A 56,982-nucleotide genomic window follows, 5' to 3' on the forward strand; every position below is an offset into this window, starting at 1 on the left:
CATTAAAGCGTGCGGAGCACTGGATAGTGGAGCGGCTTAACGGTGAGTGCGGACTGGGAGCGATCTTTCCGGCGATGGTAAATGCCAGCGAAGCGCTGGCATTGCTGGGCTATCCCTATGAGCATCCGTATCGAGAGCAATGCCGCAGGGCACTCAGGGGACTGCTGGTGGATGAAGGCGAACGCGTATGGTGTCAGCCATGCACATCGCCGGTATGGGATACCGTGTTGACGAGTCTTGCATTACAGGAGGGTATGGGTATAGACGAGAAGCCCATCCGCAAGGCTCTCGACTGGCTGATTCCCAATCAGATACTCGACGCACCCGCCGACTGGCAGGAAGAGCATCCCGGCCTGAGCGGCGGTGGATGGGCTTTTCAGTACGCCAACCCTCATTACCCGGATCTGGATGACACCGCTGCGGTTGGATGGGCATTGCATCAGGCGGATCCGCAAGCTTATCGCGAAAGCATCGTACGCGCGGCGGACTGGCTCGCGGGCATGCAGTCCAGCAACGGTGGTTTTGCGGCTTTCGACAGCGACAATACCTATTACTACCTGAACGAAATTCCGTTTGCCGACCATGGTGCCCTGCTTGATCCCCCCACCAGCGACGTCACTGCCCGCTGTACAGGTTTTCTGGCGCTACACGGTGACTCCCGGCATAAGGATGCGGTGGAACGGGGGTTGGCCTACCTGTTCCGCGAGCAGGAGCCCAGCGGAGCTTGGTTCGGGCGCTGGGGGAGCAATTATATATACGGTACTTGGTCGGTACTGGAAGCTTTCCGGTTGGCGCGTGTGGATTCTGGACACCTTGCTGTTCGCCGCGCGGTACAGTGGTTAAAATCCGTGCAACGCGATGATGGAGGCTGGGGTGAGGGCAACGATTCGTACTCGGAACCCCAAAAAGCGGGATATTTCGAGACGAGTACATCTTTCCAGACGGCTTGGGCGCTGCTCGGTCTGATGGCAGCAGGTGAGGGACAAAGCCATGAAGTATCACGTGGCATAGCCTACCTGTTGCATGAGCAGGATAGCGATGGCCTGTGGCATGAACCCTGGTTTACCGCCCCGGGCTTCCCGCGAGTTTTCTATCTTAAATATCATGGGTACACGAGTTATTTTCCGTTGTGGGCTTTGGCTAGATTTCAGGCGCTGACCCGGAAACCTCCTGCGTGAAGGGAGTGGGTATCGTCACCGCAATGCGGGTGGAGGCTCGGTGCGTTACTTCACTCCACTTGCCGTTTAACAAAAGAATCAGCCTGGGAGAAAGCGCGGCGATATGGCTCTGCGGTATAGGCGCGGAGGCGGCTCGCGAAGCGGCGGACGGCCTGAGAGCAGGCGGGGCTACTGCCCTCATGAGTTTCGGGCTTGCCGGCGCATTGGATTCCAGTCTGCGGCCGGGCGATCTGGTGTTGCCAGAGTCGATTTATGGCGGACGCTTATTGCCCATTGATTTGGGCTGGCGTGCTCGCCTGCGGCAGCGACTTCCCGCCCGCTTGAGGGTGGCGGGTGGCATGCTGGCGGCGAGTACGCAGATGCTGACTTCAGCAACCGCAAAGCGTGAATTGGCACAGGCTACTGGAGCTTGTGCAGTGGATATGGAAAGCGGCGCAGTGGCGGAGGCCGCCGCGCATGCCGGGTTGCCATTCCTGACGGTGCGCGCAATCTCGGACCCGGTGGAGTTTTCACCCCCTTCGATTCTGCTTGGCGCGATACGCCGCGACGGAAGTCCCGACTTGGCGCGCCTGCTGCCGTTATTGCTGCGGCGATCCGTGACGCTCGGCACGTTACTTCGTCTCGGGGTGGATTCCCGTGCTGCGTGCTCCACGTTAGCCACAGTGGTACGCTACGCAGACAGAGAAATGGGGCTCGCCTCGACGCGTTCCGCTCTTGAAACGGATTAGCGTGGAGAAAAATATGGAAATCCTGGGCGAATTCCTGCCACGCAAGTGGATTGCATCATTTATGGTAAAAAATATTTCATCATGGAAAATCAATGGGTGCCGCTTATTCAAATCACATCAGCAATAAAATAAAGTCATCAAATTGCTTGAGAATTCACGCTGTTAAAGAGTAAAATACCGGCCTTTCGTATCAGGCATTTAATGGAGAGTACGCATGCCAATCACAACCGATCAAAAAGCACAAGTGGTGCGCGAGTATCAGCGTGCCGTTGGAGATACGGGTTCTCCCGAAGTGCAAGTGGCGTTATTGACCACTCGTATCAATGATCTGGCAAATCATTTCAAGGCGCACGTCAAGGATCATCACTCCCGTCGCGGGTTATTGCGTATGGTCAGCCGCCGCCGCAAGTTGCTCGATTACCTCAAGCGCAGCAGCACTGATAGTTATCGTACGTTGATCGAGCGTCTCGGCTTGCGGAAATAGATTATCGATCCCTGATACGGGGAACTGCGGAGCACATGAAAACTCTTGTCCTTGCGATAGACGATAGGACGCATTTCATGCTGGAACGGATTAATCGCAGCAGGCGGGAACGATTTTTTCAAAAAAAGGGTAGTTAATTGAAATCAATCAAGAAAAGTATTACCTATGGGCGTCATCAACTAACGCTGGAGACCGGGGAGATAGCAAGACAAGCGCACGGGGCGGTGATGGTTACCATGGACGACACCGTGGTGCTGGTGACTGCGGTGGGCGCAAAAAATGCCAAGCAGGGTCAAGATTTTTTTCCGTTGACGGTGGATTACCAGGAAAGAAGCTATGCCGCGGGTAGAATACCCGGCAGTTTCTTTAAGCGTGAAGGCCGTCCTTCCGAAAAAGAAATTCTTACTTCCCGCCTTATTGATCGTCCCATCCGTCCCCTGTTTCCAGAACGTTTTTACAATGAAGTACAGATCGTGGCCACCGTCCTATCATCCGATAACGAGGTGGACGCGGATATACCCGCGCTGGTAGGCGCCTCGGCTGCGCTTGTGCTTTCCGGCATCCCCTTCGATGGTCCTATTGGCGCCGCGCGAGTCGGTTATATCAACGGGGAGTATGTCCTGAATCCCACCACGACCGAACTGAAGCAAACCCAGTTGAATCTGGTGGTAGCGGGTACGCAACAAGCTGTGCTGATGGTGGAATCTGAAGCATTGGAATTATCCGAAGACATCATGCTGGGGGCGGTCATGTACGGTCATCAGCAAATGCAGGCGGTAATCAGCGCCATCAATGAATTGGCCGACGAGGCAGGTGTTACCGCATGGGACTGGATACCTGCGGAAACGGATACCGCGCTGACCGATAAAATTGCGGAGCTGGCGGAAAAGGATTTGCGCGGTGCATTCCAATTGAAGCAGAAACAGGCAAGATCCGAGGCCATAGATAACATCTGGAGAAAAGTTTTTGCTGAAGTCGGAGTCGACACAGAAGATGGGCCGGATGGGCAGGCTGTAAAGGAGGCTTGCTTTGCTCTCGAATCAAAAATAGTGCGTTCCCAGATTCTCGATGGCGAGCCTCGCATAGATGGGCGAGATACGCGTACCGTTCGTCCCATTACGATCCGCAATGGTTTGTTACCCCGCACTCATGGCTCCGCCTTGTTTACTCGCGGAGAAACCCAAGCGCTGGTGATTGCAACCTTGGGCACAGGGCGGGACGAACAAAAAATCGATGCCTTGCAGGGAGATTATTCCGAGCGTTTCATGCTTCACTACAATATGCCGCCCTATGCAACGGGCGAAACGGGTCGTGTAGGCACGCCCAAGCGCCGCGAAATCGGGCATGGACGGCTGGCCAAAAGAGCCTTGGTTGCGGTACTGCCTTCTGCCGAGGAGTTTGGGTATTCGCTAAGGGTCGTATCGGAGATTACCGAGTCGAATGGTTCGAGTTCCATGGCGTCGGTCTGCGGTGGCTGTCTTGCGTTAATGGATGCTGGCGTGCCATTGAAAGCGCATGTGGCGGGTATTGCCATGGGGCTCATTAAAGAGGGCAACCGCTTTGCGGTGCTGACCGATATTCTCGGGGATGAAGATCACTTGGGTGATATGGACTTCAAAGTGGCGGGTACCGAGAAAGGTATCACCGCCCTGCAGATGGATATCAAGATTCAGGGTATCACCAAGGATATTCTGCTTGCCGCGCTGATACAGGCCAAGGAAGGACGCATCCACATTCTTCAAATTATGAAGCAGGCGCTGCCTTCAACGCGCGAAGATATTTCCGAACATGCGCCGCGTATCATTAAAATTAAAATCAATCCCGAAAAAATCCGTGATGTAATTGGCAAAGGTGGTGCGGTAATCCGTGCACTGACTGAAGAAACCGGAACTACCATCGATATCGCTGACGATGGCACCGTTATGATAGCCTGTATTAACGCCGAAGGCGGCGAGGTGGCAAAAAAACGTATTGAAGACATCACCGCCGAGGTGGAAGTGGGCAGAATATACGACGGGACCGTATTGAAACTTCTGGATTTCGGCGCGATTGTTAGCGTTCTTCCAGGCAAGGATGGTTTGTTGCATATCTCGCAAATTGCCAACGAGCGTGTCAATAGTGTCGCCGATCATCTCAAGGAAGGTCAAGCGGTGCGGGTCAAGGTCCTGGAGGCCGACGACAAGGGACGGCTACGTCTTAGCATGAAGGCAGTCGCCATGGAGGGTGCTGATAGCACTGCTTCATAAGCTCCTTTTTACGACTAGTCATAAAAAAAGCCTCTATCAGATAGAGGCTTTTTTTTCATGGAAAAGATAATTTGTGACAACAGGCAGATAATACAAACCTGTGGAAAACACCATCAATTTTATTTGGCTACTTGTTTTTCCCTTATCTCATCGAGAGTCTTGCAGTCGATGCAGAGAGTAGCAGTGGGGCGGGCTTCAAGGCGCTTCAGGCCAATTTCAATCCCGCAACTATCGCAATAACCATAATCGCCAGCGTCTATTTTGGCAATGGTCTCATCAATTTTCTTGATCAACTTGCGTTCGCGGTCACGATTGCGTAATTCCAGCGCCATATCCGACTCCTGACTGGCCCGATCGTTAGGGTCGGCAAAAATAGTCGCTTCATCCTGCATGGTATGCACCGTGCGATCTATATCCTGTCCTAATTCGGTTTTAATACCTTCCAGTATGTTGCGAAAATGCATAAGCTGCCTGGAACTCATGTAGCTTTCCCCCTTCTTCGGCTTGTAAGGAGTAGCTGGTTTACGCAGTTCTTGCGGCATTTTTAATATCCCTTTTATATTTCTGGTGACGTATAGAGGTACCATTACAGAAAATATTATACAGCAATACGTTTGCTATACGTCCTCCACGACACGGGGCAAAAATCAATTCCAACCCATACAAGAGAGTTTGTAGATAACCCGGGTCAGTCAGTTTGCATGAAACCCACCCTGCACGACAGCACGAATTTTTGCAGAATTCCAATTGCTTGAATACCCCTGAAAGAAAATAAATGCCCCATTTCTCCAAATCGTCCACAATAATGACTAACATTACGAATGTACTTCTCACGATTATCGGCGGCACTGTGATCGCCCGGTGCGGCAATTTGTCGCACCGGGCTGGAAATTGTGCTATGTTACCAATAGGCCATAATTTGTCCTGCCAACCAAATAGTTGAACTTGATGCTTCAATAATGGTTGAGATTGTGTTTATGTCAGGTATCCGCACGCGTCGAAACCGGTTGCAAGAGAAAGGAATAAAGTCCGCGGGATTGCTAAGACAGGTGCGGTTTTCTATCAGGGTTGCAACCCAACATCCCCCATATATATAACAGGAGAAAAAGATCATGTCTAAAAGAAAATCCATTATTTCCATAGCCGTTGGTTCTGCTTTTGCCGTTAGCCTCGGTGGCGCACCGGTCGTTTTTGCCGCTGATAGTCCCTTTGCCATGCAATCTCTCGACAGGGGCTACATGGTTGCCGACGCGCATAAATATGGCGAAAAGAAAAGTGGAGAAGGTAAATGTGGCGGTCAGGGCGCTTGCGGCGAAGGGCGGTGTGGCGCGTCCATGGCGGACGCAAATAATGACGGTAAAATCACCAAGGAAGAATGGACCGCGCATCATAACGCCATGTTCGAACATATGGATGCCAACAAAGACGGCTTTATCAGCAAAGATGAGATGAAGGGCAAAATGAAGGACGGCAAGTGCGGGGGCAGTAAGTAGGGAAGAGATAATTCCTGGTATTTATTCCAGCTGGGGACGATTTTTTCCAAGCGTGGCTTCTGCACGAGAAAAGTCGATCCCTCGGCTAACCACGCCCTCCAATCGCTCTCGAATTGTGACATAATATTTTCTCCAAAATTCAGGAGAAGATATCATGCGCAACAAGAAAACCATGATTTCCCTAGCGGTGGGTTCCGCTTTTGCCGCCGCACTTGGTGCGGCACCGCTCGCCTCTGGAGCTGACAGTCCTTTCATCGTGCAATCCCTGGATAGGGGTACCATGCTCGCGTATGCAGACAGGGTGGACCCCAATAAATATGGGGGCGGCGCAAAATCCGGCGAAGGCCGATGCGGCATGTCGATGGTGGACACCAATAAGGATGGCAAGGTCACGAAGCAGGAATTTCTGAAGCATCACGAAGCCATATTTGACAGGATGGATACCAACAAAGATGGTGCTGTCGACCAGCCTGAGGCAGACAGCTATGGAGGCGCCAGACCCAGCGGTGCACCCCATGCACCCGGTGCACCCGATACTGCGCCGCATGGCGGTATGAAAAAGTAATTCCTGATCCTTGATGGAATCCCTAGGCCGTGCCAGTGTGGGACTGGGCTTCCGGCGGGAACTCATTCCCGAGCTAAAAATACGTGTCCCTGCCGCTATTGATTTCTTTGAAATAGCCCCGGAAAACTGGATTGATTTCGGTGGCGTGGCGGGACGGGATTTGCGCCGCTTCACGGAGCGCTATCCCTTCGTCTGCCACGGACTCTCACTTTCCATTGGTAGCCCGGCCCCGTTGGATGAAGTATTACTGCACAAGATTCGGCAATTCCTGGATCGGCATCAGATTTCCCTTTATACGGAACATCTCTCATACTGTTCCGATGATGGCCATCTCTATGACCTGCTTCCAATACCCTTTACCGAAGAAGCGGTGAAATATGTCGCCGCACGCATTCGCCGTGCTCAAGATATCCTGGAGCGTCGTATTGCGTTGGAAAATGCATCGTTTTATGTGCGTGCACCCATTGCCGAAATGAGTGAAGCGGATTTCATCCGTGCCGTATTAATCGAAGCGGACTGCGACCTGCATCTTGACGTTAACAATGTGTACGTCAACAGCGTTAATCATGCTTGTGATCCCATCGAATTTATCTGCGCGATGCCTACGGAACGCATTGTCTACATGCATATGGCCGGGCATTATAATGAAGCGAAGAATCTGATTATCGACACGCATGGCGCGGACGTAATCGATCCGGTATGGTCATTGCTTGATTATGCTTACCACATACACGGGGTGGCCCCCACGTTGCTGGAGCGCGATTTCAACATTCCCCCCCTACATGAACTGATGCGTGAGGTCGAACGCATCGGTCTTATTCAGACTCGGTATGCAGGTATCAGCCATGTCCGCGCCGCTCCCTGAATTTCAGCGCTTCCAATACGCCTTCGCCGCACATATCCGTGACCCGAAGGCAAATGCCTGTCCACGGGGTGTTGAAGCGACGCATATGCGGATATATACAAGACTGGTTTACAACAATGTCGAGAATTTCTTATTGACCTGCTTTCCCGTGCTCAGAAAAGTACTGGGAACGCGCCGCTGGAAACGGGTCGTGCGCGCTTTTCTTGCCACACATCGCAGCCGCTCACCTTTTTTCAGGGAAATACCTGCAGAATTTATCCAGTACCTGCAAGCGGAGTGGAAGTCACCCCCAAACTATCCAGAATTCATGCTGGAACTTGCACACTATGAATGGATAGAACTGGCGCTTTCCGTTTCAATGGATGGTCCGGACTGGGATCATATCGATCCCGATGGCGGCCTGCTGGAACAACGACCCGTTCTGAACCCGGTGCTCGCCAATCTGTGTTACCGGTGGCCGGTGCATCGTATCCGCCCGCGCGCTCGAGTCATGCCGATAGAGACCTGCTTACTGGTATTTCGCGATGCCACCGATCAGGTCCAGTTCAGTGAGATCAACGGGTTTACGTCGCGCTTGGTCAGCCTATTAGAGACTGCCGAGCATACAGGTCAAACGGCACTCGAAATTGTCGCTGCGGAAAGCCGCCATCCCTCGCCCGAAGTCGTGATTCAAGGCGGATTGGCAATTATGCGCGACTTACAGGCACGAGGCGCGCTGCTGGGCGTTTTGCGTGAATAATGAATGATCCTGATCCGGAGTTGATCAGGGATGGCATGAAGCGCAACCCGCTGGATCCCAAAACAATTTCTTATCTCACGCTCGCCCACTACAACGAGCATGCCGAGCATTTCTGGGAAGGAACAAAAGATCATGACGTCAGCCAGAATATCACGGCGCTGCTGAGGTGTATCAAGGGTCAGCCTCCTTACGCCGTACTAGATTTTGGCTGCGGCCCGGGCCGCGATCTCAAGGTGCTTACCGAACTCGGCCATATCGCGGTTGGACTTGAGGGTGCCCCGCGCTTCGTTGAGATGGCTCGCAGCCATGCCGGTTGTGAAGTATGGTGTCAGGATTTTATGGGACTCGATCTGCCGCATGAATACTTCGACGGCATATTCGCGAATGCCTCGCTGTTTCATGTTCCTGGATGTGAGCTGCCGCGTGTGCTGGCAGAATTGTGTAACACGCTGAAGCCGGATGGCGTGCTGTTCAGTTCCAACCCGCGCGGAAATGACGAAGAGGGCTGGACCCACGGGCGTTATGGTGTATATCATGATATTGAAAGATGGCGAGGTTATATGACCATTGCCGGGTTTGTCGAAATTACCCACTATTACCGTCCAGCTGGCCGGCCGCGTGCCCAGCAGCCGTGGTTTGCCAGCGTATGGCGCAAGGCGGCGATGGAGTAGCCTGCAGGGTTCAGGTTTATTTCATCGAATGAAAATAAAAAAAGATGTGATAGTGATAGGCGCTGGCGCGGCCGGAATGATGTGTGCGATCGAAGCCGGCAAGCGCGGACGCTCGGTTATGCTGTTGGATCATGCATCGAAGCTCGCGGAAAAAATTCGTATTTCCGGTGGAGGACGATGTAATTTCACCAATCGCCACACCAGGCCTGAAAATTTCCGGTCACACAATCCGCATTTTTGCCGATCCGCGCTGGCACGTTTCACCCCGCAAAACTTCGTGATGCTGGTGGAGAAGCACGGCATCCATTATCATGAAAAAAAACTGGGACAACTATTTTGCGACGGCAGCTCGCAGCAGATCATCGATCTGTTGCGACAGGAGTGCGATGCGGCGGGCGTCGAATGGCAAATTCCATGTCGAGTGAACAATACAAGCCGTATCCACGCCGGTATAGCTCCCGGCGGCAGATTCCTGCTGGAAACAGATCGTGGCATCTTGACGGCGGATTCATTAGTCATCGCAACCGGGGGCCTGTCCATTCCTCAAATCGGCGCAAGCCCCTTCGGCTACCATGTCGCCAGGCAATTTGGCATCGCTGTGACGCCGCTGCGGCCAGCGCTTGTTCCGCTGACTCTCTCACTGGATCAACTGGCAACCATCGCCGGACTTCCAGGCGTCGCGATTGACGCGGCGGTGAGTTGTAATGGAGCATGCTTTCGGGAGAACCTATTATTTACACACCGTGGTTTGAGCGGTCCCGCAATATTGCAGGTTTCTTCCTATTGGCAACCGGGAGTCACGATTCATGTCGACCTGCTACCGGATCTCGATGCGGCGTGGTTGCTCGATCACAGGCACAGCCCCGGGCTACTGTCCAATCTGATAATGCAATATCTGCCCCGGCGCTTCGCACAGGCATGGTGCGACGACATTATGCCGGGCCAGTCCGCCCGGCCGATAAACCAGTACAGTGAAGCCGGATTGAAGCAGATTGCCGCTCAATTGCATGATTGGCAAATCATGCCCAGTGGTACCGCTGGATATAAGAAAGCGGAAGTGACACTGGGCGGGGTGGACACCCGTGAATTGTCATCAAAGACGATGGAAGCGAGAAAAATACCCGGATTATATTTTATCGGTGAAGTGGTGGATGTGACGGGACATCTTGGGGGATTTAATTTCCAGTGGGCTTGGTCGTCCGGTTATGCGGCAGGCCAGTTCGTGTAATCCAGTCCCGTTTCATCAGATATCCCGTACCATGGTTCCATGCTGATATATTTCCCATAAATATAAATCGGAATCCCGATTGCCTGAAACGCTGCCAATATTTTCAGGTAAGACGCCGGCTGGCATCTTGCCCTTGCGGCCACGTCGGAATGAGAACAAAACCGGATTAACGGCCACGTCCGCCCGAACGCTGCAGGGCGGGCATGCGACCCGCAGCAGGTTTTGCCGGGATCCTGGCTGCTGGCTGCTTGGCACTTGGCTGGCCTCGTCGTTGGCCGCGACCATGTCGCCCCGGTGACTCGGGCAGTATGCGGCGTTGTCCACCGTTGCTTCCATTCATGATTGGCTCCGCTTTAATGCCCGGATCGGGCTCGAAACCCGCGATGATCTGTTGAGATAATTCCCGCTTGATCAGCCTCTCAATGTCAGCGAGCAGTTTAAATTCATCCACACAAACCAGCGACACCGCTTCGCCGTCAGACCCGGCGCGGCCAGTGCGCCCGATGCGATGGATGTAATCCTCCGGCACGTTAGGCAGCTCGAAGTTGACCACGTGGGGGAGTTCGGAAATATCTATTCCACGCGCCGCGATGTCGGTTGCCACCAGCACCTGCAGGCTACCCGTCTTGAATTCAGCCAATGCGCGAGTGCGCGCTGATTGGCTTTTGTTGCCATGTATGGCGAGTGACGGGATACCGCTTTTGATCAGATACTCGGCCAGTTTGTTGGCGCCATGCTTGGTGCGGGTAAACACCAGTACCTGCGACCAGTCGTGCTTCTTAATGAGATAGGCAAGCAGATCACGCTTTCTTTCACGGTCCACCGGATGCACCACATGCGTCACATTGTCGGCGGTGGCGTTGCGGCGCGCTGCTTCAATTTTCACCGGCTTGTTCAGGAAACTGGCAGCCAGCGTCTGGATTTCGTCGGAGAAGGTTGCCGAGAAAAGCAGGCTCTGGCGCTGTTTGGGCAGTAGCGCGAGTATCTTCCTGATCTCGCGAATAAAGCCCATGTCGAGCATACGGTCCGCTTCATCCAGCACCAGGATCTCAACATGTGACAAGTCGAGAGTTCGTTGCTGCACATGATCAAGCAAGCGTCCCGGAGTGGCTACCAGAATGTCCACACGACTCTTCAGGCGGGTAATCTGAGGATTAATGCTAACCCCGCCGATCATCGTCATCGAATTCAGTTTCAAGTATTTGCCGTACTTCCGGACGCTTTCCTCCACCTGTGTAGCCAGTTCGCGCGTGGGAACGAGAATAAGTGCACGTATCGGCGGCCGGCCGCTGGATGGACCTTTTACACTCTTATCGGATAAACGATGCAGGATGGGCAAGGTGAAGCCGGCGGTTTTGCCGGTACCGGTTTGAGCCCCGGCCATTAAGTCGCTGCCAGCCAGTACAGCGGGGATGGCTTGCAGTTGAATGGGGGTTGGCTCGGTATAGCCGCATTCAGTTACGGCGCGAATGATTTCGTCGGACAGACCGAAGATAGAGAAAGACATAAAACTCCTGGGGTAACATCGGCCTGTCGCCCCGGTAACGAGACGCCAGTCTTAGGCAGACGGGTATGGTTTGAAAAACAGAATGGGCAGCGTGAAGACTTGGAGCGAACGCCGCAGGTTAGGATTGTAACAGATCACGTCCCGGGGCGCCGTTTAGCCGAGATGCGTTTTTTCTCCGTACGAAGCCCGGGGGGATCGGGAGTTACCGGATTAAAGCACGTAGCGGGCTAAATCCTCGCTTTGGGACAGGCTATTGAGTCGTACATCCACGTATACGGCATCGATGACGATGGTATCGCCACTGTGTTTCTCGGCGTCGAAGGAAACGTCCTCCAGAAGTTTCTCCATCACGGTATAAAGACGTCTCGCGCCAATATTCTCGGTTTTTTCGTTAACCGCAAAAGCGATCTCCGCCAGGCGTTTAACCGCATCGGGTGTAAATTCCAGCTTGATTCCCTCGGTTTCCAGCAGCGCCTCATATTGCCGTGTCAGACAGGCGTCGGTATTGGTGAGGATTTGCACAAAATCGTGAGCACTAAGACTGGCCAGCTCGACGCGAATGGGGAACCGGCCCTGCAATTCGGGAATCAGATCGGAAGGCTTGGCGAGATGAAATGCGCCGCTGGCAATGAACAGGATATGATCAGTTTTGATCATGCCGTATTTCGTGGAAACCGTGGTGCCTTCCACCAGCGGCAACAGGTCCCGTTGCACCCCCTGACGCGATACGTCCGCTCCGGAAGTTTCCGAGCGGCTGGTGATCTTGTCGATTTCGTCGAGGAACACGATACCGTTCTGCTCGACATTTTGCACTGAACGAAGCTTCAATTCCTCATCATTGACGAGCTTGGATGCTTCTTCATCGATAATAAGCTTCATTGCTTCACGGATTCTCAGCTTACGGGTCTTTTTTCTTTCCCCGCCCAGATTCTGGAACATACCTTGAATTTGCGTGGTCAGTTCTTCCATTCCCGGCGGCGCAAAGATTTCCATGTGGGTATGGGCCGCTGAAATTTCGATTTCAATTTCCTTGTCATTGAGTTCGCCTTCGCGCAGCTTCTTGCGAAATTTCTGCCGGGTGGCATTGTCGCCTTCGCCCGCTTCCATTTGCGAGCCTATCTCCCTTGCCGCTGGCAGCAGCACATCGAGGATACGCTCTTCAGCATGATCTTCCGCACGGGCCCTCATCTTCTGGGTTTCCTGCTCGCGGGACTGCTTGATGGCGGATTCCACCAGATCACGAATAATGGAGTCCACATCGCGCCCGACATAACCCACCTCAGTGAATTTGGTCGCTTCCACTTTGATGAATGGAGCATCGGCAAGTTTTGCGAGACGGCGTGCGATTTCGGTCTTGCCGACTCCGGTAGGGCCGATCATGAGGATATTTTTTGGCGTGATTTCCTGCCGTAAAGGATCCATTACCTGCTGCCTGCGCCAGCGATTTCGGAGCGCAATGGCCACGGAGCGTTTGGCGGCGTCTTGACCGATAATGTGCTTGTCCAGCTCGTGGACGATTTCCTGCGGGGTCAATTGGGACATGGTTTCAGGGTATCGGTAATAAAGTGGCGGGATCTATGAAACCTGAGGAGAGAAGCAGGCTGGAACTGATATACGGAAGTAAGGGGGGCTTCGCCGGAGGTGTTCGGCAAAAGATACTGCATCTTCCCCTGTTTCATTACGTCCCACCGGTTACGTTTAGCTTGCACGCTACTCCAGAACTTCGATTATATGGTTCTGATTGGTATAGATACACAGGTCGCCCGCTATGGTAAGCGACTTCTTGACGATTTCCAGCGGTGTCAGGCTGGTATTTTCCAGGAGCGCGCGCGCTGCGGAATGAGCGTAAGAGCCTCCGCTGCCGATTGCGGCAAGCCCCAGTTCAGGCTCAATCACGTCACCCGAGCCTGTAATGATCAGTGTGGTTTCGGGATCCGCGACAACCAGCATTGCTTCCAGCCGGCGTAAAATGCGGTCGGTGCGCCAATCCTTGGCCAGTTCAACCGCCGAACGCATGAGGTGTCCCTGATGCTTCTCAAGCTTGCCTTCAAAACGTTCGAACAAGGTAAAAGCATCGGCTGTACCGCCTGCAAATCCCGCCAGAATTTTGTCATGGTAGAGCCTGCGCACCTTGCGGGCGCTGGCCTTGGCTACGATGGCGCCCAAGGTTACCTGGCCATCGCCCCCGAGCGCCACCTGCGTTCCGCGCCGGGCCGAAAGTATGGTAGTACCGCGAAATTCTGGCATGTGTCAGCGCGAAATGAGTGAGATCGCAGATTATACCTAAATCCGGCGGTTGACCGCTCATTTTTAAGTCATTTTGAGTTAAACGCCGCGACCCGTCATGATTCTTGCTCCACTTGAACTCCACCTGTCCGGTGAGTTCACATTGCTGTGTCGTTGGCAACGCCCAGGAATGGAGATTAACCCTCCTTGTACCTCGCCCCCGCATTCCAATAACCGCATGCTATCCCGCCTGAATACCGGATTCGGACAGGACGTCGATGCGTCGAGAAAAAAAGCTGTACGGATAGCAACCTGCCGGACTCATTCAGAGGCCCTCATTTCCGGCTTTGATTCCCCTCCCTTTCTTCTTGGCGCGCGGATGCGCAGCATCATAGACTTTCGCCAAATGTTGAAAATCAAGATGAGTATAAATTTGTGTGGTGCTGATGCTGGCGTGTCCCAGCATTTCCTGCACTGCGCGCAAGTCGCCACTGGACTGCAGCAGGTGGGAGGCAAATGAGTGCCGCAGAACATGAGGATGGATATTGGTGCTGATTCCTTGCCGCGACGCCTGAATTTTTAACCGTTGACTGACTGACCGCGGACTGATGTTTCTTCCATACCGCGACACGAATAACGCAGTTGCGCCGGGTTTGACCAGCACTTCGCGCAGTTTTATCCATTCGCGCAGGATGCGTGCCGCCTGGCTCCCTACGGGTACTATGCGAGTCTTGCCGCCTTTTCCGGTAACGCGCGCCGTACCGTCGGAAAAACTCAGGTCCCTCGGCTGCAGGCCGGTAAGTTCAGCCAGCCGGAGTCCCGAGGAATAACACAGCTCGAACATGGCTTTGTCCCGTAATGCCATTGGGTCATTTTCAACGGGAAAGTCCAGCAGCTTCGCTGCCTCGTCGGGTGAAAGAGTATGGGGCAACGCTCGGGGCGATTTTGGGGCGTGTACCCCGGCGCATGGATTGCAGGTATAGCCGTGATGACGCGCCAAATAGTGGTAGAAGCCACGCCATGCAGACAGCATTCTAGCCAGGCTTCTGCCGGAAAATCCCTTTCCGTGACGCTGGGCGACAAAGCGGCGAATATGATGAATTCGCAATTGATCGAGCGATGTTTCATTCGCGAAGTTGAGCAGGATCGCAATATCATGCGCGTAACTTTTGCAGGTGAGCGATGACAAGCGCCTTACATTGAGAAGATGGGAAAGATAGGCGGCCGCGAGTACAGCCTGGTTATCTCCGGACGTCATAGTAGCCATTATGCTGAAGTTATTTTCGGATATTCATACGTTTTTTCGACTTCTAGAATTGTCGAGCCGGTTTGTATCGTACCAATGCAGCGCTTACCAATTCTCCAAGCTGCGTCAGATATAGGGTTCCCATTTCGGGATAGAAGCGCTGCGGGTCTTCGCTTGCCATCACCAGCAGACCGATGGTTTGCTCCGCTCGCAAAGGCACCAGTGCAAACGAGCGCAGGTGACCCGCACTTTCCCCGAACCAATTCTTGATTTCCTCCAGTACGTGAAGGCCGCAACAGGGATGCACCAGGCTTTCCGTCATGATGTGAATATCAGCACTGGTTTGAGTGAATTCCGGAAGCTGCGGGCTTTCGGCGGTCAGGTTCCATAGCCTTAGTGTCATATGAGGTATGGAAAAATCCTCATGCAGATTAAAATTCAGTCCGTGCAGCAGATCTTTCAGGTCCGTGAAGGTAAGCAGCATTATGGCGAGACGATGCATTTTCTGATTGATGGCGCCGTTTTCCTCGCCAAATCGGACCAATTCACCCAGTTTGTCCTGAAGGATATGATTCTTGTCCCGAAGTGCAATGATTTGCCGCTCGCTGATGGGAATGGCTCCGCCGCCGTGCAGGTGAGGAACCCGGATGTCTGCCAGCATGCCGGCATGCTCCTCAAAAAATTGAGGGTGGTCCCGCAAATACTGGGCGACTTCTTCCGAGCTGAATTTCATGTTTCTCCCCGGTTCAATTTTTAGGATCCGAATAAATCCCGAGTTTGCGGCAGACTTATTCAGAGAATCTTTAAGTCGATCTCTCCATCAAATACGGTGGTAGCAGGTCCCGTCATCCAGACCGGTTGATTTTCACCTTCCCAGCGGACGATCAAGTCGCCGCTGCGAAAACTGACTTTAACCTTTGACTCCAGCAATCCGCGTTGAATACCTGCCACCACGGCGGCGCAAGCTCCGGTGCCACAAGCCAGCGTTTCACCCGCACCGCGCTCATACACCCGCAGACGGATATGACTGCGATCAATCACCTGCATATATCCGGCGTTGACCCGCTTGGGGAAGCATGGATGCCGCTCAATCAGTTCACCTTCGGTCAATACCGGAGCATGATCCAAGTCTGCTACCCATTGCACCGCGTGAGGGTTCCCCATGGAAACAGCGCTGATTTCCACCTGCCTGCCGTCGATATCGAGTGGATAAGTCAGTGCGCGCTTTTCGGCGGCAAAGGGAATCTCCCGCGGCTCAAATTTCGGTGCGCCCATATTGACGGTCACTTCACCATTGGCCTCCAATCTGGGAATGATCAGGCCGCCATGTGTTTCCACGCGGATTTCATTTTTATTTGTCATCCCGCGGTCATGCACATAGCGAACGAAGCAGCGCGCACCGTTGCCGCATTGTTCCACCTCGCCGCCATCGGCGTTGAAAATGCGATAGCGAAAGTCAGCGTCGCCTTCAGCGGCTTCTATCAATAGAATCTGATCACAGCCGATGCCAAAATGACGGTTGGCGAGCAGGCGCAGTTGCTCAGGGCCCAGAAATGGGGATTGATTTATCCCGTCAATAACGACGAAATCATTGCCCAGTCCATGCATCTTAGTAAATTTGAGTTTCATTAATGAGCCACCCATTTCATCGGACAATTCCGCCCGCACCGGAAAAGCCAACGAATATATCCCTCCCGGTGCGAGTTTGTTACAGGAAGATACCCCTGTCAATCGGCCGCCATGCCGGCACCATGGCTCCTTTCACTGCAAAAGCCCCTTTGCAGGCGAAGTGCGGTCAACGAAGACCCCTGTGTCGCACGCCGGAGGATGCGGAAAGAGAAGGAAAAGAAATCAGGCGCATCATCATGACCGTGGTGATATACGCTTGGCACGAGCCGCGGCCACATGTACCGTCGCAGGGGCGATACTGCACGGATATGAGCAAAGCGGAAGTTGTATAAGCTGACTGTACTATTGTCTCTCTTCTTAATACGCGCGTAATTTGGTATTCTACAGTCCCTTCATAAAACTATATGCGGCTGGATAACATGAGTGAATACCTTTTTACTTCCGAATCCGTATCTGAAGGCCACCCCGACAAGGTGGCGGATCAGATTTCCGACTCAATTCTGGATGCCATCCTGGCTCAGGATGCCAACGCGCGAGTAGCCTGCGAGACCTTGTGCAGCACGGGTCTGATCGTTATGTCAGGGGAGATTACCACCGAGGCCAACGTTGACTATATGCAAGTCGCGCGCTCGGCCGTCAAGCGTATCGGTTACAACAGCTCCGATATTGGGTTTGACTATCATACCTGTGCCGTGTTGACTGCTTTCAACAAACAGTCCGCTGATATTGCACAAGGGGTAAATCGCAGTAAGGAAGAGGAAATGGATCAGGGGGCAGGCGACCAGGGACTGATGTTTGGCTATGCGTGCGACGAGACGCCGCAATTGATGCCGATGCCGATTTACTATGCCCATCGCTTGATGGAGCGGCAAGCGGAGCTGAGAAAAGATGGACGCCTGCCGTGGCTGCGTCCGGATGCCAAGTCGCAGGTATCGGTACGCTATCTGAATGGTAAGCCGCAACGCATCGAAACTGTAGTGATATCCACCCAGCACAATCCGGACATCTCCCACGCGGAACTGAGTGAAGCGGTAATCGAGGAAATCATCAAGCCGGTACTTCCGAAAAATATGCTGAATGGTCAGACTCGTTATCTGGTCAACCCTACCGGCCGCTTCGTGGTGGGCGGACCAATGGGCGACTGCGGGTTGACCGGCCGCAAGATCATCGTGGATAGCTATGGCGGGACGGCGCACCATGGCGGCGGTGCTTTCTCTGGCAAGGATCCATCCAAGGTGGATCGCTCCGCAGCCTACGCCGGGCGTTATGTCGCCAAGAACATCGTTGCCGCGGGCATTGCCAGCAGATGTGAAGTGCAGATAGCCTATGCTATCGGTGTGGCACGACCGGTTTCACTCATGGTTGATACTTACGGAACCGGCAAGATTTCCGACGATAAAATCGTCAAGCTGATCGAACAGCATTTTGACTTGCGTCCTCGTGCTATTATTCATACTCTTAATCTGCTGCGTCCAATTTACCAGAAGACTGCCGCCTATGGCCACTTTGGGCGGGATGAGCCGGAATTCACCTGGGAGGCCACCGATAAAGCCGCACGACTTCGCGCCGATGCGGGAATCGAGGTCGCGGTTGAGGCATAAGCAGAGAAGGTCATGTTAGCTTCAATTCCTCCCCCACTGAGGAGCGCTGCGACGGGCAGAGTCCCGCGAGGCTCGGCGGGGGAGAATCGCAATAACGGCGCTCGTTCATTTTTTAGGAGATTTGTTCCATGAACGCTGTGCTCAGTCCTGCATCTATACCTGCCCCCGCCTCTACGCTTATGAGCAGCGAATTTACCGATTATAAAGTTGCCGATATGTCCCTGGCGGAATGGGGGCGCAAGGAAATAGCCATTGCTGAAACCGAGATGCCCGGCCTGATGGCGCTACGGGAAGAATATGCCGGCGGAAAACCTTTGGCAGGCGCGCGTGTTGCCGGTTCGCTCCACATGACTATTCAGACAGCGGTGCTGATCGAGACCCTGATCGAATTGGGAGCGGAAGTGCGCTGGGCTTCGTGCAATATCTTTTCCACCCAGGATCATGCGGCGGCGGCCATCGCAGCGAAAGGCATTCCGGTTTTTGCCTACAAGGGTGAGTCGCTGGATGATTATTGGGAATATACCCACCGCATCTTTGAGTGGTCCGGTGACGAGCAATCGAGTGCGAATGGTACGCCCAATATGATTCTGGACGACGGTGGCGATGCAACGCTGCTGATCATTCTTGGCAGCAGGGCGGAAAAAGACCCATCGGTCATCGCCCATCCAGCCAATGAAGAAGAGCATGCATTGTTCGCGGCAATCCGGAAAAGACTGGATACTCAGCCTGGCTGGTATTCCTGCAGACTTGCGAATATTCGTGGTGTAACGGAGGAAACGACTACCGGCGTTCACCGTTTATACGAAATGCAAAAGAAAGGGGAGCTGCCATTCCCGGCATTCAATGTCAACGACTCGGTTACCAAATCCAAGTTCGATAATCTTTACGGTTGCCGTGAGTCGCTGGTGGATGGCATCAAGCGTGCTACGGATGTGATGATTGCCGGCAAGATTGCACTGGTGTGTGGCTATGGCGACGTGGGCAAAGGCTGCGCCCAATCCTTGCGTGGTCTGGGAGCAACCGTGTGGATTACCGAGATCGATCCGATTTGCGCGCTGCAAGCGGCCATGGAAGGTTATCGTGTCGTCACCATGGATGAAGTTTGCGATCAGGCTGACATTTTCGTCACCGCTACCGGTAACCTGCGTGTCATTACCCATGATCACATGCTGAGAATGAAAGACCAGGCCATTGTCTGCAATATCGGCCATTTCGATTCTGAAATAGATATTGCCTCTGTCCAGAAATATCAATGGGAAAACATCAAGCCACAGGTGGATCATGTCATTTTCCCGTCAGGCCGGCGTATCATCGTACTGGCGCAGGGGCGTCTGGTGAATCTGGGTTGCGCCACCGGCCATCCCTCGTTTGTCATGTCCAGTTCATTCACCAACCAGGTGCTCGCGCAAATGGAGCTTTGGCAAAATGGCACCCGTTATGAAAAAAACGTGTATGTGCTGCCCAAGCATCTGGACGAGAAAGTGGCGCGTCTGCACATCAAGAAGCTGGGGGTCAAGCTCACCGCGCTTACCGATGAGCAGGCGAAGTATCTGAATCTGGATAAAAACGGACCCTATAAGCCGGCGATGTACCGGTACTGACATTCCAGGATCTCAGAGCGGCGGGGAGAGAAAGAGATGGCTAATTCTGTCGTATCTTTTCTGAGCCCCCGTAGTTGATGCCAGATGGAATCACAAAAAAGATTCGCTCCCACTTTCAGTTTCGAGTTTTTTCCACCGCAAACGCGCGAGGGGATAGAGAAATTGCGCGCTACGCGCAGACAATTGGCCCAACTTAACCCAAAATTCTTCTCAGTGACATTTGGCGCGGGCGGATCGACCCGGGACCGCACTTTGGAAACAGTGCTGGAAATTCAGGCGGAGGGCTATGCGGCCGCACCCCATCTTTCCTGCATCGGTTCAACCAGCGAAAATATTCGTTCCATGTTGCAAAAATACCACGATGGGGGTATTCGCCATATTGTCGCCCTGCGCGGCGATCTGCCTTCAGGTATGGCGCAGTGGGGGGAATTTCGTTACGCCGATGAACTGGTGAGATTTATCCGCAAGGAATTTGGTAGTGCGTTCCACATCGAAGTGGCTTCATATCCGGAATATCATCCTCAGGCGGGCTCGGCGCAGGACGATTTGCTGAACTTCAAACGGAAGGTGGAGGCTGGAGCGGATTCCGTCATCACCCAGTATTTCTACAATGCGGACGCCTACTTCAATTTCATTGAAGCGTGTGAAGCGATGGGAATCGGCGTTCCCATCGTGCCTGGCATCATGCCAATCAATAAATTCTCCCAGCTGGCAAGATTTTCAGATTCCTGTGGTGCGGAGATCCCGCGCTGGATCAGGAAAAAACTGGAAGGCTATGGAGATGACAGCGCATCAATACGCGCGTTTGGACTGGATGTCGTGACCGATTTATGTGACCGGCTGCTCAGCGCCGGTGCGCCGGGCCTGCATTTTTATACACTGAATTCGGCGGGATTGACGACCACCATTTGGCAACGACTGGGGTTGTAATTCGAAATAAGGCACAACCCATTTTTCCCTTTCTTGTGCAGGGAAAAATGGGTTTGTCCGGCCTGATTCAGCATCAGGCTACCGCTACAGCCTTTACCGGCGCGGCCTGCTGCGGCAGGGGATTGGCCGCATAGGCGTAGTGCGCCGCCGCCTCGGCCGTACCGTACTCAATCTTCTTGCCCATATCAGAGAATACTGTCTCCAGTGCGTTCAGACATAGCATCACGTTTTCCATTTTGCTCGAATAACCCATCAGGCCGAAACGCCAGATCTTCCCGGCGAGGTCACCCAGCCCCGCACCGATCTCCAGGCTGTAGTCTGCAAGCAGCCTGCGGCGCACTTCCTTCTCGTCTATGCCTTCCGGCACGTAGACCGAATTAAGCTGCGGCAGGCGAGATTTCTCCTCCACCAGGTACTCAATACCGAGCGTCTCCAGCCCCGCTTTCAGCGCCGTGTGGTTGCGCTGGTGGCGTGCCCAGGAATGTTCCAGCCCTTCCTCATACAGCATGAACAGGGCCTCGTGCAATGCATATAGAGCATTGGTGGGGGCAGTGTGGTGGTAGGTACGGGTGGTTCCCCAGTAACCGAGCAGCAGGTTCAAATCCATGAACCAGCTTTGTACTTTTCCTTTGCGATTCTTGACCAGTTCCACCACACGCTCCGAAAAGCTTATTGGGGACAGACCCGGTGGACATGACAAGCATTTCTGGCTGCCGGAATAAATCGCGTCGATCTTCCATTCGTCAACCTTGAGAGGGGAGCCGCCCAGCGAGGTGACGGTATCCACAATGGTGAGACAATTATGGCGATGCGCGATTTCGCATAGTAATTTTGCGTCCGACAGAGCGCCGGTGGACGTCTCGGCATGGACGAAAGCAACGACCTTCGCATCAGGATTCTGTTTCAATGCATCTTCCACTTTTTGTGGATCAACCGGCGCACCCCATTTATCCTCCACCACCACTGCGATACCGCCGCAGCGTTGCACGTTCTCGATCATGCGCCCGCCAAACACGCCATTGCGGCACACAATTACCTTATCGCCCGGACTGACCATGTTGACGAAACACATTTCCATCCCGACCGACCCCGGACCGGAAACCGGAAAGGTCAGCAGATTGGAGGTCTGGAAGGCATAGCGCAGCAGGCTTTTCAACTCCTCCATCATATCCGTGAATACAGGATCAAGGTGGCCCAGCGTCGGGCGGGCCATGGCGGATAAAACGCGCGGGTGGGTATCCGACGGCCCCGGTCCCATCAAGACACGCTGCGGGGGATAAAACGTACCGATCTTTTTGGTGGGGTAGAAGTTCTTGGTAGTCATGGTTGATCCTGAATGTAGTGGACTGATTAACTTAACGGAAGGTCCGATTCTATCAAGTGACGGGGGAATTGGCTATTAGTGAAAGTGCACGTGAGCTGTAACCGGTGGAAAATGACAGCTGCCGCGCTGGCGCTGACACGCGTATAGGCGCAAAGTCGATGCGCGCATAGATCAATTCTTGCCAGAGCGGCTAGAGATCGTACTTTGTTCCGTCTTTGGGAAATGAATATTGCATAGTTGCGTCAGGCAGCCAGCCTCGTGAAAGGGCGGCAAGGAATCAGGCTAGCCTCAATACTCACTACTAACGGACCAGCACCATCGGCTTGATGGAAAGCACTTGAGCGATTTTATCGGCTGCCTGCCGGGCTACAGCGTGATCGGGATAAGGTCCGGCGTGAACCTTGAATAAGCCATCTTTCGAAACAATGCCAAGGATAGGGGTCAATGAAGGAAGTTCTGACCGCATGTGAGCGAGGAAATTATCCGCATTATCGTAGGCGCTGAATGCGCCCAATTGCAGGTAGACCCCGCTTGTACCCGTGGGAACCTGCGCATCGGCAACGTCGCGAACGGATGCGCCGGATGGCAACGTGGGCGAATAGGCTGCTTCGATTAAATCCGGCTTGGCTTCTTCATTTTGCGGCTCTACGCCAACCGGACGCTGGGCTGTTTTTTCCCGACTGGCAGCAGCTGAAGGGGAAGATGCGGGGGCTGGTGTAGAAGCCGGTGCAGGGTTAAAGATGGGGACCGAATTCGCTACTAGGGCAGGTGCCGCTGCAACCTGCATGGAGGCTCCTGTGCCCGGCAGGATGCTTTCCACTTCCACCCAGGCACTGCCACCATCCAGCACACCGAGTTTGTGGGCTGCGGTATAGGAAAGATCGATCAGGCGGTCAGAATGAAATGGTCCACGGTCGTTGACGCGCACGATCACGGATTTTCCATTCTGGATGTTGGTGACGCGGGCATAGCTGGGTAATGGCAGCGTGGTATGGGCGGCGGTCATGGTGTACATATCGTAGACTTCGCCGGATGCTGTTTTCTGTCCGTGGTAACGGCGGCCATACCAGGAAGCTACCCCGCGTTCCCGGTAAGATTCCAGGGTGGTCATCGGCGTGTAGGATTTTCCCAGCGCGACATAAGGCCGCATGTTGGCCTGGCGCAGGGGTTCATGCCGCGGAACAGCGTCGAGGATGGAAGCAAGGTCAGCCGGCGGGTTGTCGCCGGGCCCGTCATCCAGATAATAACCGCCCTTTTTTGCCGCAATAGCCGGCTTTACCGATGCGGCGGAAGGTGTTTTGCCCATGTTATCGCGTTTCAGGACACTGCCGCAGCCCGCGATAAAAACTACCATGGCTGCCGCGATGATCCTTAGAACCTGTACTCGCCCTGTCACTTTTTTGCTTGATTCCTTCAAGTCCGGCAGACTGCCAGAATAGTGGATGAGACGCTTCTTGATCCCGAATCAATCTTCCTTACGTTTTTACCAGTTTAGGATGCGTCTGTATGCTCATCAAAATACCAAATCCCAGCAGCATTGTCACCATTGACGTGCCGCCGTAGCTGATCAGCGGCAGCGGTACGCCCACCACGGGCAGAATACCGATAACCATGCCGATGTTGACGAAAATATAAGTGAAGAAAGTCAGCGTGATCGAGCCGGCGATAAGCCGGGTAAACTGGGTCGAGGCATTGGCGGCAATAATCATGCCGCGGCCGATTACCATCAGGTATAGCAGCAACAGTAATGAATTGCCGACCAATCCGAATTCCTCCGAGAACACTGCGAAGATGAAATCGGTGCTTTTCTCCGGAAGGAAATCGAGATGGGTTTGGGTCCCATTTTGCCAGCCTTTGCCGAGGACACCACCGGATCCTATGGCAATAGTGGACTGGATCGTGTGATAGCCGGCCCCCAGCGCATCCTGTGTCGGATCAAGCAGCGTCATGACACGCCGGCGCTGATAATCGTGCATCATCGACCACAGGATTGGCAGACTGCCAGCTCCGGCGATCAGCAGTGCGGCCATGATGCGCCACGACAGCCCGGTGAGAAACAGAACGTAGAAACCGCTGGATGCAATCAGCAATGCGGTGCCTAAGTCCGGCTGCCGCATGATCATCACGACCGGAATCAGGAGCAGCAACGTGGCGACTGCGTAGTCCCTGAGCCGCAGAGTGGCCTCATGCTTGTCAAAATACCACGCCATCATCAGCGGCACAGCTATTTTCATCAACTCGGAAGGCTGGATACGCGTCACACCAATGTTCAGCCAGCGTCGCGCACCGTTGTTGATTTCACCGAACAGCGCCACGCCGAGCAACAGGAAAAGACCGGCTACGTATATCGGGAGGGCGATACGCATGATATGCTGCAACGGGATATTCGCAATCAGCCACATGATGCCAAGCGCCACCAGCATGTTGATCGCCTGATTAGTGACACGACTCAGGTTTGCGTCGGTGGCGCTATACAGCGTGGCCAGGCCAGTCAGCATCAGCAGCAGAATTCCGCTCAGCAGAAACCCATCCACATAGCGCGTGAGGTAGTGCCATAAGCGCAAGGGCTTAATCATGCGCACCCTCCTCGTCTTCAGGGATGGCCTTTGCCGCGGCTTCTGCGGGCAACTTGCCAAGCAGATGATAGTCCATTACCAGCCTGGCGACCGGTGCGGCGGTAGCGCCGCCGTGACCGCCATTTTCCACCAGCACCGCCAGCGCTATTCTGGGGTTTTCCGTGGGCGCGTAGGCAACGAACAGCGCATGGTCGCGATGGCGTTCCTGAACCTTGCTCTCCACATATTTTTCTCCTTGCTTCATGCCGACCACTTGCGACGTACCCGTCTTCCCCGCGAAGGTATAGGCGGCATCCGCACCGGCGAGCGCCGCGGTGCCGCCAGGCCGGGTTACCGCTATCAGCGCGTTTTGAACGTGCGTCAGATTAACGGGGTTGAGATTGAGCGTGTATAGAGGTTGCGTCACGATTTCGCGCACTTCCCCATTCCTGCTATTGTGAACCTGCTTTACCAGGTGCGGGCGGAAGGCGGCACCCTTGCTGGCAAGGATGGCGGTCGCGAAAGCCAGTTGCAGGGGTGTAGTCAGATTGTAGCCTTGCCCGATACCCACGGAAATGGTGTCACCCGCGTACCATTTCTGCTTGTATCGCTTCATTTTCCATTCTTGCGAGGGCAACAGGCCACTGGCTTCGCCCTCGATATCGATCCCGGTTTTTTTTCCTAGCCCGAATTGGCCGGTAAAGTTGAAAATGTTGTCTATACCGAGGTCATTGGCCAGCCCGTAATAATAAGTGTCGCACGACACGACCAGAGATTTATGCAGATCCACATAGCCATGGCCACCCGCTTTCCAGTCACGGAAGCGGTGGGTGCTGCCAGGCAGGCTGAAGTATCCGGGATCACTGATTCCTTGCTGAGGCGTGCGTTTCTTCAGCTCCAGGCCGGCCAGCGCCATGAATGGTTTGAATGTGGAACCCGGTGGATATAATCCGCGCAAAGCGCGGTTGTTCAGCGGCCTGTCGATGGAGTTATTCAGCAAATCCCAGTTCTCCGAGTCGATACCATCGACAAACAGATTGGGATCGAAGCCCGGCTTGCTGACGAATGCCAGTACATCGCCGGTAGCGGGGTCAATGGCTACCAGCGCGCCGCGCCGGTCTCCAAACGCCTTTTCCGCAACCTCCTGCAACTTGATATCGATCGACAACGTCAGATTATTGCCTGAGATTGGCGGGGTACGGGATATTACTCTTATTACCCGGCCGGCCGCGTCAGTTTCCATTTCCTCGAAGCCGGTGATACCGTGCAACTCCTTCTCGTAGCTTTGTTCGATGCCGATCTTGCCCATATACAGCGAGCCGCGATAGTTGGCCAGGTTTTCGTTGGCCTCCAGCTGTTCCAGATCTTTATCGTTGATGCGGCCAATATAACCCACCACATGTGACGCAATTTCCCCTTTCGGGTACTGGCGGAACAAGCGCGCTTTAATTTCCACTCCAGGAAAACGATAGCGATGGGCGGCGAAGCGCGCCACTTCCACATCCGATAAACGAGTGCGAATGGGCAGGCTTTCAAATCGCTTGCTCTCGTCCATCAGTTTCTTGAAACGCTTGCGGTCTCGGGCTGCTATCTCGATTACAGTGGATAATTCATTGATGAGAGCTTCCAGATTGGTTACCTTGCTTGGCACGATTTCGAGCGTATAGGCCGAGTAGTTATGTGCCAGCACTTCGCCATTACGGTCGAAAATCAGTCCCCGGTTAGGTACGATGGGTGCAATGGATATCCGGTTAGCTTCCGCCAGCGTGTGATAGTGGTCGCGTTGCGATACCTGCAAGTAAAAGAATCGGGAAAATAGCAGAAGGAACAGCAGCAGCACGAACACGGCGCCAATGGCCAGCCGTACCCGGAAATGATGCAGTTCGCGGGGGTGATTACGAAGCTCTACCGTTCGCTTCATAACGCATTGGAATCAGACTTGGGCCTCTGGGGTATTCTCAATATCAATGACAGTAGCGGCCACAACATAATGCCGGTAGCGCTGGCAAGAAAAAAATCCCAACCGGGAAAATCCGCCCCATCCAGTAGCCAGGTCAGAAGCACGACAAACTGCCCCATGAGCAATATCAGTCCCATCTGGGGAGCCTGCTTCAGCAGACCAAAATTATACAAGCGCCGCTGGAATAGCAACGCGGCAAAAGCCATGATGCTGTATGCCAGGGCATGCTGGCCGAATGTCCCGGCATTGCCGATATCCATTAACAAGCCCATGCCAAAGGCGGTACTCATACCAACCCGCTGCGGTTGATTGATACACCAGTAAAGAATCGTCAGCGCGGTGAAATCAGGCCAGAACGTCAGCAACGCATCCTTTAACGGTAACAGGTTCAGCAGCAGCGCCAGCATCAGGCTAAGAAAGATGAATGAACCTTTAACAGGCCGCAGAATTTCCTGCCTGGGATGATCAGCGAACGCCAACTTTTTCTCGCTTCTTGCCCTCCGGCTTGGGCTTGATCTCGAACGCGTCCACCGGATTTTCCGTAGCGGTTGCCATCACGGACAATATCAGCAGCTGCCGGTGGCGGTCCACTCCCGCCGCAGGTGTGCAGATAACACGGGCAAAGACATAAGAAGGATTGCGCTCGATTTTCGACACCACCGCCACGGGAAGACCGGGCGGATAAACACCATCGATGCCGGAAGTCACCAGCATATCGCCTTCCTCGATATCGGTGTTAACCGCCACATAACGCAATTCCAGCGATCCATCCTTGCCCGTGCCGGAGACCACCGAACGTAAGCCATTACGGACGATCTGCACCGGCACCGAGTGATCCCTGTCGGTAATGAGCGTGACTTCAGACAGCCACGGAGAGTTGCGAGTAATCTGCCCCACCACGCCTGCATCGTCCACCACCACCTGGCCGGGCTGGATACCACTCTGGCTGCCTTTATCAAGTATGACCTTGCGGTTGAATGGATCGCGCGGGACGTGGAGAATCTCGGCCATGACAGCTTTGCTTTCCATACGCTGCGCGGCTTCCAGCAGTTTGCGCAATTGTGAATTCTCGGCTTCCAGCGCCTGGAGCTGCTGGAGCTGTCCGCGGTCCGCAAGGTGCCGCTGCTTGAGATATTCGTTTTCGTCTATCGAATGCTGGCTGGCGAGAAATCCGCTGCCCGCGTCATAGATCGTTGTGGGTATGTTAGCCAGTTTTTGTAATGGATAAATCACTACGCTGAAAGCCTGGCGAATTTCGGAGAGATATTTAAACCGGGTATCAGCCGCCATCAGCAGCAAAGACAGTAATACAAAAAATCCCAGTCGAGCCAGCAAGCTGGGGCCTTGCCTGAAAAACTGCGGGGCCATTTCCATTACGTCTCAGTTTCGGGGATTCCCAATACAGAGTGCGTTCCGCCGGGGGTTGAGAGGAATGCGCCGACCCATTTAATCACTGGCAAATATACCGACCAGATGATCCATATTCTCCAGCGCGACACCCGACCCGCGCACGACGCAAGTAAGCGGGTCTTCCGCAATGATTACCGACAAGCCGGTTTCTTCCATCAGCAGGCGATCAATATCACGCAGCAATGCACCGCCACCGGTCAGCACCATGCCTTTTTCGGCAATATCCGCTCCGAGCTCGGGCAGCGTATGTTCCAGCGCGGATTTGACCGCGCTGACGATACTGTTCAGGGGATCGGTCAGTGCCTCAAGGATTTCATTGCTGGAAATGGCAAAGCTGCGTGGAATGCCTTCCGCCAGATTGCGTCCCTTGACTTCCATTTCACGTACTTCCGATCCCGGAAAGGCGGAACCGATCTCCTTCTTGATCAATTCGGCGGTGACTTCACCGATCAGCATGCCATAGTTGCGGCGAATGTAATTGATGATGGCCTCGTCGAACTTGTCACCCCCGACGCGTACCGAGTTTGAATAAACGATACCGCCCAGCGATATCACACCCACTTCCGTAGTGCCGCCGCCAATATCGACCACCATCGAGCCCGTAGCCTCCTCGACCGGCAAGTTGGCACCGATGGCCGCGGCCATCGGCTCCTCGATCAACTCCACCTTGCGTGCTCCGGCGCCATAGGCTGCCTCGCGGATGGCACGGCGCTCCACCTGAGTGGAACCGAAGGGAACACAAATGACAATGCGCGGATTGGCAGAAAAAAGCCGAGGCGGATTCACCTTCTTGATAAAGTGCTTCAGCATCTGCTCGGTAACGGTGAAGTCGGCGATGACGCCGTCCTTCATGGGGCGGATCGCCGTGATATTGCCGGGTGTGCGCCCCAGCATCTGCTTGGCTGCCAGCCCTACCTGCTGAATTATCTTCTTGCCGTTTGGGCCGCCATCCTGGCGTATTGCCACTACTGAAGGCTCGTTGAGCACGATGCCCTGACCGCGAACGTAAATCAGGGTATTGGCGGTACCCAGATCAATCGCCATGTCAGTGGAAAAATAACCCTTCAGTATGTTGTTGTTAATAAAATTAAGCATGTAAACGAAATCCGTTGGAGATGACAGTGATAAAAAGCGCGCGAAAAAAATGCGTCGGTCAGGCCGGCTATGATACTCTATTAGCTATTTGAATATAAGGGTTTTGGCGGCGATGTCACTGTCTCTGGATGATGTAAAACGCGTCGCAAACCTGGCCCGCATTGAAATCAGCGAGGATGAGGCACATACCGCGCTGGCGCAGTTATCGGACATCTTCGGCTTGATCCAGGAAATGCAGGCGGTGGATACGTCGGCGATAAAACCTGTGTCCCACGCTCAGGAGGTTATGCAGCGCCTCCGCGCGGATGTGGTGACCGAGGTCGATCAGCGCGAATTGTTCCAGTCGATAGCGCCCAAGGTGGAAGCGGGGCTATACCTGGTGCCGAAAGTCATCGAGTGATTCTGAACAAATTCTCAGGTTTGCCGGCGACGCATTTTACGGAATACTTGTTCCAAAGCCCCATTGCCTTGCCCTGGTACTTTCCTGTCATCTTTCCATGATCTGCTTCGCTTCAAAAATACCATGTTGAACTTCGGCGTCACGCAACTCTCTGCCTTGCTTGCGGCAAGAAAAATCTCCAGCACTGAACTGACCAGGGAGTTTCTTGAGCGCTCAAAGTCACTGAATCCGGACTACAACGCTTTCATTACTATCGATGAAGAGACAAGCCTTGCCCAGGCACGAGCCGCCGATGCGATGATCGCGGCCGGCCAGGCGCATCCGCTAACCGGCATTCCCATTGCCCAGAAGGATATTTTCTGTACCAAGGGATGGCTTACCACCTGTGGATCGCGGATGCTGTCGAACTTTATTTCGCCTTACGATGCCCACGTGATCGAGCGTTTCAATGCGGCCGGGGCAGTGAATATCGGCAAAACCAATATGGATGAATTCGCCATGGGGTCGAGCAACGAAACCTCCTTTTATGGACCGGTGAAAAATCCATGGGATAGTACGGCCGTCCCGGGCGGCAGTTCTGGCGGCTCGGCCTGTGCCGTCGCCGCGCGCATGGCTCCCGCCGCGACCGGCACCGATACGGGCGGTTCAATCCGTCAGCCCGCGGCGCTATGCGGAATCTCAGGCATCAAGCCCACTTATGGACTGGTATCGCGCTACGGCATGATCGCGTTTGCTTCCAGCCTCGACCAGGGCGGACCCATGGCGAAATCAGCGGAAGATCTGGCGTTAATGCTGAATGTCATGACAGGATTCGATGCGCGCGATTCGACCAGTCTGCAGCGCGAGCCGGAAGATTACACGCGCAATCTGGAAAAGCCGCTGGAGGGCTTGCGTGTTGGTTTGCCGAAGGAATATTTCGTCAAGGAAATAAACGCTGATGTAGCGCGTGCCGTGGACGCGGCCATCGCCGAATACAGCAAGCTGGGTGCCAAGACAGTAGAGGTGTCGCTGCCTTCCACGAAACTCTCCGTGCCTGTTTATTACGTACTGGCCCCGGCAGAGGCATCGAGTAACCTCTCGCGTTTCGATGGCGTGCGTTATGGCTATCGTGCTCCGGAATATGTAGACCTCAACGACATGTATCGCAAAAGCCGTGCCCAGGGTTTCGGCGCGGAAGTGAAGCGCCGCATTCTGATTGGCACGTATGTGCTATCGCACGGGTACTATGACGCGTACTATATTCAGGCACAGAAACTGCGCCGTCTGATTGCACAGGATTTTATCGAGGCATTCAAACAGTGCGACATCATCATGGGACCCACATCGCCCACGGTCGCGTTCAATCTGGGAGAGAAAAGCAGCGATCCGGTACAGATGTATTTATCCGATGCCTACACCATCGCGGTTAACCTTGCCGGATTGCCAGCCATGTCCATTCCTGCAGGTTTTGGCAACCAAAACAGGCCGGTGGGATTACACATTATCGGCAATTATTTTGCGGAAGCGCAAATGCTGAATGTGGCTCACCAATACCAGCGGGCGACCGATTGGCATATTCGCATGCCTATTCCACTATAGGCTTGATCCGCCACCCATAGACTCTGCGAATAATCCATGATTGTTCCAATTTTCTCCGGGTGTCGGGGTTAGAGTTGTTGGATAGAAAGGATACTTGCAATGCAATGGGAAATCGTTGTCGGTCTTGAAGTGCATACTCAGCTCTCGACCCAATCAAAAATATTCTCCGGGGCTTCGACCGCATTTGGCGCGGCGCCCAACACCGAGGCTTGCGCGGTCGATCTCGCGTTGCCGGGTGTATTGCCGGTATTGAATCGTGGCGCAGTGGAGCGGGCGATCAAACTGGGTCTGGCAGTGGGTGGCAAAATCAATTCGCCCTCAATTTTTGCGCGGAAGAATTATTTCTATCCCGACTTGCCCAAAGGTTATCAGATCAGCCAGTACGAATTACCGGTGGTTGAAGGCGGCAGCGTCACGATTCAATCTGGCGAGGTTGAAAGAGTCATTCGCCTCACCCGTGCGCATCTGGAAGAGGATGCGGGAAAGTCACTGCATGAGGATTTTCATGGCATGACCGGCATCGATCTGAACCGTGCCGGCACTCCCCTGCTGGAGATCGTTTCCGAGCCCGATATGCGCAGCAGTGCGGAAGCGGTTGTGTATGCCAAAACACTGCACTCGCTGGTGCGCTGGATTGGCATTTGCGACGGCAATATGCAGGAAGGGTCGTTCCGGTGCGACGCCAATGTATCCGTTCGCCCACAGGGATCGGACAAACTAGGTACCCGCTGCGAGATAAAAAACCTCAACTCGTTCCGCTTTCTTGAGAAAGCGATTGATTACGAGGCCAGACGGCAGATAGAAATCCTTGAAGATGGCGGAACCATACAACAGCAAACTCGGCTCTACGATTCGGAGAAGGATGAAACCCGCGCCATGCGCAGCAAGGAAGACGCGCAGGATTACCGCTACTTCCCTGACCCGGATTTGTTGCCGCTGGAAATCGGGGAAGACTGGATTGCGGAAGTGCGGCGTGGGTTACCCGAATTGCCGCAGCAAATGCGAGCCCGCCTTGAGCGCGACTATGGCCTTTCCACCTATGACGCGGCGGCTTTGACAGGGGACCGGGAAATTGCGGAATACTACGAAGCGGTTATCGATAAACTCCCTTCCGACCCTAAACTTTGTGCAAACTGGGTAATGGGCGATATCTCAGGCTATCTGAATGACGAAGGAAAGTTTTTTGACAGCTGTCCGCTATCTCCGGAGCAACTTGCACAGCTTCTGACGCGTATCAAGGATGGCACCATCTCAGGCAAGATTGCGAAGGAAGTATTCAAACAGATGTGGGTCAAGGTGAGCGCACAGCCCGTGGCATGGAAGCGCCGCGAATCGGGGTGGGATATGGGTCTTGCCGACCAGATCATCGAGTCGCAGGGATTGAAGCAGATCTCCGATTCAGGTGCACTGGAAAAATTGGTCGGCGAGGTGATCGCCGCCAATGCAAAATCCGTGGAAGAATTCAGGGCTGGCAAGGAGAAAGCCTTTAATGCCTTGGTTGGCCAAGTAATGAAGGTCGCCAAGGGCAAGGCCAATCCGGCGCAAGTGAATGAGATATTAAAAAAGAAGCTGGTGGAATGAGCATTGATGATATCCCGTCAGTCCCCAATATCAATTTACAAACCAGGATTCACGGTGTTATGTTGTCCATCTCGTGAGTAGATCAAATAGCAAGATGAATCCTTGCATAACGAATTTGAACATTGTGAATTTACAATTGATAACCTATTTATCATCGGTAAAATGCTCCCATGAGGGGCGACCGGCGCCGAACTCAACGCAGAAGATGGGTGGGCAGTCATGAGCAATCGCTTCCTGAGGTGGGTCGACACATGGATCGAGGAAAACATCCCTCCCGGCGCCAATTTCGACATAGAGAGTCATGAAGTAAAGACAAAGCGGCTGTCGGAGAAACTGTTCGCCGAGGCCGCTGCGGCCAACTTCACAAACTTCGAGACCGAGGAGGAGCGGGAGCGCGTTACGCCCCTGGTACTGGCCGCGGTCTCGGACAGCAGAGACTTTGACATCGATGCCTATCATCTCAAGTCGCAACTTGCGCGGGAGAATGAAGATGGCGACTGAGCCCCGCATGAAGGACTGTTCTTGTGACGCCTAACGTTTGAGTTCAGCGGCTGCCAAAGGCAGTCCGCTGGAACGAAGGGTTAGATGGCTCGCGGCGCCCGTTGCGCCTTCCATGTTGCACCTAACGTAACCGGTCTGGCTCGAAGCGCAGGAACGAGAATTCCGCTTCGTAACCTGCTGCCTTTGGGCTACAGGCGTACAAACCACATGACACTGATTTCACTGCCGGCCGTTCAAGCAGGCGCGCTATTCGAATTGCTCCCACTCCTGACCATTGAACGAGGACTCGACGATGTAGTCGTTGTCTTCGGCCTGGACTCGAAACCAAACGGTACGCACTTCCGCGGCGATTGGCTGTGTTGACCAGTCCGAGTAGGGGATGTAAGCCGGAACCGCCGAAAATTCCGTCACACTATTCAAGCATCGCTGCTGGCAATCGTTACTAAGCCTGGTCGATGAACGTTTGGTCGAAAAGATGCGATAATTTTTCTCAGTCAGCCGAGGTTGTTTTCATCACAAATTAGGGACGGGACGGGGCATACCTTGCAAAGTTGTTTCAACTTCCTTCAATTTCTCAGTAGCCTCAGATACCCCTAGGCTTTCTGCCATCCGGAAATATACGAATGCGCTTCTCACATCTTTCATTACACCGGTTCCCTTAAAGTACGCATTTCCAAGGTTGTAGTGCCCAAGCCCTAGTCCATCCCACGATGCCATACGATACCAAGTAAACGCCTCCTTAGGATTTTTAGGCATCCCTAGGCCTTTTTCGTACATAATCCCGATGTTATTTTTGGCCCCAGCATGCCCTTGTTTCGCCGCCTTGGAATACCAGTCAAATGCAGATTGAAAGTCCTGTGAAATCCCGTGCCCTTGTTCAAGCATCACGGCAAGTTTATATTGAGCTTCAGAGTTCCCTTCTTCGGCTGCCGAGTGAAACAATTCCACAGCCTTTTTATTATCGCGAGGAACTCCTTTGCCGTATGCATATTGCTCTCCAAGGCGGAGTAACTCATCTGTGGGAGTAATCGGGTTGAGAGTAGTGGACCAATTTATATGAGCAGGAAATATTGATTCTTCACCACCGATTTCAGATAAGGCCCAGCGGTTCGCACGTGCGGCTATTCCCTGATAGATAATTTGATTATTGACGATACCTATCAATTTTATGCCAGTGGAATAACGGCAAGTAGTCGAAACAGTAGTCTGTGCCCAAGCTATCACCTTGCCGAGAATATTCTCGTCGCGAAAATCGTTTTTATTGGAGCTCTGAATTTTAATTGGGATGACGGTCGGGCATTTATTATTGGGTTGGATATCCATCACAACGGATATATCCGGACGATCGCGTAGTACCAGGGTAGGCAGCACATCATAAGCAACATAAACTCTCTCACAACGCATGACTTGATTTGGCTTTTTAAAATACTCGGGCAAACCGGTTTTTTCTTCCATGCTCTTGCACCAGTCATTACCGCCATTAGCAATGGTTGTATCAATAACCCCGCCACGTCGCGTCGTTCCATAGAAATTTTTGGCTTCACCTAATTTGGAAGGGTTTCCGGCTATTGCATTACGCTCACTTATTATCCATCGATTCGCCCTATCAGGTTCGGGTGGGTTATTTCTAAGTTCAGCCATGTTCTCTTCTTTTTTTTGTCTATACCGCTTATCTAAGTCCCCCCCAATTCCTTTCGCGTCCCGAATAGCTATAGCCTCTCTATTAAACCAACCGCCGTCAGGGGCTAAAAACTCTTGGAGTTCCTTATTAGCCTTCTCCCCATGAATCCACAGGATATTGCCGGTATCATGCGCAATATCATAACGGCGAAGAGCAGCAAGGGAAACTGCCAATTTATCTTCATGAGATAACTTATCATAAGGATCTGTCTGCCTTGGTTTGGGTTTAGCCGCTTCTAGTTTTTCTCGCCTTTGTTCTTCCTTGTAATATTCTATTAGAGCCAATTGCGTCATCTCGGGCCTATAGCTCTGAGCGGCGAATTGCTGGATATCTGTTTTTTTGAAATCCCTGGAAAACTTTTGGTGAATGGCAAGATTTTTTATCCTCTCAGCTTCCACTGGATTTTCTCTGACAAGCTTCTCATACGGAGCCAATAATCTTTTGGCTTCCGGGCTATTTATCGGTATAGGCGATGAAGTCACTCCGGCAGCTGCTACGGAAACTTGAAAATAAAAGACTGTCAATCCCGTAATCAAACCGATGATAATATTTTTATTTTTTGTCATGGTATTCCTGTTATTAATCTGATTTCTGCTCAGTGAGCATATTTACCATCGCGTCATGCATCTGTGTCCTCGGCCTTGCGCATGGCAGTTCAGCAGCACACGGCAGAACCTGAAATGCTATTGCATTCTGATCGGGGCAGTCGTTATACCAGTCTCTAATACCAGAGCTTGCTCGATCAGCGCGATATTGCCGATTACATCGTCAGCTTCTACAACGGTATCGGCCGTACTTGAAATTGGGCTACCTGTTCCCCACCGCCTATGAACGGATAATGACAGCAACACCACCTATCTCAGTGTCTGAAATTACTTGACCACTACATGATAATTTGAATGTTTCATCCATAAACTGTCTTGTTGTTATGGATCCACGCACCCCTGTTCATACCTTCTGTCCTCCTCCCTTCTTTCTGCCTCCTTTCGCTGTATCTCATAAGAAGCTTCGCGCTGAATACGTTCCAACTCTCTAACAGAATTATCCGTTAGTACTTGAATGGTTTGCCCAATGCTTTTCTCAAGAGACGCAAATTTAGCTAACTGGCTCGCAGGATCGTTATCCTTAATTACTTCCTCACCAAATTCTTGCAAACGAACTTTTGCTAATGCATTGCCCTGGCCTGCAGACAGCCGATAATATTTTTTCGCTTCCTCGATACTTTTTGGTACACCGATCCCTGATTCATATTTAACCCCGAGTAAATAATTCTCGCCTCCGTGCACCGTCTCAGTTTTTATATCATGCTGGGTTTTATCAACATAGGCAGGACTAACATTTTTGGATGTAGGCTTGGCAGCCGGGATGTTCTGGGTTACTCCACGTTGGACTAGCGCCTGATCAAGCCGGGCTAGGCCAATTTTCGCCGAAGGGTTCCCAAACTGGGCAGACAGCTGATACCACCTTCGAGCCTCCTCGATATTTTTGGCAACACACGTTCCTGTTTCATAGTTAAAGCCGCGCTGATAGTATTTTTGCGCTAGAGTTTGCGCTTGATTTTGTACTTGAGCTTGCGCTTTAGCTATTCCTTGAGCGTACGCTTGATCTAGAGCTATCCCTTGAGCTCGCGCTTGATCTAGAGTTTGCGCTTGAGTTTGAAATGAATGCCGTGGAATAGGAGTGACGCACCCGGTTAAAGACAACAAGCCTAACCCAATTACCAGGTTGGCGAATAAGTGCTGATACCCCCTCGTTAGATTTGGCATAGTCCCTTGGATTGGAAGATTTGACATATTCACCATGATGTACGTTTCTGGTTCAGGAACCGCACGAGTACTGACCAGAATCCGAAGTCCACGTTACCCCATTTGGAGCAGTAATTGATAATTCTACGGTATGAGCAAAATCTGCTACTCCCCCAGAAGTTCCGGCACAAACCTGCTATGAACATAGGATTATCTAAACTGAAGCCGATTCTTTCCTGCGACGTGTAGTAAAACCCAGCAGTCCCAACCCAGCCAGCAACATGGCGTAAATTTGGGGTTCTGATCATGTGCATTACGGCTTGGCCAGTACCAACTAAAGTCACACCAGTAACGAATGCAGTAGCGGAATTCGGATCCAGTCCCGCGCCGGTCTCAATGCCGACGATGCAGAACCGATCCACGCCCAGGCCACCGAAAACATGGTCGGCACCCCCACTCAGTGTTGCATTGAATACCCACTCTGTACCGCTCCATAGATACAGGTCAAACTGACCATCGCTGACATTCGGGAGTAGCACGGAAGCGAAAGTCGGACCGGAATCCAGGAAGCTGAAATATCGAGCATTTTATAGGATACGAAACCAACTGACGAGTATGTGCTTTAGGCTTGAGCCGAACAGACTATCCCAGGAAGCGGTACGGTCCCGGTGTCAATGATAGGAGCGGTAGCATGGATTGCATCGCGTCGAAAGGGCTGCAACTTGAGTCAGACAACGAGCGTCAGAAGCGCCGTCGGCGGGCGCCAAGATCAAGGAGCCGGCACGCACAATGGGGGTTGGCTGCTTCCTACGTTACTGCCTGCTCGCCGCCACGGACCAGCTAATCTTGATGGTGTTGCGCCGGATTAACGATCTCTGGCGCGAGGTTGCTGCAGGCGTCCCCGGTACGTCAATTGGGCTGATCTTCACTAGATGCTGGTCAGGGACGAGGCGGTACAGAACCTTTTGCAAGAACTGGACGACGAGTTCGGAAAGTCATAATTGAACGGTAAAATGGCTGAGCAAGCCCTCCTCTCAGCTCTTTTTATTATGAATGATAACGTCCTTTATCATTCATAAAATGAATTGAAAAAATGAGCAGCGCACCCCGTGAGCTTCTCATGCAGTTCTTGGAGAAATCCCAGTTGGCCCGGAAGAATGCGGCGAGTGGCTTCTGCTATATCGAACCACTCAGCACGGTCTACCTCCGGGAAGTCACGAATTTTGCCAGATCCCCTGGGCCACTCCATGCTGAATGTATTTGAAACCAGGTTGGAAGCATCCCAATTGCTCTCAGCTGCCCATACGTCGATGATTTTTCCGCTCGGCTGCCTGCGAGCTGTAAGGGGTAAATACGGCCCGGTTGGCCGATACCCCGTTTCTTCAAAGAATTCTCTCAACGCGGCCTGGAGGGGAGCTTCACCTTCCTCATACTCGCCTTTCGCTATTGACCATGCCCCAAGGTCTTTTTTGGCCCAAAATGGTCCACCGGGGTGAACAAGCAGGACTTCAAGGTGATTGGTTTTTAAACGGTAGAGAAGGAGGCCGGCGCTGGTTGGGGTCATATGTATGTTGTTCGCGAAAACTCCTAATTGTTATATAGTAAAACATGCAAGGTTTGTGGATGGATGAATGTGACAATAATTCGATCTGGAATCACGCTGTGGGGCCAAGCCCATAATTAAATACATCCCAATCATGGGGCCAAGTCTCGCACCCGAGTTGGGAGAATAAGGGTGGTCGAAACCATTTCAGAGGTCGAGCCGGTTGTCCGGCTGGGGTTTTTTGTCGCGATCCTCGCTGCTGTCGGTATTTTGGAAGTGCTGATACCGCGGCGTAGGCGGAGTCTCGCGCGGCTCAAGCGTTGGCCGGGTAATCTCGGCATCGCGGCGCTGAATACACTGGTGCTTCGTATCGTATTTCCCACAGCTGCCATTGGCGTTGCATTGCTGGGAAAAGAGCGCGGCTGGGGATTGTTGAACGTTTTTACCCTTCCGGAATGGATTGCGGTGTTGATTGCCGTAGTGGTCCTTGATCTCGCCATTTACCTTCAGCATGTGCTATTTCACGCTGTGCCCTCGCTCTGGCGGCTGCATCGTTTGCATCATGCCGATCTCGATTTTGATGTAACCACCGGGGTGCGTTTTCATCCGATTGAAATGGTACTCTCCATGGGCATCAAGCTGATGGTTGTAACCGCACTTGGAGCGCCAGCGCTTGCGGTGCTGATTTTCGAGGTATTACTCAATGCCACCTCATTGTTCAACCATGGCAATGTGCGCATCTCTCTACCCATCGACAGGGTTCTGCGCTGGCTGGTGGTTACACCCGACATGCACCGGGTCCACCATTCCTGGCACCCTAACGAGACAAACTCCAACTTCGGATTCAATCTGCCGTGGTGGGATCGGCTACTGGGCACGTACCAAGACCAGCCCCGCGATGGGCATGAATGGATGACAATTGGCATCAACCTGTTCCGTGAACCGGCTTGGGAGCGACTCGATCGAATGCTGATTCAGCCTTTCATCGGGCCTGTCCACAGCTACCCCATCAATGCGCGCGAGGTGGACCGGGGATCTGGCGGTGAATCGCCGGCAAGGGAAACGGAAGAACAGAACTGAATTTTACGGTGCCGAGGAGTGCGCTAAGTTTACCCCTTGATGCGGTTTGCCTTCGCGACCCCTATAAATTCACACTACGTCCGCCATCCACCGCGATGATCTGACCGGTGATATAAGGCGCATCGGCAATCAGAAAAGCCACTGTTCTAGCGATGTCGTCCGGTTCGCCCGTGCGTTTCAGGAGCGTCCTCTCGACAATATGCCGGCGTACCGCTTCCTCCTTCCACTCGCCATTTTCGGGCCATAGGATGGGCCCGGGTGAAATACCGTTTACGCGGATTTCCGGCCCAAGCTCCTGGGCCAGTGATCGGGTGAGTGCCGCCAGGCCTCCTTTGGCGGCGTTGTATATCACGTACCTTTTCAGCGGCCACTCCGCGTGGATATCGACGATATTGACGATGCAGCCATGTTGTTTTCTGAGTTGTGGGGCCGCCGCTTGGGATAGAAACAGCGGGACCTTCAGGTTGCTGCCGATAAGATCATCCCACATCGCTTCCGTGATTTCTCCCAGCGGTGTGGGGAAAAAGCTGGAGGCATTATTCACCAAGGCATCGAGTTTTCCGAAATGATTCATGGTTTCAGCAATGAGGTCGGGTAGTCGCGCAATGTCGAGCAGATCGGCTTGCGCCAGCGTCACCGAGCCGGGGCGGACTTGATTCAGCTCAGCCTGCAATGCTCGGGCTTCCCCCGCTGATGCCCGATAATGCACGACGAGATTTGCACCTCGCGCGTGCAGCCTGCGGCAGGTCGCGGCACCTACTCGCTTGGCTCCGCCGGTGATGAGTATGACTTTCCCTTCCATCAGTATCTCCTCTACACTTGTGCCTGTAAACTCGCACAACAATTTTGTGTAGCATAGCGCCAATGCAACCACTCCCGCCACTACCTGTCCCGAGCGAAGCAGCCCTTCAGCATTGCCGCGCCGTAAAGGAACTCATTGATGCTGAACTTGCCGCCGCGGGCGGCTGGATTTCGTTTGCACATTATATGAAGCTGGCGTTATATGCGCCGGGGTTGGGTTACTACAGCGGCGGCGCAGCCAAATTTGGCCAGGAGGGAGATTTTGTCACTGCGCCGGAAATCTCGCCGCTATTCGGGCACGCAGTGGCACGACAGGCGGTGCAAGTGCTGGAACTCACGGATGGCGGTGGCGATATTCTGGAATTCGGAGCGGGTACGGGCAAACTCGCGTTCGATTTGCTGCTTGAACTGGAAAGATTGGGCAGTTTACCGAGACGGTATTTTATTCTTGAGGTCAGCGCGGAGCTTCAACAGCGGCAACGTCAATTATTCGAACGGCACGCGCCGCAGCTCCTGTTGCGGGTTGTGTGGCTGGAACGTTTACCCGCCAAGTTTAATGGATTGATGCTAGCCAACGAAGTCCTGGATGCGATGCCGGTGCATCTGGTGGCGTGGCACAATTCCGGTCTGTTCGAGCGCGGTCTGACGTCGGGCGCATCGAGGGGCGATGAGTTTGGGTGGAGTGAACGCCCACTGGGGGAAGGAGAGCTTTTCGAGGCTGCGCGCGAATTAACTCCCTGGATTGCGTCCGGCAGCAGCGGCGATAGCGTGAATGATGTGAGTGAATATATCAGCGAAATCGGTCTTGCCGCGCGGGGTTTTATGGTCAGTCTCGCGAAAATTCTGCAGCAGGGCGCTATAGTGCTTATCGACTATGGTTTCGGGCGCGGCGAGTATTACCATCCACAGCGTAACCTCGGGACACTGATGTGCCATTATCGGCATCATGCGCATGACAATCCGTTTTACCTGCCGGGTCTGCAGGACATTACCAGTCATGTGGACTTCAGTGCCGTTGCGGAAGCGGCCACAAAAGCCGGGTTGGAGCTGCTGGGTTATACCACCCAGGCGCACTTCCTCATCAACTGCGGAATAACCGAAAGTCTGGCGCGAATACCGGCGGAGAACGTAAAGGAGTATTTGCCGCTGGCAAATCAGTTACAAAAGCTGGTGAGCCCTGCCGAAATGGGTGAATTATTCAAGGCCATCGCTTTCGGCAAGAATATTTCCCAGCCACTTATTGGATTCACCCATGGCGATAAAAGCCGCCTATTGTAGGAATGTAGCAGTTGCCGTGGAATTTGAATGTTTCCATGGCACACCCTAGGGGGACAAGCTGCCAAGTCCTGTCTTTGCCGTGTTATGATTGGATGAGCTTGATAAGCAGGTTTTCGGATATTTAAACTGAGCGTGGGGAATGGTGCCATGGCGACTGTAAGGCAATTACTGCAAGGAAAGGGATACGAAGTGGCGAGCATCGAGCCGGATAAATCGGTGTACGATGCGATGGAATTGATGGCCACCAAGAACATTGGTGCACTCCTGGTACTGGAGAATGGAAAATTGGCCGGCATCTTCACTGAAAGGGATTATTCGCGCAAGGCATACCTGCTGGATAAATCCGCGAAAGACATTCGGGTAAAAGAACTGATGACCGCACAAGTGGCATATGTAAGTCCCGATTATACGGCCGAGGATTGCATGGCACTGGTCACCGAGATGCGGGTACGCCATTTGCCGGTGCTGGAAAACAATGCAGTGGTCGGTATTATTTCCATCGGCGACCTGGTCAAGGATGCGATTTCGGGCCAGGAATTCATTATCAACCAGCTCGAACGTTATATCCACGGCATCCGCTGAGTGAAGTAAGTTATCAATGGGATCCTGCGTTGCCGGCCAGCGACCAGATACCCATCAGCAAGAATGAAGCCGCCGCGAACCATCGTACCCACTTCATATTGATACGGTCGGCAAGTGCCTCGCCAATCCAGACCGCGGGCGCGTTGGCGAGCATCATGCCGAGTGTGGTTCCCAGTACTACCGCCGTCAGCTCATCGTAGCGCGCTGCCAGCGCCACCGTCGCAAACTGGGTTTTGTCTCCCATTTCCGCCATGAAGAAAGCGATCAGCGTGGTAACGAACACGCCGGCACCGAAGATGCGAGGATTCCCATCGAGCGTGTCGGGCTTCAGCGCCCATAATCCGAAACCGATGAACGACAGTCCGACGATCCAGTTGAGCGATTGCGGAGAGATCAGGCTTGCCAGCCAGGCGCCGACCGAAGCCGCCAACGCGTGATTAAGCAAAGTGGCAACGAAAATACCCGCCATGATGGGATAAGGCCGCCGTAGTTTGGCAGCCAGAACAAATGAAAGAAGTTGAGTCTTGTCGCCGATTTCGGCAAGAGCAACCAGCAGGGTAGAGGTAAAAAAGGCTTCCAAGATTGAGCGTATGGAGAGAAGAACGGGCGGGGAATTGTAGCGCGATTTCGCTGTCACATATCGTTCTTTGCTCAACTAGTGATTCAAATGATCGATACTGCATTGCCTATAAGTTGTCCGATGATGATATCGGATTTATTCTGTATGTTGATCCCGAGATGCCGGTGACGAGTTCTTTTGTCTTTGTATGTGTTAGGGGGTAGACTCTTCGAATGTACTGCGGTTCTAACAAAAATGGGTCTACGATCATTCTGTTCAGCGGAGATGATCATGAAACCTTCTGACCTTCCACCCGATTTTTCTGTCGATACACTCATTGCCGAAGCCAATCGCTGCGTCGCATGCGGGCTTTGCCTGCCGCATTGTCCCACGTACCGTATAACGTTGTCTGAAGCTGATTCGCCCCGCGGGCGCATCGCCCTGATGAGCGGTGTTGCCAGCCACCGCATTCCAATGAATGCGCGCTTTGTTTTGCACATAGACCGCTGTCTCACCTGTCGCGCTTGCGAGGCGGTTTGCCCGAACCACGTAAGCTACGGGAAACTGGTGGACGGAACCCGCGCCATGATTTCGTCATCATACCCGGATCTCCTGAAAGAGGGAGCGGTAACGCGGAAATCCTGGTTTCGGCGATGGATGGAAAATGAAATACTCGCTAAATCCGGCCGCCTGGATGCATTGCGACCGCTCCTGCGTTTTTACCAGAAGACAGGTTTGCAGAAAGCCATCCGAAAATCAGGCTTGCTTGGAAAAACAAAGCTCGCCGTGCTGGAGAGGCAATTACCGCCCGTCGGCATGCCTTGCACCTTGCGCGGTAAAGGTGGCGTGGCCAATACATGGCAGGCCGTTTATCCCTCAATCGGAAATCCGCGCGGTGAAGTCGGGCTGTTCCTCGGCTGTGTCGCGCGGCTGACGGATGTTGAAACGCTCAATTCTGCAATATTCGTGCTTAACCATCTGGGTTACACGGTGCATGTGCCGCCCACGCAGACATGTTGCGGCGCCTTGCATCAACATGGCGGGGACAGGCAAGCGGCGGTGCAGCTGGCGCAACAGAATACGAGGGCTTTTGAGGGCCCGGGACTGGATTTGCACGCAATCATCAGCACTGCGTCGGGTTGTGGCGTGCAATTGACGGAATACCCCCTTTGTAATGCATCGGAAACGCCGGAGTACCAAATCCTTCAGTCACTGCATGCGGAAGAGGAGGCCGGAAATTTTTCCGCCAAAGTGATGGATATCAGTGCATTTCTGGCAAAGGCGGAGGGATGGGACAACATAAAGCCCGAGCCGTTGCCGCACAAAATCGTAGTGCATGAACCATGCACCCTGCGCAATGTCTTGCGCGGTTCGGCGCACTCCTATACATTGCTGGCGCGCGTTCCGGGCGCTGAGGTGGCCCCGTTGGCCGGGAATGATCAGTGCTGTGGCGCGGCCGGGACATATTTTCTGGACCAGCCGGAGATGGCACGGGGACTGCTGCGTGATAAAATAACCGCGCTGGATGCAAGTGGCGCGCATTACCTTGCCACATCCAACGTTGGTTGCGCCATGCATATTGCCAGCGCATTGCGTGAGACAGGCTCGGAGATCGAGGTGCTGCATCCGGTAACACTACTGGCGCGGCAGATGGGTATGGCGTCATAATCCTGAATCCGCTGGTGGGCAGCCTAACCAGGGTGAGAGTCAAATAACAAGAAATATTGTTATTGGTCATAATGCTGATCTATTAAATGAGCGGTCAGCTAGCGGGTTTTAGGGTAAATCTACATTTACTGGGAAATTATGCCGAATCTGGATAAATTCATCATCGGTTTCGATCATGCACTGCGCACATTGCTGACGCCTGCGCAAACATTGCGACCGGTTCCGGGGACTGAATTGCCGGAAGTGGAGCTGAGCGATTCAGAGAAAAATGAATCCACCGCACTGATGCGCGTCAATCATGTCGGCGAAATTTGCGCACAAGCGCTATATCAGGGGCAAGCCCTTACCGCACGTGATGCGGAGGTGCAGCGCACCCTGGCGCAATCGGCACGTGAGGAAACCGAGCATCTTGCCTGGACGGAGCGACGTATCGCGGAACTGCATGGGCGCAAGAGCCTGCTGAATCCCCTGTGGTATGGTGGATCACTTGCCATTGGCGCGTTGGCGGGCATGCTGGGCGATAAATGGAATCTTGGGTTTCTCGCGGAAACCGAACGCCAGGTGGAAATCCATCTGGCTGGTCATTTAAAGCGGTTGCCGCATCACGACGGCAAAAGCCGCGCCATTGTCGCGCAGATGCAGGTGGACGAAGCCGGACATGCTACAGCGGCCATGTCCCACGGCGGCATTGAATTGCCGATGCCTGTTAAACTGGCGATGAAGCTGGGATCAAAAGTCATGACAAAAACCGCATATTGGGTTTGACGAAAGATCTCATGCCTCCACGATTCTGAAGTCGTGGGTCAGTTCCGCCGTTTTTCCCAGCATGATCGAGGCCGAGCAGTATTTTTCCGCGGAGAGTCTGATCGCCCGTTCCGCTTGTTCGGGCTTCAGTTGTTTCCCGGTGAGGATAAAATGAAAATGAATGCGGGTGAACACTTTGGGTTCTTCCGGTGCCCGTTCCGCTTCAATTTCCACCACGCAATCGCTGATATCCTGCCGGCTTTTTTTAAGAATCAATACCACGTCAAAAGCTGCGCAACCGCCGGTTCCCATTAACAGCATTTCCATGGGGCGTGGCCCCCGGTTTTTGCCGCCCGCTTCTGGCGGACCATCCATCAGTATGCTGTGGCCGCTGCCCGATTCGCCCAGAAAGCTCATTCCTTCCTTCCATTCGATGCGTGCTTTCATGCTATTCCTCTTCGAAGAATCCAAAATGTTATTTTAATCCTTTCGTCCGGTCTCCGCCCAAGACAGGATACCAGGGGCGACTGATGGATGAGATCGGAGACCTTGATTCACAGGACGGGTTTCATGGTTGACCGGAAGCAGGCATGAGCCGGTACCATAGTATGCCAATGACCTCATGGAGGAACCAGTTGCTCTTTTGCAGTGCGCCAGTTGTCGGGATGAATGCGAAGACATCTGTCTTATATCGTGTGGTGTACGCGGTGGCAGCGGGTGTAACCTTGAATCCGGCTTGTTCGAACTCCCTCGACGCTCTTGGCATGTGCCAGGCGTGAGTGACCAGCGCGACACGGTTGATCCCTTTTTTTTTGAGAATGGCAAAGCTCTTGTAGGCATTCTCGCGGGTGTTGCACGAGTCCTCCTCTATCCACTTAACCGGAACCCGAAACTCGTCTTCGAGCGCTGCCTTCATTTGCGCCGCCTCCGAAGAGTCGCCTCCCAGAGGAGAGCCGCCTGTCGCCAATATCGGCTTACCTGTGAACCGATGCAGCCGCGCGGCATAACGGATGCGCTCCAGGCCGAGCCGGTTCACGGTGTCACCGTCATATTCCGGCGCATCGAAATAGGTGCCTGCACCCAGTACTACGATGGCTTGTATATTATCGAAGGAGTGGGATGCCGGGGGTGTCTCCAGCTTTTGCAACGCGGTTTCGGCGACAAATGGAATGGACAGCAGATAAAGCAGAGTCAGCGCGAGCATAACCAGAACCTTGCCTATTCTCGGGTGGCGCTTGATAAGCAGCACCCCCATCACGCCTAACAGGATAAGATTCAATGGGAGAAGCAGAAATGCGCTTGCCAGATTAGTCGCAAACCAGCCCATGGTTAATTGGTATACAAGAGCTTAATGTCCGATTATTGATGTGGCATAGGTACGCACGGTATTTACATCATACTATTCTGCTATGCCGCTTTACGAGAGGGAAATAAAAAAGCCGGCGCGTTGATGCGCCGGCTTTTTTATTAAACAAAATCGGTTATTTGAGCGATAGAATAAACGACACCAGCGTTTTGATATTGGCATCGCTGACATTGGAATTCGGTGGCATCGCGATCGGTCCCCACACGCCGGTGCTTCCTTTCTTCACTTTTTCTTCCAGCTTGGCCTGGGCGCCTGCATCATCCTTGTACTTGGCGGCGATATCCTTTAGCGCCGGTCCGACCAGTTTCTTGTCAACTGTGTGACAGTTCATGCAACCGCTGGCTTTCGCCAAGTCCGCGTTCGCTTGCGCGGTACCCACCATCAACAGGGCCGATGCCGCAACCACTCCCATCCAGACAGCTTTCATGCTTACTCCTTTTATCCGTTAATTATAGAAGAACCAATCTTACCTTGAATTTCACAGACGCGCAGCAATTCCTGCAAGTCAGAGATCTCCGGTAGGCATTTAACGCCTTGGCAGACCCAGGCGTTGACGGCGTTATCCGTTGCAGCCGGTTTATTCAGACCGGGCGGCAGCCGAAGAAGTTCCAGCGGCAAAGCAAATGCCAGAGCGTACGGGGAGCTGTACCGCAATGCTTTTTTCCATTCCGTCAAAGCAAGCGCCTGACCACGAAGTATAACAATTTGCGGGGGCGAGAGCGATTGTTCGAGTGCGACCAACAAACTGCAGCACGAGCTGGTATAGCGGGACAGGGTGGGGTAGAACAAACTCAAAGCACGTTCGGCGGCCTGCAAATAACGAAATTCGCCGAGCAGATGCCCCAGCCGCTGAAGGGCGTATGCCGCCACGCCATTACCCGAAGGCGTGGCGTTATCAAGGCCCGGCTTGGGGCGATGTATCAGTCTCTCATGGTCATGGCTGGTGAAGAAAAAACCTCCCGCCTGTTTGTCCTCGAATTGCTCCAGCAGCACATCGGCCAGTGCTATGGCAAAATCCAGATCGGCCTGACGAAACTCCGCCTGCATCAGTTCCAGCAAGCCATCCAGCAGGAAGGCGTAATCGTCCAGATAGGCATTGAGATGCGCCTTGCCATCCTTGCAGGTTGCCAGCAGACGGTTATTCTTCCATAGCGTGGAACGAATGAAATCCACTGCGAGAGTTGCGGATTGGATCCAGTCGGAGCGTTCGAAAACATTGCCCGCACGCGTCATTCCCTTGATCATCAACCCGTTCCAGCTGGTGAGGATTTTCTCGTCGCGGCCCGGGCGCACGCGTAATTCGCGCTCGATAAAAAGTTTCCTGCGCCCTGATGCAAGCCTTTGCCGTGCTTCTTCATGCTGGATACCGATAGCCCGGGCAACGTCCGCAAGGGGCTGGGTGATTTCCAGATTCCAGTGTTTCTGTTCGAAGTTTGGGGTACGCAGGAGCCCGTAATAGGGGGCAACCACGGCATATTCTTCCGGCGACAGAATTTGCGCTATTTGAGCGTAATCCCATACATAGAATTTGCCTTCTTCATCTTCGGAATCGGCATCCAGCGTTGAGTAATATCCACTCCCGCCCATCATGCCTGCTTCTACCCCAACCGGTGGTTGCATTTCCCGCATCACCCATTCGGCTGTTTCTTCCACAACTCGTTTGAATAATGGGTCTCCAGTGGCGAGCCAGGCGTCGGCGTAGAGTCGCAGCAACGGTCCGTTGTCATAAAGCATTTTTTCGAAATGTGGAATGCTCCAGTGCTGATCCGTGCTGTAGCGGCAGAAACCGCCGCCCAGTTGGTCGTAGATGCCACCCTCCGCCATTTTTTTCAGGGTATGCGCCGCCATGCGCAATGTCTCCGCATTGCCGGTGGCAACGTAGCGGCGCAAGCAGAATTCCAGCTCGGTGGGATGAAGGAATTTCGGCACATCGCCAAAACCGCCATTTACGGAATCGAACCGGTCCCTCAACTCGGCCAGCGCCTGATCAAGCGGCTGTTCCGAAAATGCCGAGGTTGGCGAGCCTGCTGACGGCAGCGTGCTGGCAAATGAGCGCAGCAGCGAGGCGCCCTGCCGCTCGATTTCTTCGCCGCGAGTGGAATATGTTTCGGCGACGCGTGGCAGCAGATCCAGAAAACCCGGCAGACCGTGGCGTGGGGCCTTAGGAAAATACGTACCGCCAAAAAATGGCTTCTGGTCGGGTGTCAGAAACAGCGTCAGTGGCCAGCCGCCATGACGCTGGGTTAGCATGTAAAGCGCGCTCTGATAAATCTGGTCGAGATCGGGGCGCTCTTCGCGATCCACCTTGATATTCACGAAGTGCTGGTTCATCGCCGCGGCAACTTCCGCATCTTCAAAAGATTCGTGTGCCATGACATGGCACCAGTGACAGGCCGAGTAGCCAATGGAAAGCAGTATCGGCTTATTCCCGGTGCGGGCCAGCGTCAATGCCTCGTCTCCCCAGGGATACCAATCCACGGGATTTTCCACGTGCTGAAGCAGGTACGGACTGGTTTCGCCGGAAAGATGATTGAGCATGGGTTCCTGGTCAAGGTGGATTAATCCGTTACCGCTCCCCGGCTAGCCGTGGAAACCGATTTTGCATATTTTGCCAGCACGCCCCGCACATAGCGGGGTGGTGGCTGCGTCCATTCGGCGCGGCGCCGCACAAGTTCTTCCTCTGTAACATTGAGTTGCAGCAGACGCTGCTCGGCGTCTATGGTGATGGAATCCCCTTCATGCACCAGCGCGATGGTTCCTCCCACAAACGCTTCGGGCGCGACGTGACCCACCACCATTCCGTAGGTGCCGCCCGAGAAGCGCCCATCGGTGATAAGTCCCACCGAATCTCCAAGACCCTCGCCGATGAGGGCGGAAGTGGGCGAAAGCATTTCGCGCATGCCAGGCCCTCCCCTGGGACCTTCATAGCGTATGACGACCACGTCACCGGGCTGGATTTGCCGCGCAAGTATTGCCGCCATGCAGGTTTCTTCGGATTCGAACACGCGTGCCGGGCCGGTGATTTTTGGCGTTTTCACGCCGGTGATCTTGGCTACGCAACCCTCGCTTGAAAGATTACCTTTGAGTATGGCAAGGTGGCCCTGCGCATACATGGGATTTTCCCATTGCCGGATTACATCCTGATCCTTGCGCGGTGTTGAGGGAATGTCATGCAGTAACTCCGCCACTGTCTGGCCGCTTATGGTGATGCAATCGCCGTGCAGCAAGCCGTGTTCGAGCAGCATCTTCATGACTTGGGGGACGCCTCCTGCCTTGTGCAGGTCGGTGGCCACGTAGCGGCCGGAGGGTTTCAGGTCGCACAGCACCGGCACTTTGCCGCGCATCCATTCAAAATCATCGATAGTGAGATCCACCTCCGCCGCGTGGGCAATGGCGAGGAAATGCAATACCGCATTGGTCGAACCGCCGACCGCCATGATCACGGCAATCGCATTCTCGATGGATTTCCGGGTGATGATGTCGCGTGGACGGATTTGCGCCCTGATCGCATCAACCAGCACTTCCGCAGAGCGGGCGGCGCTCACGCGTTTCTCGCCATCCTCCGCGGCCATCGTGGAAGAATAAGGCAGGCTCATTCCCATCGCTTCAAATGCCGATGACATGGTATTGGCGGTAAACATGCCGCCACAGGAACCGGCCCCTGGACAGGCATGGCGTTCTACTTCAAGCAACTCCTTCTCGTCGATCTTGTGCGCCGTGTATTGACCGACGGCTTCAAAGGCACTGACAATGGTCAAATCTCTTCCCATATAGCGGCCCGGCTTGATGGTGCCGCCGTAAACGAAAATGGCCGGAACATTCATTCGTGCCATAGCGATCATCGCACCCGGCATGTTCTTGTCGCAGCCGCCGATCGCGATGACGCCATCCATACTTTCCCCTTGCACCGCGGTTTCGATCGAATCCGCAATGACTTCGCGAGATACCAGCGAATATTTCATGCCTTCGGTGCCCATCGAGATGCCGTCGGATATGGTGATGGTGCCAAACATCTGCGGCATCGCACCCGCTTCTTTCAATGCGTCCTCGGCGCTTATGGCCAGCTCGTTCAATCCCTTGTTGCACGGTGTGATTGTGGAAAAACCATTCGCCACGCCAACGATAGGCTTGTCGAAATCGCTGTCATTGAAACCCACCGCCCGCAGCATCGCACGATTGGGGGAACGCTGCGCACCCTGGGTGATGGCTTGGCTGCGTTTGTTATCTGGCATGGAAACTCCTAGAGAAAGTTGAAAAACCGGGAAATCTTTAAATCGTAGGCCACGTAGCGGCGCTTCGAGCTTGAACCGCGATATCAGAAAGAAGGAAAGACGAGATCAGTACAAGTTGTTTTTGTTCGATTCTTCTCACCCTGCATTCATCTCCGCAATGAACAGCGTGAAGGAATCTCTCTGGCGCGCGTGCGTGAAACTTATTCAGGGATTCCTTAACGTATAATCAATCATTTTACCGCAAAAAAGCCGAACCCTATGCTCGTTCACCCGCAGTTCGACCCTGTCGCCATCTACCTTGGGCCCCTTGCCGTCAGGTGGTACGGGCTCATGTATCTCCTGGGATTCGCGCAGTTCATACTGCTGGGGCGTTATCGCATCAAGCGCCACCCTGAGGGTGTATTCACCACCAGCATGCTCGACGATATGCTGTTTTTCGGTGTTCTGGGAGTCATACTGGGCGGCCGCCTGGGGTATGTATTATTTTATCAGCCCGGCTACTTCCTGGCGCATCCGCTGGAAATCTTTGCAGTGTGGCAGGGTGGAATGTCGTTTCATGGCGGTTTTCTTGGCGTGATAACCGCGATGGCGCTGCTGGCCCGAAAATATAAACTGCGGTGGCTGGCCGTCACCGATTTTATCGCGCCGTTGGTGCCGTTGGGGCTGGGGGCGGGCCGTCTCGGTAATTTCATCAATGCGGAGCTGTGGGGGCGCCCCACCGACGTGCCCTGGGGCATGATTTTTCCGCACGTGGATGATCTCCCGCGCCATCCTTCCCAGCTCTATGAGTTTGCGCTGGAAGGGTTGGCATTCTTTGCATTGATGTGGATTTATTCCGCCAAACCGCGGCCGGTGGCCGCGGTCTCCGGCATGTTCCTGATCGGCTATGGCGTGTTCCGTTCGTTTGCGGAGTTTTACCGTGAACCGGATAATGGCTTTCTGGGTGTACTGACGCTTGGTATCAGCATGGGGCAATGGTTGTCGCTGCCGATGATTGTGGCAGGCGCCGGTATGCTGGTTTGGGCTTATCGAGCGCAGCGAAGCATACCACCCGGTTTGGAGCCAGCGGATAAGCCAATTAAGCCCAATAAGCCGGAACGAAAGAAGGGCGGACGAAGCCTGAAGTAAGATTCTCTCATGTCCCTGCGCCATTCCTACACAGTCATTGCTCCGCTTTATGATGCTTTGCTCGCGACGGCGGGTACCGGAGTGCGCGCGGCAAGCCTCGGCCAACTACCGCAACAAGGTGATCTCAATATTCTCATCAGCGGCATTGGTTCCGGACTGGATTTGCCTTATCTTCCTCCATGCCACCGCTATGTCGGCCTGGATCTTACCGCCGCCATGTTAAGACGTGCAAGATCCCGTGCTGGGGGTTTGCGCCTGAACCTGATTCAGGGCAATAGCATGTCACTGCCGTTTGCCGACGGATATTTTGATCATGTGGTGCTGCATCTGATTCTTGCGATCGTTCCCGATGCGAACGCCTGCTTGCGGGAAACCGCCCGTGTATTAAAACCGGGCGGAAGCGTGCTGATCCTTGACAAGTTTCTCAAGCCGGGCGAGACCGCCTGGATCAGGCGAACATTGAATCTGCTGTCGCAGCATATCGTTACCCGGCTGGATGTGGTATTTGAGGAGGTGTTGGCGGGCGTTCCGGAATTGAAAGTGGAAGCGGACGTGCCGGTACTGGCGGGTGGGTGGTTTCGTCGTATCCGCCTGGTTAAAAAATGACCTGCAATGCGAAACAGAAGTAAAATTCTTTACGCGACATCAAAATCATCAATCGGATATTTATCGGAAATCCCATGCGTTACATTGCTTCTTTCATTGCCATTGCGATGCTTCTTGCCGCTACATCCGTGCAGGCGATCGACCTGAAAAGCCCTGGGATGGGTTGGACCGAGGCCTACCGCAGCAATGAGCTTGTCATTTTTACGAAAGATGTGGAAGCGGGACGCAGAATTGTCGCAATTGCCGAGGCGGACGCTCCGCCGGAGGTTGTTTTTAATGTCATCAATGACTTCGACCATTATCCGGATTTCATGCCTTACGTGAAGGAGTCGCGGGTGCTCAGCCGCAAGAATGATAGCGAAGTCATTACTTACGCGCGCATCGCGCCGCCGTTCGTAAACGAGCGTGACTATCCGCTCAAGGTCAGGATGACGCGCGGCATACCGATGAATGGCGGCATATTCAAGACCGAATGGACTGCCAGTCCCGACGCCCACCCGGAAATCGAGGGTGTAGTGCGCGTCAAACTCAACGAAGGCTCGTGGCGGGGTGAACCGCTCGATGACGGCAAGCGTACGCGGCTCACCTACACACTGCTGACGAATCCTGGCGGCCTGATTCCGGCCTTTGTCGTCAACTTGTCGAATACGGTCGCGATTCCCAAACTCTTTAAGGCGGTGATGAAACGCTCGGCCGAAAAAGCGGCTCTGGAGAGATAAACCGCAAATATGCGATCCAGCGCTTATGGGTTCGTTCAATACATTTACAGGAGTGGGTCATGGCAAATACAACCGTGAGAGTCCTCGCCAGGATAACTGCGCGGCCTGACAAGATTGAAGAGCTGACCCCAATTCTGCGGGGTTTGGTGGGAGAAACACGCAAAGAGAGTGGCTGCATCAGCTATCAGCTTCTTCAAAACAGAGCTGACCCTGGCGATTTTACATTTGTGGAAGAATGGGAGAGCGATTCCGCTATCGATAGCCACTTTATAACGGCACATCTGCAGAATGCTTTTTCGGAGGCCGCGTCCCTGCTCATGAAAGAACCCGATATACGCAGGTACTACGTTATTGCATAAAGTAGGGGAAAAAGGATCGAGAGGATGGCGGTGAGTGGGGGAGTCCCATCCTTTCAAGGGCTATCCGAGACAAAGATCATATGCCGACCGCAATTGGAGACGTTCTGGATGTTTGAGCTAAAGATCTTTTTTCTTTTCCTGGCTACCGCAGTCGCCGAAATCGTCGGTTGCTATTTGCCTTATCTCTGGCTCAAGCAAGGCCAGAGCGCGTGGCTTCTCCTGCCCGCCGGCGCAAGTCTCGCGTTGTTTTCATGGCTGCTTGCGCTCCATCCCACGGCTGCGGGCCGCACCTACGCCGCATACGGAGGGGTTTATATTTTCGTGGCGATACTCTGGCTGTGGGCTGTCGAGGGCATCAGGCCCACGGCCTGGGATGTGGCCGGTTCTCTGGTGGCGCTTGCCGGGATGGCCATTATCATGTTTGGTCCACGGCATGCGTAAGCGCATAAGGGGGATTCAGCGTACTTGCCGCCTCATTGATGTCGCTTGGTTCCGGCGAGTGATTATTTCCGCTTCACCAGACTTGCCTGTCTCATGACAACTGGTTGTCGTCGGTTGACTTCGGCGCTCGAAACCGTAGAATCTCTTTAACATTCAACTTTTAAAAGAAACATAGCGAGAACATAAGATTTTCATAGGAGAAAGATAGATGGTTGCGAAAATGACTGCTGTGTTGTCAGTTCTTTTGCCAGTGTTTCTTTTTGCCGGTTGTTCGGCGATTTCAACGACCCCGGAAGGAAGATCCGTTGAACTTGTCACTGTAAAACCAGCGGGTAATTGCAAGCCGCTTGGTGACGCAGTGGGCTCTCAGGGCAACTGGTTTACAGGCGACTACACGCCGAATAAAAACCTGCTTATCGGTGCCAGAAACGATCTGCGCAACAAGGCGGCTGAAATGGGGGGAAACTACGTCTGGGTGCAAGACTCGAGTAATACCAACGCATGGGGCAGCAAAGGCACGTCAAACACTACAGTCTTGGGGGTCGTCTATCGCTGTGAGTAATGTCAGCTTTGGGGGCCGCAATTAACCTATTTATGGTTTCATCTGAATCGAATATGCGAGAGCCGGAACATGTCCAGCAAGGTTTACTACAACAGCGCATGCCCGGTTTGCAATGCAGGAATCAAGGATCAGCGCCAGCGCATGGAAGCGTGTGGCATTAAGGACATCGAGTGGGTCGACGTGCACGCTAATCCAGATGCTGTGTCGGAAGTGGGCGCTTCGTTGGAGCAGGTGCGCGAGCGGTTGTATGTCAAGGATGCCGATGGCGAGCTCAATATCGGAGCGGACGCATTCACGCGACTATGGTCACAGACGCCCAGCCAGCACTGGCTTGCAAGCCTGTTGCGATTACCGGTACTCAAGCAGCTTGCACGTCTGGCGTACAACGTCTTTGCCCGGCTGCTTTACCAGTGGAATCGCGCCAAGAGACACTGGTAGTGTTCACATCTGATCAGGCGCTTCGCGAACCAATTGCCGTCAATGTGTCAAGAATTCGCAGACGTGAATAACAAGACGGCGTGGCGCTTCCTGCCCATTTCGATCAAATGCGAAGAATTTTGAGCAGATCGTTGCCATAACTTTCCAGTTTACGCGCACCCATACCGGGTACCTGACGCAGTTCGTTTTCTGTCTGTGGACGCAGGCGCACTAATTCCGCCAGCGTTGCATCGTGAAACACGACATAAGCGGGAACGCCGTGCTTCTTTGCCATGTCGATGCGCCATGTGCGCAGGTGCGTCCATAGTGCACCAGACGCCGGATCGAGTGTGGCAAGTTTGTCCTCACGCGCGGCCTTGGTTTTGGCTGTATTCTTTTTGCGCTCCGGCTGCAGGCGCAGAGATACCGTTTGACTTCCGTTCAATACCGCGCGGCTGGCTGCCGTGAGACGCAGCGAACCATGACCCTCGCTGTCCGCAGTAAGCAAGCCGAGTGCCGCCAATTGGCGAAATATCGCGCGCCACGCCTTGTCTTCCAGTTCCTTGCCGATACCGAAGGTGCTGATCTTGTCGTGACCCCACTGCCCCACGCGCGCGGTATCGTTGCCGCGCAGCACATCAATCAGATGCCCGGCACCAAAGCGCTGACCCGTACGAAAGGCGCAAGACAGCGCCTTTTGTGCTGCCACCGTGCCGTCCCACACTTGGGGCGGATTGAGACAGACATCGCAATTACCGCAAGCAATACTGGCCGTGGTTTCGCCAAAATATTCCAGCAGACGCACGCGGCGGCAGGTAGTGGCTTCGCACAGCGCCAGCAGTGCATCGAGTTTGGCTGAGGCGATCCGTTTAAACTGCGCATCCGCCTCGGAACCTTCGATCATGCGCCGCTGCTGCACCACATCACCCAAACCGTAAGCCATCCATGCGTTGGCCGCTTGACCGTCACGCCCGGCACGGCCGGTTTCCTGATAATAGCCTTCCACACTTTTGGGCAGGTCGAGATGTGCGACGAAACGCACGTCCGGCTTGTCTATGCCCATACCGAACGCAATCGTGGCTACCATTACGATGCCCTCCTCGCGCAGGAATTTTTCCTGGTTGCAGCTGCGATCTTCCGTACTCATGCCGGCGTGATACGCAAGCGCGCGTATGCCTTTTTCGACCAGCCATACCGTCGTTTCTTCGACTTTTTTGCGCGACAGACAATAAACAATACCGGCGTCGCCATCATGTTCCGCATGGATAAAAGCAAGCAATTGCACCTTGCCGTTCACCTTGTCCACGATCTGGTAACGAATGTTGGGACGATCGAAGCTGGAAATGAAAATCCGTGCGCCATTGAGGCCAAGGCGCTCAACGATTTCTCTGCGCGTTACGCTGTCCGCAGTCGCCGTCAGCGCGAGGCGCGGTACGCCGGGAAACCGCTCATGCAGAATCGAAAGCTGGATGTATTCCGGACGGAAGTCGTGTCCCCACTGCGACAAGCAATGAGCCTCATCGATGGCGAACAGCGAAAGCGGTGTGCTCGCCAGAAGATCGAGAAAGCGCGGCGTCAGCAATCTCTCGGGTGCCACGTACACCAGATCATATGCGCCTGCGAGCATGCCGCGTTCGACTGCCGCGGTTTCCATCTGTGACAAGGAAGAGTTGAGAAATGCCGCGCGCACTCCGGCCTCATGTAACGCCGCGACCTGATTCTGCATGAGCGCAATCAGCGGTGAGACCACCACCGCGATGCCGTCGCGCAATAACGCCGGAATCTGGTAACACAACGATTTGCCACCTCCGGTCGGCATCAGCACCAGGCAATCCCCACCTCCGGCAACATGCGCGATTATCTCAGCCTGCTGTCCGCGAAAAGCAGGGTAGCCGAAGACGTCTTTGAGAAGCGCAAGCGCACGGAGCATGGTTAAGGAAACTTTAGAAATCGTCATGCGATCGAAATGAATGTACCGAAAACCCGAGTTTGTCTTACCCGGCTATATGGCACTGGTTAATAATTTCCAGGCCAGGCTTTCTCCCGCCCGTAGCGGAATCAATCCATTTTCCGCAAATTCCAGCTGTGCAGGTACGTTCCAGTTTTCTCTTTTCAGCGTAATGCGGTCCC

The 56,982-nt window shown here is 53.7% G+C and carries 56 protein-coding genes, 1 pseudogene and 1 riboswitch (2 of these 58 only partly in view); of the genes and pseudogenes, 29 read left to right on the forward strand and 28 right to left on the reverse strand.

Features of this window, described 5'->3' with window-relative positions:
- The 4 genes from shc to pnp form a co-directional block, all read left to right on the forward strand.
- Positions 1-1,178, forward strand: the 3' portion of a protein-coding gene (gene shc, locus EBAPG3_RS03600; RefSeq protein ID WP_004181121.1) for a squalene--hopene cyclase. 760 nt of this gene lie to the left of the window's left edge; 1,178 of the gene's 1,938 nt are visible here — the last part of the coding sequence; the start codon falls outside the window, past its left edge; its stop codon occupies positions 1,176-1,178.
- Complete coding sequence (locus tag EBAPG3_RS03605) at positions 1,175-1,906, forward strand: phosphorylase family protein (RefSeq protein WP_004181122.1); 732 nt, start codon at positions 1,175-1,177, stop codon at positions 1,904-1,906. Before shc ends, EBAPG3_RS03605 begins: the two co-directional genes overlap by 4 nt.
- A 214-nt stretch (positions 1,907-2,120) precedes the next feature.
- Complete coding sequence (gene rpsO, locus EBAPG3_RS03610) at positions 2,121-2,390, forward strand: 30S ribosomal protein S15 (RefSeq protein WP_004181129.1); 270 nt, start codon at positions 2,121-2,123, stop codon at positions 2,388-2,390.
- A gap of 137 nt (positions 2,391-2,527) precedes the next feature.
- Positions 2,528-4,636 (forward strand): polyribonucleotide nucleotidyltransferase, encoded by a 2,109-nt coding sequence (gene pnp, locus EBAPG3_RS03615; RefSeq protein ID WP_004181131.1) that lies wholly within the window; start codon positions 2,528-2,530, stop codon positions 4,634-4,636.
- Positions 4,637-4,755: 119 nt separating this feature from the next.
- On the opposite strand, the gene dksA is transcribed toward pnp, so the two are convergent.
- Positions 4,756-5,178 (reverse strand): RNA polymerase-binding protein DksA, encoded by a 423-nt coding sequence (gene dksA, locus EBAPG3_RS03620; RefSeq protein WP_004181133.1) that lies wholly within the window; start codon positions 5,176-5,178, stop codon positions 4,756-4,758.
- Positions 5,179-5,748: 570 nt separating this feature from the next.
- Between dksA and EBAPG3_RS03625 the strand changes: the two genes are divergently transcribed.
- From EBAPG3_RS03625 to EBAPG3_RS03650, 6 genes are all read left to right on the forward strand, one after another.
- Positions 5,749-6,129 carry an HvfA family oxazolone/thioamide-modified RiPP metallophore gene (locus EBAPG3_RS03625; RefSeq protein WP_004181134.1) on the forward strand — a complete coding sequence of 127 codons (381 nt, stop codon included), beginning with the start codon at positions 5,749-5,751 and terminating at the stop codon, positions 6,127-6,129.
- 154 nt (positions 6,130-6,283) lie between these two features.
- Positions 6,284-6,694 carry an EF-hand domain-containing protein gene (locus EBAPG3_RS03630; RefSeq protein WP_004181135.1) on the forward strand — a complete coding sequence of 137 codons (411 nt, stop codon included), beginning with the start codon at positions 6,284-6,286 and terminating at the stop codon, positions 6,692-6,694.
- Between the two features lie 13 nt (positions 6,695-6,707).
- A complete protein-coding gene (locus EBAPG3_RS03635; RefSeq protein WP_004181137.1) occupies positions 6,708-7,559 on the forward strand; it encodes an HvfB family MNIO-type RiPP peptide maturase in 852 nt (283 codons plus the stop codon).
- Complete coding sequence (locus tag EBAPG3_RS03640; RefSeq protein ID WP_004181139.1) at positions 7,540-8,298, forward strand: HvfC family RiPP maturation protein; 759 nt, start codon at positions 7,540-7,542, stop codon at positions 8,296-8,298. Before EBAPG3_RS03635 ends, EBAPG3_RS03640 begins: the two co-directional genes overlap by 20 nt.
- On the forward strand, positions 8,298-8,969 hold the full coding sequence (locus EBAPG3_RS03645) for a class I SAM-dependent methyltransferase (RefSeq protein WP_004181141.1): 672 nt from the start codon (positions 8,298-8,300) through the stop codon (positions 8,967-8,969). The genes EBAPG3_RS03640 and EBAPG3_RS03645 overlap by 1 nt, the downstream gene beginning before the upstream one ends.
- A 28-nt stretch (positions 8,970-8,997) precedes the next feature.
- The gene (locus EBAPG3_RS03650) at positions 8,998-10,197 is read left to right on the forward strand and encodes a BaiN/RdsA family NAD(P)/FAD-dependent oxidoreductase (protein ID WP_085921907.1); all 1,200 of its coding nucleotides are present in this window, start codon (positions 8,998-9,000) and stop codon (positions 10,195-10,197) included.
- 166 nt (positions 10,198-10,363) lie between these two features.
- On the opposite strand, the gene EBAPG3_RS03655 is transcribed toward EBAPG3_RS03650, so the two are convergent.
- The 6 genes from EBAPG3_RS03655 to dapF all read right to left on the reverse strand — a co-directional run bounded on the left by EBAPG3_RS03655 (position 10,364) and on the right by dapF (position 16,805).
- Positions 10,364-11,704 carry a DEAD/DEAH box helicase gene (locus EBAPG3_RS03655; RefSeq protein ID WP_004176572.1) on the reverse strand — a complete coding sequence of 447 codons (1,341 nt, stop codon included), beginning with the start codon at positions 11,702-11,704 and terminating at the stop codon, positions 10,364-10,366.
- A gap of 210 nt (positions 11,705-11,914) precedes the next feature.
- Entirely contained in the window at positions 11,915-13,246 is a 1,332-nt protein-coding gene (hslU, locus tag EBAPG3_RS03660) for an ATP-dependent protease ATPase subunit HslU (protein WP_004176574.1), read from the reverse strand.
- Positions 13,247-13,414: 168 nt separating this feature from the next.
- On the reverse strand, positions 13,415-13,951 hold the full coding sequence (hslV, locus tag EBAPG3_RS03665) for an ATP-dependent protease subunit HslV (RefSeq protein ID WP_004176575.1): 537 nt from the start codon (positions 13,949-13,951) through the stop codon (positions 13,415-13,417).
- A gap of 304 nt (positions 13,952-14,255) precedes the next feature.
- Positions 14,256-15,188: a tyrosine recombinase XerC gene (gene xerC / locus EBAPG3_RS03670; RefSeq protein ID WP_004176576.1), complete on the reverse strand. Its 933-nt coding sequence runs from the start codon at positions 15,186-15,188 to the stop codon at positions 14,256-14,258.
- 52 nt (positions 15,189-15,240) lie between these two features.
- On the reverse strand, positions 15,241-15,909 hold the full coding sequence (locus EBAPG3_RS03675) for a DUF484 family protein (protein ID WP_004176578.1): 669 nt from the start codon (positions 15,907-15,909) through the stop codon (positions 15,241-15,243).
- A 59-nt stretch (positions 15,910-15,968) separates the two neighbouring features.
- Complete coding sequence (gene dapF / locus EBAPG3_RS03680; RefSeq protein ID WP_040851883.1) at positions 15,969-16,805, reverse strand: diaminopimelate epimerase; 837 nt, start codon at positions 16,803-16,805, stop codon at positions 15,969-15,971.
- Positions 16,806-17,224: 419 nt separating this feature from the next.
- Here dapF and metK point away from each other — a divergent pair, with 419 nt between their 5' ends.
- From metK to metF, 3 genes are all read left to right on the forward strand, one after another.
- Positions 17,225-18,406 (forward strand): methionine adenosyltransferase, encoded by a 1,182-nt coding sequence (gene metK / locus EBAPG3_RS03685; RefSeq protein ID WP_040851876.1) that lies wholly within the window; start codon positions 17,225-17,227, stop codon positions 18,404-18,406.
- A 32-nt stretch (positions 18,407-18,438) separates the two neighbouring features.
- A riboswitch (S-adenosyl-L-homocysteine riboswitch) is annotated at positions 18,439-18,516 on the forward strand.
- Positions 18,517-18,585: 69 nt separating this feature from the next.
- A complete protein-coding gene (gene ahcY / locus EBAPG3_RS03690; RefSeq protein ID WP_085922079.1) occupies positions 18,586-20,007 on the forward strand; it encodes an adenosylhomocysteinase in 1,422 nt (473 codons plus the stop codon).
- Between the two features lie 84 nt (positions 20,008-20,091).
- Positions 20,092-20,937: a methylenetetrahydrofolate reductase [NAD(P)H] gene (gene metF, locus EBAPG3_RS03695; protein ID WP_004176587.1), complete on the forward strand. Its 846-nt coding sequence runs from the start codon at positions 20,092-20,094 to the stop codon at positions 20,935-20,937.
- 73 nt (positions 20,938-21,010) lie between these two features.
- Here the strand turns inward: metF and EBAPG3_RS03700 are convergent, their stop codons facing one another.
- From EBAPG3_RS03700 to EBAPG3_RS03730, 7 genes are all read right to left on the reverse strand, one after another.
- Complete coding sequence (locus tag EBAPG3_RS03700; RefSeq protein WP_004176588.1) at positions 21,011-22,261, reverse strand: pyridoxal-phosphate-dependent aminotransferase family protein; 1,251 nt, start codon at positions 22,259-22,261, stop codon at positions 21,011-21,013.
- Between the two features lie 301 nt (positions 22,262-22,562).
- A complete protein-coding gene (locus tag EBAPG3_RS03705; protein ID WP_004176590.1) occupies positions 22,563-23,678 on the reverse strand; it encodes a septal ring lytic transglycosylase RlpA family protein in 1,116 nt (371 codons plus the stop codon).
- Positions 23,679-23,736: 58 nt separating this feature from the next.
- Positions 23,737-24,837: a rod shape-determining protein RodA gene (gene rodA / locus EBAPG3_RS03710; RefSeq protein ID WP_004176592.1), complete on the reverse strand. Its 1,101-nt coding sequence runs from the start codon at positions 24,835-24,837 to the stop codon at positions 23,737-23,739.
- Complete coding sequence (mrdA, locus tag EBAPG3_RS03715; RefSeq protein WP_004176594.1) at positions 24,830-26,737, reverse strand: penicillin-binding protein 2; 1,908 nt, start codon at positions 26,735-26,737, stop codon at positions 24,830-24,832. Before mrdA ends, rodA begins: the two co-directional genes overlap by 8 nt.
- Positions 26,734-27,255: a rod shape-determining protein MreD gene (gene mreD / locus EBAPG3_RS03720; RefSeq protein ID WP_004176595.1), complete on the reverse strand. Its 522-nt coding sequence runs from the start codon at positions 27,253-27,255 to the stop codon at positions 26,734-26,736. The genes mrdA and mreD overlap by 4 nt, the downstream gene beginning before the upstream one ends.
- Complete coding sequence (gene mreC, locus EBAPG3_RS03725) at positions 27,242-28,150, reverse strand: rod shape-determining protein MreC (RefSeq protein WP_004176597.1); 909 nt, start codon at positions 28,148-28,150, stop codon at positions 27,242-27,244. Before mreC ends, mreD begins: the two co-directional genes overlap by 14 nt.
- Before the next feature lie 72 nt (positions 28,151-28,222).
- On the reverse strand, positions 28,223-29,281 hold the full coding sequence (locus EBAPG3_RS03730) for a rod shape-determining protein (protein ID WP_004176601.1): 1,059 nt from the start codon (positions 29,279-29,281) through the stop codon (positions 28,223-28,225).
- A 112-nt stretch (positions 29,282-29,393) separates the two neighbouring features.
- Between EBAPG3_RS03730 and gatC the strand changes: the two genes are divergently transcribed.
- From gatC to EBAPG3_RS03750, 4 genes are all read left to right on the forward strand, one after another.
- A complete protein-coding gene (gene gatC / locus EBAPG3_RS03735) occupies positions 29,394-29,681 on the forward strand; it encodes an Asp-tRNA(Asn)/Glu-tRNA(Gln) amidotransferase subunit GatC (RefSeq protein WP_040851880.1) in 288 nt (95 codons plus the stop codon).
- A gap of 123 nt (positions 29,682-29,804) precedes the next feature.
- A complete protein-coding gene (gene gatA, locus EBAPG3_RS03740; RefSeq protein WP_085922080.1) occupies positions 29,805-31,259 on the forward strand; it encodes an Asp-tRNA(Asn)/Glu-tRNA(Gln) amidotransferase subunit GatA in 1,455 nt (484 codons plus the stop codon).
- A gap of 99 nt (positions 31,260-31,358) precedes the next feature.
- The gene (gatB, locus tag EBAPG3_RS03745; RefSeq protein ID WP_004178137.1) at positions 31,359-32,840 is read left to right on the forward strand and encodes an Asp-tRNA(Asn)/Glu-tRNA(Gln) amidotransferase subunit GatB; all 1,482 of its coding nucleotides are present in this window, start codon (positions 31,359-31,361) and stop codon (positions 32,838-32,840) included.
- 219 nt (positions 32,841-33,059) lie between these two features.
- Positions 33,060-33,341 carry a DUF768 domain-containing protein gene (locus EBAPG3_RS03750; protein ID WP_004178139.1) on the forward strand — a complete coding sequence of 94 codons (282 nt, stop codon included), beginning with the start codon at positions 33,060-33,062 and terminating at the stop codon, positions 33,339-33,341.
- Between the two features lie 246 nt (positions 33,342-33,587).
- On the opposite strand, the gene EBAPG3_RS03755 is transcribed toward EBAPG3_RS03750, so the two are convergent.
- The 5 genes and pseudogenes from EBAPG3_RS03755 to EBAPG3_RS03775 form a co-directional block, all read right to left on the reverse strand.
- Positions 33,588-33,752: a DUF1349 domain-containing protein gene (locus EBAPG3_RS03755; RefSeq protein WP_004178140.1), complete on the reverse strand. Its 165-nt coding sequence runs from the start codon at positions 33,750-33,752 to the stop codon at positions 33,588-33,590.
- Between the two features lie 102 nt (positions 33,753-33,854).
- Positions 33,855-35,588, reverse strand: a complete 1,734-nt coding sequence (locus tag EBAPG3_RS03760; RefSeq protein ID WP_004178141.1) for a tetratricopeptide repeat protein — start codon at positions 35,586-35,588, stop codon at positions 33,855-33,857.
- Between the two features lie 360 nt (positions 35,589-35,948).
- Positions 35,949-36,824: a tetratricopeptide repeat protein gene (locus EBAPG3_RS03765; protein ID WP_004178142.1), complete on the reverse strand. Its 876-nt coding sequence runs from the start codon at positions 36,822-36,824 to the stop codon at positions 35,949-35,951.
- Positions 36,825-36,981: 157 nt separating this feature from the next.
- Positions 36,982-37,065: pseudogene (locus EBAPG3_RS03770) on the reverse strand (PEP-CTERM sorting domain-containing protein); the annotation flags it as partial.
- Between the two features lie 771 nt (positions 37,066-37,836).
- The gene (locus EBAPG3_RS03775; RefSeq protein ID WP_004178143.1) at positions 37,837-38,331 is read right to left on the reverse strand and encodes an NUDIX hydrolase; all 495 of its coding nucleotides are present in this window, start codon (positions 38,329-38,331) and stop codon (positions 37,837-37,839) included.
- A gap of 171 nt (positions 38,332-38,502) precedes the next feature.
- Between EBAPG3_RS03775 and EBAPG3_RS03780 the strand changes: the two genes are divergently transcribed.
- The gene (locus EBAPG3_RS03780; RefSeq protein WP_004178144.1) at positions 38,503-39,390 is read left to right on the forward strand and encodes a sterol desaturase family protein; all 888 of its coding nucleotides are present in this window, start codon (positions 38,503-38,505) and stop codon (positions 39,388-39,390) included.
- A gap of 61 nt (positions 39,391-39,451) precedes the next feature.
- Here the strand turns inward: EBAPG3_RS03780 and EBAPG3_RS03785 are convergent, their stop codons facing one another.
- A complete protein-coding gene (locus EBAPG3_RS03785) occupies positions 39,452-40,192 on the reverse strand; it encodes a pteridine reductase (RefSeq protein ID WP_004178145.1) in 741 nt (246 codons plus the stop codon).
- A gap of 62 nt (positions 40,193-40,254) precedes the next feature.
- On the opposite strand from EBAPG3_RS03785, the gene EBAPG3_RS03790 reads away from it, so the two are divergent.
- A complete protein-coding gene (locus tag EBAPG3_RS03790; RefSeq protein ID WP_004178146.1) occupies positions 40,255-41,469 on the forward strand; it encodes a class I SAM-dependent methyltransferase in 1,215 nt (404 codons plus the stop codon).
- Positions 41,470-41,616: 147 nt separating this feature from the next.
- On the forward strand, positions 41,617-42,051 hold the full coding sequence (locus EBAPG3_RS03795) for a CBS domain-containing protein (RefSeq protein ID WP_004178147.1): 435 nt from the start codon (positions 41,617-41,619) through the stop codon (positions 42,049-42,051).
- Positions 42,052-42,064: 13 nt separating this feature from the next.
- Here EBAPG3_RS03795 and EBAPG3_RS03800 read toward each other — a convergent pair whose 3' ends face one another.
- Positions 42,065-42,688, reverse strand: coding sequence for a TMEM165/GDT1 family protein (locus tag EBAPG3_RS03800; RefSeq protein WP_004178148.1), 624 nt, complete (start codon positions 42,686-42,688; stop codon positions 42,065-42,067).
- Between the two features lie 213 nt (positions 42,689-42,901).
- Here EBAPG3_RS03800 and EBAPG3_RS03805 point away from each other — a divergent pair, with 213 nt between their 5' ends.
- Both EBAPG3_RS03805 and coq7 read left to right on the forward strand, forming a co-directional pair.
- Entirely contained in the window at positions 42,902-44,278 is a 1,377-nt protein-coding gene (locus EBAPG3_RS03805; RefSeq protein WP_040852428.1) for a (Fe-S)-binding protein, read from the forward strand.
- Between the two features lie 138 nt (positions 44,279-44,416).
- On the forward strand, positions 44,417-45,043 hold the full coding sequence (gene coq7, locus EBAPG3_RS03810) for a 2-polyprenyl-3-methyl-6-methoxy-1,4-benzoquinone monooxygenase (protein ID WP_004178150.1): 627 nt from the start codon (positions 44,417-44,419) through the stop codon (positions 45,041-45,043).
- Positions 45,044-45,052: 9 nt separating this feature from the next.
- Here the strand turns inward: coq7 and EBAPG3_RS03815 are convergent, their stop codons facing one another.
- The 5 genes from EBAPG3_RS03815 to ilvD all read right to left on the reverse strand — a co-directional run bounded on the left by EBAPG3_RS03815 (position 45,053) and on the right by ilvD (position 50,620).
- On the reverse strand, positions 45,053-45,469 hold the full coding sequence (locus tag EBAPG3_RS03815) for an OsmC family protein (protein ID WP_004178151.1): 417 nt from the start codon (positions 45,467-45,469) through the stop codon (positions 45,053-45,055).
- Between the two features lie 121 nt (positions 45,470-45,590).
- Positions 45,591-46,349 (reverse strand): YdcF family protein, encoded by a 759-nt coding sequence (locus EBAPG3_RS03820; protein WP_004178152.1) that lies wholly within the window; start codon positions 46,347-46,349, stop codon positions 45,591-45,593.
- 154 nt (positions 46,350-46,503) lie between these two features.
- Complete coding sequence (locus EBAPG3_RS03825; protein ID WP_004178153.1) at positions 46,504-46,815, reverse strand: c-type cytochrome; 312 nt, start codon at positions 46,813-46,815, stop codon at positions 46,504-46,506.
- An 11-nt stretch (positions 46,816-46,826) separates the two neighbouring features.
- The gene (locus EBAPG3_RS03830; protein ID WP_004178154.1) at positions 46,827-48,926 is read right to left on the reverse strand and encodes a thioredoxin domain-containing protein; all 2,100 of its coding nucleotides are present in this window, start codon (positions 48,924-48,926) and stop codon (positions 46,827-46,829) included.
- Positions 48,927-48,946: 20 nt separating this feature from the next.
- Positions 48,947-50,620, reverse strand: a complete 1,674-nt coding sequence (gene ilvD, locus EBAPG3_RS03835; protein WP_004178155.1) for a dihydroxy-acid dehydratase — start codon at positions 50,618-50,620, stop codon at positions 48,947-48,949.
- 258 nt (positions 50,621-50,878) lie between these two features.
- Between ilvD and lgt the strand changes: the two genes are divergently transcribed.
- From lgt to EBAPG3_RS03870, 7 genes are all read left to right on the forward strand, one after another.
- Positions 50,879-51,748, forward strand: coding sequence for a prolipoprotein diacylglyceryl transferase (gene lgt / locus EBAPG3_RS03840; RefSeq protein WP_081607275.1), 870 nt, complete (start codon positions 50,879-50,881; stop codon positions 51,746-51,748).
- Positions 51,749-51,757: 9 nt separating this feature from the next.
- Positions 51,758-52,354, forward strand: a complete 597-nt coding sequence (locus tag EBAPG3_RS03845; protein ID WP_004178157.1) for a class I SAM-dependent methyltransferase — start codon at positions 51,758-51,760, stop codon at positions 52,352-52,354.
- A gap of 74 nt (positions 52,355-52,428) precedes the next feature.
- Positions 52,429-53,073: an SRPBCC family protein gene (locus EBAPG3_RS03850; protein WP_004178158.1), complete on the forward strand. Its 645-nt coding sequence runs from the start codon at positions 52,429-52,431 to the stop codon at positions 53,071-53,073.
- Between the two features lie 59 nt (positions 53,074-53,132).
- Positions 53,133-53,432 (forward strand): putative quinol monooxygenase, encoded by a 300-nt coding sequence (locus tag EBAPG3_RS03855; protein WP_040852429.1) that lies wholly within the window; start codon positions 53,133-53,135, stop codon positions 53,430-53,432.
- 108 nt (positions 53,433-53,540) lie between these two features.
- The gene (locus tag EBAPG3_RS03860; RefSeq protein WP_004178160.1) at positions 53,541-53,873 is read left to right on the forward strand and encodes a YnfA family protein; all 333 of its coding nucleotides are present in this window, start codon (positions 53,541-53,543) and stop codon (positions 53,871-53,873) included.
- A gap of 208 nt (positions 53,874-54,081) precedes the next feature.
- Positions 54,082-54,435 (forward strand): DUF4156 domain-containing protein, encoded by a 354-nt coding sequence (locus tag EBAPG3_RS03865; protein ID WP_004178161.1) that lies wholly within the window; start codon positions 54,082-54,084, stop codon positions 54,433-54,435.
- A 69-nt stretch (positions 54,436-54,504) separates the two neighbouring features.
- Complete coding sequence (locus EBAPG3_RS03870) at positions 54,505-54,873, forward strand: thiol-disulfide oxidoreductase DCC family protein (RefSeq protein WP_004178163.1); 369 nt, start codon at positions 54,505-54,507, stop codon at positions 54,871-54,873.
- Between the two features lie 103 nt (positions 54,874-54,976).
- Here the strand turns inward: EBAPG3_RS03870 and recQ are convergent, their stop codons facing one another.
- Positions 54,977-56,782 (reverse strand): DNA helicase RecQ, encoded by a 1,806-nt coding sequence (gene recQ, locus EBAPG3_RS03875; RefSeq protein ID WP_004178164.1) that lies wholly within the window; start codon positions 56,780-56,782, stop codon positions 54,977-54,979.
- Between the two features lie 72 nt (positions 56,783-56,854).
- Positions 56,855-56,982, reverse strand: partial view of a dihydroorotase gene (gene pyrC, locus EBAPG3_RS03880; RefSeq protein ID WP_004178166.1) — the end only. 916 nt of this gene lie beyond the right edge of the window; the window shows 128 of its 1,044 coding nt (coding positions 917-1,044); its start codon lies beyond the right edge, outside the window — the gene reads right to left on this strand; it ends in the stop codon at positions 56,855-56,857.

It is taken from the genome of Nitrosospira lacus (assembly GCF_000355765.4).
Taxonomy (GTDB): domain Bacteria; phylum Pseudomonadota; class Gammaproteobacteria; order Burkholderiales; family Nitrosomonadaceae; genus Nitrosospira; species Nitrosospira lacus.

Excerpts from the sequence above, each read along its gene's own strand:
- EBAPG3_RS03870 (WP_004178163.1), top strand. The coding sequence starts at position 54,505 with ATGTCCAGCAAGGTTTACTACAACAGCGCATGCCCGGTTTGCAATGCA.
- rpsO (WP_004181129.1), top strand. The coding sequence starts at position 2,121 with ATGCCAATCACAACCGATCAAAAAGCACAAGTGGTGCGCGAGTATCAG.
- EBAPG3_RS03750 (WP_004178139.1), top strand. The coding sequence starts at position 33,060 with ATGAGCAATCGCTTCCTGAGGTGGGTCGACACATGGATCGAGGAAAAC.
- EBAPG3_RS03790 (WP_004178146.1), top strand. The coding sequence starts at position 40,255 with ATGCAACCACTCCCGCCACTACCTGTCCCGAGCGAAGCAGCCCTTCAG.
- EBAPG3_RS03785 (WP_004178145.1), bottom strand. The coding sequence starts at position 40,192 with ATGGAAGGGAAAGTCATACTCATCACCGGCGGAGCCAAGCGAGTAGGT.
- hslU (WP_004176574.1), bottom strand. The coding sequence starts at position 13,246 with ATGTCCCAATTGACCCCGCAGGAAATCGTCCACGAGCTGGACAAGCAC.
- EBAPG3_RS03730 (WP_004176601.1), bottom strand. The coding sequence starts at position 29,281 with ATGCTTAATTTTATTAACAACAACATACTGAAGGGTTATTTTTCCACT.
- ilvD (WP_004178155.1), bottom strand. The coding sequence starts at position 50,620 with ATGCCAGATAACAAACGCAGCCAAGCCATCACCCAGGGTGCGCAGCGT.
- metK (WP_040851876.1), top strand. The coding sequence starts at position 17,225 with ATGAGTGAATACCTTTTTACTTCCGAATCCGTATCTGAAGGCCACCCC.
- xerC (WP_004176576.1), bottom strand. The coding sequence starts at position 15,188 with ATGACGTCCGGAGATAACCAGGCTGTACTCGCGGCCGCCTATCTTTCC.
- gatC (WP_040851880.1), top strand. The coding sequence starts at position 29,394 with ATGTCACTGTCTCTGGATGATGTAAAACGCGTCGCAAACCTGGCCCGC.
- EBAPG3_RS03850 (WP_004178158.1), top strand. The coding sequence starts at position 52,429 with ATGCGTTACATTGCTTCTTTCATTGCCATTGCGATGCTTCTTGCCGCT.
- recQ (WP_004178164.1), bottom strand. The coding sequence starts at position 56,782 with ATGCTCCGTGCGCTTGCGCTTCTCAAAGACGTCTTCGGCTACCCTGCT.
- coq7 (WP_004178150.1), top strand. The coding sequence starts at position 44,417 with ATGCCGAATCTGGATAAATTCATCATCGGTTTCGATCATGCACTGCGC.
- EBAPG3_RS03830 (WP_004178154.1), bottom strand. The coding sequence starts at position 48,926 with ATGCTCAATCATCTTTCCGGCGAAACCAGTCCGTACCTGCTTCAGCAC.
- EBAPG3_RS03640 (WP_004181139.1), top strand. The coding sequence starts at position 7,540 with ATGTCCGCGCCGCTCCCTGAATTTCAGCGCTTCCAATACGCCTTCGCC.
- ahcY (WP_085922079.1), top strand. The coding sequence starts at position 18,586 with ATGAGCAGCGAATTTACCGATTATAAAGTTGCCGATATGTCCCTGGCG.
- EBAPG3_RS03630 (WP_004181135.1), top strand. The coding sequence starts at position 6,284 with ATGCGCAACAAGAAAACCATGATTTCCCTAGCGGTGGGTTCCGCTTTT.
- mreC (WP_004176597.1), bottom strand. The coding sequence starts at position 28,150 with ATGGAAATGGCCCCGCAGTTTTTCAGGCAAGGCCCCAGCTTGCTGGCT.
- metF (WP_004176587.1), top strand. The coding sequence starts at position 20,092 with ATGGAATCACAAAAAAGATTCGCTCCCACTTTCAGTTTCGAGTTTTTT.
- EBAPG3_RS03675 (WP_004176578.1), bottom strand. The coding sequence starts at position 15,909 with ATGAAATTCAGCTCGGAAGAAGTCGCCCAGTATTTGCGGGACCACCCT.
- rodA (WP_004176592.1), bottom strand. The coding sequence starts at position 24,837 with ATGATTAAGCCCTTGCGCTTATGGCACTACCTCACGCGCTATGTGGAT.
- EBAPG3_RS03825 (WP_004178153.1), bottom strand. The coding sequence starts at position 46,815 with ATGAAAGCTGTCTGGATGGGAGTGGTTGCGGCATCGGCCCTGTTGATG.
- EBAPG3_RS03855 (WP_040852429.1), top strand. The coding sequence starts at position 53,133 with ATGGCAAATACAACCGTGAGAGTCCTCGCCAGGATAACTGCGCGGCCT.
- EBAPG3_RS03865 (WP_004178161.1), top strand. The coding sequence starts at position 54,082 with ATGGTTGCGAAAATGACTGCTGTGTTGTCAGTTCTTTTGCCAGTGTTT.
- lgt (WP_081607275.1), top strand. The coding sequence starts at position 50,879 with ATGCTCGTTCACCCGCAGTTCGACCCTGTCGCCATCTACCTTGGGCCC.
- dapF (WP_040851883.1), bottom strand. The coding sequence starts at position 16,805 with ATGAAACTCAAATTTACTAAGATGCATGGACTGGGCAATGATTTCGTC.
- EBAPG3_RS03645 (WP_004181141.1), top strand. The coding sequence starts at position 8,298 with ATGAATGATCCTGATCCGGAGTTGATCAGGGATGGCATGAAGCGCAAC.
- EBAPG3_RS03845 (WP_004178157.1), top strand. The coding sequence starts at position 51,758 with ATGTCCCTGCGCCATTCCTACACAGTCATTGCTCCGCTTTATGATGCT.
- dksA (WP_004181133.1), bottom strand. The coding sequence starts at position 5,178 with ATGCCGCAAGAACTGCGTAAACCAGCTACTCCTTACAAGCCGAAGAAG.
- EBAPG3_RS03805 (WP_040852428.1), top strand. The coding sequence starts at position 42,902 with ATGAAACCTTCTGACCTTCCACCCGATTTTTCTGTCGATACACTCATT.
- hslV (WP_004176575.1), bottom strand. The coding sequence starts at position 13,951 with ATGCCAGAATTTCGCGGTACTACCATACTTTCGGCCCGGCGCGGAACG.
- EBAPG3_RS03795 (WP_004178147.1), top strand. The coding sequence starts at position 41,617 with ATGGCGACTGTAAGGCAATTACTGCAAGGAAAGGGATACGAAGTGGCG.
- EBAPG3_RS03860 (WP_004178160.1), top strand. The coding sequence starts at position 53,541 with ATGTTTGAGCTAAAGATCTTTTTTCTTTTCCTGGCTACCGCAGTCGCC.
- gatB (WP_004178137.1), top strand. The coding sequence starts at position 31,359 with ATGCAATGGGAAATCGTTGTCGGTCTTGAAGTGCATACTCAGCTCTCG.
- EBAPG3_RS03650 (WP_085921907.1), top strand. The coding sequence starts at position 8,998 with ATGAAAATAAAAAAAGATGTGATAGTGATAGGCGCTGGCGCGGCCGGA.
- EBAPG3_RS03775 (WP_004178143.1), bottom strand. The coding sequence starts at position 38,331 with ATGACCCCAACCAGCGCCGGCCTCCTTCTCTACCGTTTAAAAACCAAT.
- EBAPG3_RS03815 (WP_004178151.1), bottom strand. The coding sequence starts at position 45,469 with ATGAAAGCACGCATCGAATGGAAGGAAGGAATGAGCTTTCTGGGCGAA.
- EBAPG3_RS03765 (WP_004178142.1), bottom strand. The coding sequence starts at position 36,824 with ATGGTGAATATGTCAAATCTTCCAATCCAAGGGACTATGCCAAATCTA.
- EBAPG3_RS03820 (WP_004178152.1), bottom strand. The coding sequence starts at position 46,349 with ATGGGCTGGTTTGCGACTAATCTGGCAAGCGCATTTCTGCTTCTCCCA.
- mrdA (WP_004176594.1), bottom strand. The coding sequence starts at position 26,737 with ATGAAGCGAACGGTAGAGCTTCGTAATCACCCCCGCGAACTGCATCAT.
- EBAPG3_RS03655 (WP_004176572.1), bottom strand. The coding sequence starts at position 11,704 with ATGTCTTTCTCTATCTTCGGTCTGTCCGACGAAATCATTCGCGCCGTA.
- EBAPG3_RS03625 (WP_004181134.1), top strand. The coding sequence starts at position 5,749 with ATGTCTAAAAGAAAATCCATTATTTCCATAGCCGTTGGTTCTGCTTTT.
- gatA (WP_085922080.1), top strand. The coding sequence starts at position 29,805 with ATGTTGAACTTCGGCGTCACGCAACTCTCTGCCTTGCTTGCGGCAAGA.
- EBAPG3_RS03700 (WP_004176588.1), bottom strand. The coding sequence starts at position 22,261 with ATGACTACCAAGAACTTCTACCCCACCAAAAAGATCGGTACGTTTTAT.
- EBAPG3_RS03635 (WP_004181137.1), top strand. The coding sequence starts at position 6,708 with ATGGAATCCCTAGGCCGTGCCAGTGTGGGACTGGGCTTCCGGCGGGAA.
- EBAPG3_RS03760 (WP_004178141.1), bottom strand. The coding sequence starts at position 35,588 with ATGACAAAAAATAAAAATATTATCATCGGTTTGATTACGGGATTGACA.